Raw genomic sequence first — 57,671 nt, forward strand, 5'->3', positions numbered from 1 at the left:
AGCTTAAATTACATGAGTCCAATCGAATACGAAGCAGTGACGCGGTAGATGAGAAGGGTGTCTATTTTATCGGGTGAACATCACATCACGCCTACGGCGCACCTGATTTTGGCGTCAGTTTCTCATCGGATTATGAAGACGTTTTCGGTAATTTTTCTATTCGTAGCACTAGTCGCATCGGCAGGTATCTCCTACGTATATAAAGGTTATGCTTGGCTAGGTTTTGCTAAACGGGACCTTAAAATTCACAGATCGGAAATGTCAGCAGCTTATGGTTCGCTTTCAGGAAATTTTCGTGAAGAAGTGGCTGGCTCTGTGAACGAGAGTGAGCAAGTATTTGTTCTATATGACACCTACGGCAAAGACTATTGGGCTTGCTATGTGAGAACAGTAGATGGTCAATTTGGTTGGATTCTTTGCACAGATGTCGTTCGAAACTAACAAGTGAAGTCAGGTCGCCGTAAAAAATGGCTTGGCTCCCGTCGCGAGCGCCAAACGCCCCTGCTACAAGCGTTGGTCGAAGTAAGATTTCGTAGTACTTAGAAACAACAAAAAAGGAAATAAACATGTCATATGTAGACTGTTTTGTTGCTGCAGTACCGAATGAAAATAAAGAAAAATATATTGAACACGCTAGGTTCTCCGCAGAACTATTTAAAGAGTGTGGGGCATTAGAGATCGTAGAAAATTGGGGCGATGATGTACCTGATGGCGAAGTGACTTCACTTCCAATGGCGGTGAAAGCTGAAGAAAATGAAACGGTTGTGTTTTCATGGATAGTTTGGCCATCCAAAGAAGTTCGTGACGCAGGTTGGGGGGCAATAATGGAAGACCCCAGAATGTCTCCCGAAAACAACCCCATGCCTTTTGATGGAAAGCGTCTAATTTACGGTGGGTTTAATACGGTGTTAAAGGCATAGCCCCGCTGGCAATACAAACAAATCAAACCGCCACCTACCCGTCGCTTCGCTGTTCTTGGTGAAAGTACCATAGCGCGGTGCAGCTGCGTTGAGCGTTACAAGTCCCTATCATATCAAGGAGAGCAGAATGGGAATTCTCTTTAATCCAAGTTCAGATGAGAGAGCTCTTGTATTTCGAGGGATCATGCTGGTCGGCTGGTACTGCGCTATTTTCATTGTCTCAAGATTAGTGCTAACAGGCATTGTTAGTGGATATACCGGGTTTGAATTAGCACTCAGTGGAGTGAACGATCTCGAAAGAGCGTTTTATGAAGGATATTACGCTCGAGTTCGATTTTTTAAGTCTTATGGAGATTACGTTGCCTGGGGGCAAGTGCTAACTCTGATCGTCCTCGCGTATTTTGGAAAACTCCCATGGACGACCAAAAAATAGCGGTCAGTCTAGCTTGTGATGTGCATCTGCCCATTGTGTGGTTGGGATGTATTAGATAGGAGTTGACGGTATTGCTGATTTCTTTGATTGCATGGGCTGTGCTGGCACTGGTGACGTTTGCCTTTGCATGGGTTTGCTACAAGCTAAATAGATTTGTCGGCTATGCTGCAGGTTGTGTCACGACTATTGCCGGTTTTAGCCCTGTTGTGAGCTATCTCGTTAACACAGACAACTGGTTTGCCCCCGGAGGCTCAGGCGGAGTTGTTGGCGTGGCAGTGATACTTTTAGTCAGTAGCTCATTGATTGGAGGAAGTATGGCGTTCGGGGGCTACGTTCTGTCTCGTATGGCTCAAAACCAGGTATGACTATGTGGCTCAATGGCGTCCTAGGGTAAAAAAGGGTTACTTATGAAAAAACATCCAGGCATCAAGCCCATTTGACAACACACTACCCGCTCATCAAGATAGACGTATGAGCACATACATTAAGCAACTAAGCGTTCGAATTATCATCATTCCATAGGAATGGTGGGATTTGTTATGTGCTAAGACGTTATCAAACCCGCCCCAGAGGCGGGTTTTCTATTTCTGCCTCTCGGGTGCTATCCAAGCTGGAGGAGGAACAGACATGAAGAAAATCGCGGTGTTTGGTAAGCCTGCGAACGGCAAGTCTACGTTAAGTAAAAAGTTGGCGGCTGCCACAGGCATAAAACTGTATGCGCTGGACTCTATTCTCTATCAGCCCAATGGTGAAGAGGTTGAGCGGGCGCAATACGAAGAGACACATCAGCGGATTCTCTCCTCCGAAGAGTGGATCATCGAAGGCTTTGCGCCTTTGACCGCGTTGGGTACCTTTTATCGGCGCCTCGAAGAGGCGGACACCCTGATTTATATCGACTTACCCTACCGCGTCACTTATTGGTTGGTGGTAAAGAGGTTCTTAAAAGGGCTGTTTGTAAAACCGGAGGGATGGCCTGAAGGCAGTTCGATATTTCAGGGGACACGGGAGAGTTTTAAAGTGCTGAAGCTATGCCCCAAGTTCTGGAACCATGGCTTTTTGCAAAGGATCGAAACACTATCGGAAGACAAGACCTTGCATGTGATTCGCTCCGTTTCTGAGTTAAATCGCTTCGTGGAGAGACATGTGACAAGCCACCGATAGTGTTTAGGTTTACATATGGGCGGCGTATTTCACTGAGGAATTTGGTGGCTGCGTCGCCCGTTTCATAGGTGCTATACCGCATTTCCGTTATATTAGGGCGTCTAGCGCAATTAAGTACCTTCTAGAAGCACACGTATGATGAATTCTTCTGATTTTCCTTCTCTCGATTTTCCCCTTGTTGATCTTCACCGGCATCTGGATGGCAATATTCGTCCGCAAACTATCTGGCAGCTAGTAAAAAAGCATTCCCTCGATTTTGGCTGTGAAAGCTATGAACAGTTGCTGCCCATGGTGCAGATCCAAAAAAACGAGCCAAACCTGATGGCATTTCTGGCCAAATTGGATTGGGGCGCAAAGGCACTGGCGAACCTGGAAGCGGCCGAGCAGATAGCCTATGAAAACGTTGAAGACGCCTTTAATGACGGCATCAGCTACTGCGAGCTGCGCTTCTCTCCCTACCATATGGGCCGCTTTTTCGACCATAACCTGCAGGCAGTCACCGAAGCCGTGATTGCCGGGGTAAAGCGTGGTAGCAAAGAGTTTGGTGTGAACACCAACCTGATCGGCATTATGAGCCGCACGTTTGGTACCGAGCACTGCATGGCCGAACTGGATGCGTTTCTGGCCTGTCATAAAGATATTGTCGCCATTGATTTGGCTGGTGATGAGAAGAGTTGGCCCGGTCAGCGGTTTGTTGAGCATTTTAATAAAGCCCGTGACGCAGGGTTTGAGATCACTGTGCATGCTGGCGAGGCGGATGGTGCAAGCAGCGTTTGGCAAGCCATCAATGAATTAGGTGCCACTCGTATTGGCCATGGTGTCGCCAGTATTGAAGATCCGGCACTGATGGATACCTTGGTCAACAAGGGGATCCATTTAGAAAACTGCCTGACCTCCAACTACCAAACCTGCACCGTACCCGAAATCACCAAACATCCGGTGAAAGCATTTTTGGATGCAGGCGTCAGCGTCAGCATTAATACCGATGATCCTGCCATCTCCAATATCGTGCTCACCGGCGAGTATCAGGTTGCGCAGCAGCAAGTGGGTTTAAGCATTGCGGAGCTTAATCAACTGGCCAACAACGCTATCGATAGTGCGTTTTTAAGTGCGGCAGAAAAGCAGGTGCTTAAGGAGCTGAAGAAGGGATCTCTTTCTTAACTAGGTTTATAAATTTGGTTAGAGTGGTTGCTTGTCATCAGCAGGGTAGCCGCTCTCTATTTCAGCGCTAATTCCAGCTTTTCGATCCCCTCCATCGCACTATCAAAATCAAACTCTTGGATCTGATCACCTATGGCTGAAATCTGTCCACCTAAAGGGGTGTTTTCCAGCAGGGTCAGAAGTTCCTCAAGGGTATCAGCTGATTCCACATCGTAGTTTTCTGCCTGTTGTTTTAGTGTGGCGAGGAGTTGTGTTGCAGCAGCCGAGTCAAATTCTGTGGCGTTTGTTGCTGTCGTCGCTTTAGCATCTAATAACTCTTCATTATCAGATTGCACTTCTGTTCGCTGGGGAGAGAGCGCCAATGACAGAGACTCAACCAAGGGGGATAGTTCATTGACAAGTTGAGCAAGTAATTGGTTTTCCTCAGTCTCGATAACGCCTGCTGCGACTTGCTCACAGTGATGTTCAAGCTTTTCAGCTTCAGCCATGACAGCTTCAGCGCCTATGCTGCCAGCATTGCCCTTTAGGGTATGCACCATGCGCTGAGCGTCTATGGGGGCTGCATCTGACCGACGCAGTTTTAGGTAATCGCCTTCAAACTCTCGATAGGATTCGACAAACCGGGAGACCAGTTTCAGGTAGAGCTTCTGGTTACCGTCAACCCGACTTAAGCCTAGTTTGCTGTCGAGCCCTGGAATATCATCTAAGTCGATCTTTGTTGTGCAGGAGGTTTTGCTCTTCTCTGCCTTCGGCTCGGTCTGAGTTTCTGTCTCTTTATGGTCTGCAGTAAGTGCTGGCGTGATCCACTTGGCCATGGTTTTGAACATCTCATCGACATCGATTGGTTTGGCGATGTGGTCGTTCATGCCTGCATCCAATACTTTTTCTCTGTCTCCAGCCATGGCATTGGCGGTCATCGCCAGAATTGGCAACGACTGATATTCTGGTTTTTCTCGGATTAAGCGAGAGGCGGTGTAACCGTCCATCACTGGCATCTGGCAGTCCATTAATACGCCATCAAACTCCGAGGCTTGTAATGCATCAATCGCTTCCTGGCCATTCTCCGCCAGCGTCACAATCAGGTTTTCCTGTTCCAACAGCTCTATCGCTAATTCCTGATTGATCAGGTTATCTTCCACCAGCAGGATACGAGCACCGCGCAATGTGGCCCTTTGCTGTAGCGATGAAGATCGTTCTGGGGCCGCTGATTTGGGTGATAGCGCTTCCCGTCCTTTTACAGTGAGTATGGTGTCCAATAGTGTTGATGCGGTAATGGGTTTTATCATCACTGCATCCGCTGGATTGTCGGCGGTAGCGTCTAACAGTTCTTGTTTGCCATGGGCGGTCATCATGATGACTTGAGTCGGCGATTCCGCTGTTTGGAGACTTCGGAGGTGAGCGGCCGTTTCTACCCCATCCATACCGGGCATCAGCCAGTCCAGCAGAATAAGATCATAGGGTGTTTCTGATCCGCGAGTATTAATCTGTGCCAGTGCTTCCGTACCGGACTGACAGCTATCAGCTTTGAAACCAAAACTATCGAGCATTTTACAGAGAATATCGCGAGCGGTTTGATGGTCATCCACTACGAGCACCGACAGCGTGCCAACATCTGAAGGCATTTGAAGCGGCGCTTCTTCAGCTTCTTGTTTATCTAACACCAGCTCAATAAAGAATGTTGTGCCGACACCTGGCTCGCTTTCAACCCAAATGCGGCCCTGCATCAATCCCAGCAGGTTCTTACTGATAGCAAGGCCCAGGCCCGTACCGCCATAGGTGCGTGTGGTTGAAGTGTCTGCCTGGCTGAATGACTGGAACAGCCGGCTTTGCTGCTCTTCATTCATGCCGATGCCGTTATCTTTTACGGCAAACTGGAGGGTGACCTGGGTTTGAGTTTGCTCAACCATTTGGCCGCTGATAACCACTTCACCGTCATTATCAGTGAATTTCACCGCGTTATTGCCAAGGTTGACCAGTACCTGTCCGAGTCTTAGCGGGTCACCGACTAACCCTCTCGGAATATCCGGGTCCATATCGAACATCATCTCTATGCCTTTCTCTTCAGCTTTTACGCCGACCAGATTGGCGAGGTTTTCCATGACATCATCGAGTTTGAAGTCGATGCTTTCGAGATCCAGTTTGCCAGCTTCAATCTTAGAAAAGTCGAGAATGTCGTTGATGATGCCCAACAGTGATTCCGCACTACGGTGGATCTTAGCCACATAGTTATGCTGCTTTTTGTTGAGCTTGGTTTGCATCGCCAGGTAGCTAAGCCCGATGATGGCGTTCATCGGTGTACGTATTTCGTGGGACATATTGGCGAGGAAATCGCTTTTTGCTTTGTTGGCTTCCTCCGCTTTTTGAATCGATAGGATCTGTGCATCTTCATGAGATTTGGCGGCCTGCATGTAAGATTTGAACATGCGATAAACAAACAGAATCACCAGCACGACCAGGGCTAACTCGACAATTGACGTTCCAACCAGACTAAAAAACGCTAAACGGGAGTTATCCTGAGCATCTGCATAGGTAGACCGACTTACCGCTAGTTGTGTGTTGCTGAGCTTCGCCAGCGTTATCTGTAGCGCGTCGTAGTTATCTTTCTCCTGTTGCGATACGCTGTAAAACGCCGCGACCCGAATTCCGCTGCTGAGGTAGTATCCGGTTTTATTCATTGACAGCTTAAACGCCTTCCAGGCAGTGATTATCTGTTTAAACTGCTCTATCTCTTGTTCGTCGGCCCATTCAGCCAATGCGGCTTTCATCTCAATAATATGGACGTCGACTTCAACAACTTTGGTATCAAGCGTTTGCTGTGTTGCAGCCAGCGAACTTGCGTTGGGTGCCGTTACCCGCTGCATCGACAGTATGCGAATGTCTGCCATGGGGCGGGCAAGCTCCCGTCCCAGCTTCTCCAGCTGCCTGACGGCGTGTGCCATGGTAGATATGGATTGATCGACCTGAGCTTGGTTGGAAAGGGTGAAGTAACTTTTGGTCACCAGAAAGCCTGAAGCGAGCAGCAGAATTAGAATTACTCGACGCAGCAGTTGCTGGCCTGAAGTACTGTCGAAATTATCTGCTTGTGGTTCTGCCATTAGTCAGCGCTTCCGTTAAAAATTCTGCCGATTGATTTTCAGGGCTTTGCTCTTGCTTCGCTCGGAGTAGGGAATGTCTCCACGAACAGACCAGTGGTCGTCTGTTACTTGCAGCTCCCGCAAATAGACAAACGCCGATCTGCCAGGGTTAAACACCACCTCTTTGTTGACCGCAAATACGCTGTTGGGCGTTGGCAAAAACACCATGTAATTATGCTGGTGTACGTGTTGGATCAACTTTGCCAGTACCGGTTCATACTCGGGAGATTCGATGTCGGTGCTGAGCAGCAGATCCGTCAAGGCGGATAGTTCCGGGTTAGGCGGGATTGACGACCAGTCATTAAATGGGCGGTAGACAAAAAATGCGGCCCAAGGGTGTTTGTACCAGTCGAAGTTACCCCAGAGCAGAAAGTCCCAAGGTTTATTGATGCCTCGCCAGGTGTTAAACAGACGGGCAAACACCATTTTCTCACTGGGCACAAACTCCACTCTTAAATCAATGTTCACTCGCGATAGGAAGAACTGAATATCTCCGGTTAAGAACTTAAAGCTTTCCTGGGTAAACAGAGTGAGTACTAACTGTTGTTGAGGATCCACTCCCTGCTCTCGTTGGTATGCCAGTACCAACTCTCTGAGCGCTTCCAGACTGGTGTTTTGAGCTTGTTGCTGTTGTTCAAAATACTCGCGTAAAGATGAGATCGCATTATCAACACGATAGAAATGGGGGGACACCATGGTCGGAGAAAGTACGCCTGCGCCAAGCATCGACAGGTTTAACAGATACTCTTTGTTGATCGCATGATTGACGGCAAAGCGGATCCGCTCATCCAGTAACGCCGCATTGCCATTGATCATGTTGAAATGCATGGAGTAGTTATTGAGCGAGGTTGATTCTGCCAATTTAGCGTAGGGAGACAGAACGGTGTCCAGTTGGTCACCAAAGGAGACTGGCGTGATGTCCACATCACCTTCCGCTTTTAGGGCTTTGTCACGGGCTTGGGCCAAGGTTAGATCGGTGTAGATGGTGATGGTTTCCACCTTAGCTTTATCATCTCCCCAGTAATTTGGATTGGCTTTGAGCACCACCTCTTTACTGCTGCGATCACCCTCAATGTACCCCTCGTGCAGTATGTAGGGTCCAAGAGCATAGGGGCCGGGCTCAGCCAGGTTAGGGCAGGTCGGTTTACCGTTCCAACCAAACTTATCCAAATAGGAGCGGGTATAGAACTGAAGCCATATCACATCATAAAGGAAGGCGCCGTATGGCTCGGACAGATGAAAACGAACGGTGTAATCATCACGTTTTTCTACACGGTCCAGTATCAGGTGCAGCTTAGAGAAGGTAAATGGCGCCTTTTTAAACTCAGCCATATTGTCGATAACATCATCGGCATTGAAGTGACTGCCATCCTGAAAGCTGGCATCTCGACGCAGCGAAAACTCCCACACGGTGTCGCTGAGCTGTTTGTGACTGGTGGCGAGGTCGTATTGCCATCCTCGCACGTTATTAGCCGGGCGCAGCAGGGCACCATTGACGGCATGTGAGATGGCGAGGTAGGGCAGGTTTGGCAGATATAGCTTAACGTGTGAACCGGGCTTTATTTTACCGTCCACACGGCTTGGTGCCGGATCGTCGGACAACCCAATATCAGGTGCAGGGCCTGGCTCTGCCAATGATAGACTCGCCCACGCACAAGGCGCTGTAGAACAGAGCCAGATCAAGCATACCAATACACATGCAGACCAGGGGCGAATCATTGTCAGACGGTGTACCTCATTTTTGGCAACAGAGTTGGCTACTGTTGGCATGGGTCAGGCAGAGTCAAATACAACGGAATTTTGCGACTGCAACTCCAATCGAGTATAGCACCGGGGACTAATGTACAAGGCTATCTAACTGCTTTTATTAAATAAAACTGCTCTCAAACAAGGGTTGTTGCGATATTGATTATTGCTTTGTGCCTATTTCCGCCCGTCGCATCGGCATGATATCTATCAGGGCAAACAGTGCATCGAGATTAAGCTGTTCTTGCGTGGACTTGATGCCACCGTCCTTGCCTATCAGAACAGCCTGCTTGTCTCCATCGAGATACGATTGCTCAAACGCTTTGACTAACTCAGGAGCTATGTCACCGGGGTAGTTGCTGTGCCAGCGCTGATTCACCAACGCAAACCAGATGATATGGCGATCGACGATTTCTGGTTGTTTATCTTCGAACTGCGCAAGCACCTTGCTTTTTTCATCTGAATCTTCGACCAGAATAATGCGATGCTGCCACCTCAGCTGGTTGAGATCAGTCAACGCGGTCTGAGCTTGCAGGTGGACCCCGCTGAAACTCATCAGTAAGGCCAGTGAAAGGAGCACAGGTTTGAGTGGCATAACAGCCTCGGATCGACCTATTTGTGCTTTATACGTACGTTTAGCGGTGTTGGTCTATTAAGATCGGGTTTCCATCGGGATCTTCGATCAATAAGCTGGCGGGGCCCGTCGTATTGGGATCTGCAGATCCCTTGCCGTTAAGCCGATTCAGTGATTGCCAAGCTACATGCCGAGTTCCCCTGATTGTTTTAATGTTAGTAGGTAACTGTAGCGGGATATGGTGGGCTACTCCTCTTTAAAAATGGCGACATAAGACGGTTCGCCATTACGCTTGCTGGCCCGATACATGCCTGCGGTATTGAATGGCATGCTGATATTGCCCTGTGCATCCAGGATAACCACACCACCAGTACCTCCGGCAGGCTTGAGTACCTGGTTAATCACTTCGTCACCGGCTTCTGCAACGGATTTGCCCTGGTATTGTACGCGCGCGCAGATATCTGAGGCGACAGCGTAGCGAATAAAGTACTCGCCATGTCCGGTCGCCGAGACTGCGCATGAGCCATTATCGGCAAAGGTGCCTGCACCTATGATGGGGGAATCGCCTACGCGACCAAATCGTTTATTGGTCATGCCGCCGGTTGAGGTGCCCGCAGCGATGTTGCCTTCTTTATCAAGCGCCACCGCGCCCACGGTACCCATCTTAAACTTTGCTTCGAGCTGGCCAAGAGCTGCCTGATAGTCCGGGGTTTTCTCCATCGCATCACGCATCTTTTGTTTGGCTTTTTTCAGCGCTTCATATCTGTGTTCGGTATCAAACAAGCTGTTTTCAACCAAAGGCACCTGCTGCTCCCGGGCAAACTGCTCTGCGCCTTCGCCTGCAAGCATGACATGGGGGGAGCGCTCCATCACAAGACGTGCCAAATTAATCGGATTTTCAATGCGCTTTACACCGGCGACAGCTCCTGCCTGACGATTGCGGCCATCCATAATCGAAGCATCCAGCTCGTGGGTTTCTTCATGGGTATAAACCGCGCCTTTGCCGGCGTTAAAGAAGGGAGAGTTTTCCAATACGTTAATGGCTGCGACAACGGCATCAAGGCTTGAGCCACCTTTGTTCAGTACCGCGTAGCCTGTCTCAACCGCTTCCTGAAGTTTGGCCCGGTAGGCCTGCTCTTTTTCCAGTGTGAATTTGGCCTTTTCAATGGTGCCTGCCCCGCCGTGAATCGCAATGGCGATAGTGGGTTTGTCTGGAGAAGGGGATACCGCAGCTGATGCCAGGCTGCAAAAGCCAATCAGGGAGCAAGCGAACAAGCGGGTAAAACGAAAACCTATGGAGCGCATGATGATTCACCAGATATGTCGACCAAAATAAAAAACAGTGTGACGGCTATATCCTCCTGATTTCAGGGGGAATGCTCAATTTACTCTGGCTTTGGAGCGATGAAAAGTGCGCTAATCAATAGTGTCGATTCACGCCGCGACTTTGCTGAGTAACGCTATCCAGATCCCCAGAATACACACGAGTGATACGGCAAAGGCTCCGAGTCTGTGTAGCGGGTTGTTGTAGGTCAGGTGGATCATGGCGTGAACAACTCGGCTGGCAACGTAAGCCCAGCCAAGGTGTACCACTAAATCGCCGGTGACGTTCATCACGATAGCCAGGATCCCGGCAGCATAAAACAGCGGGGGTGTTTCGCAGAGGTTGGAAAAGTGTCGGCCCGCTTTGGCGACGTTATCTGGTAAAGCCTCCCCCTGCATCAGTTTGAAGTAACGGGGATGAACCTGTTTGTTTTTGACACATCGAAATCGTAAGGCTGCCATATAAATGAGCACGGCAAACGTCAGCAACACCATGGCAAACATGGGATAAATCATGGTTCCTTCCTTTAATTATCTAAAGCAAAACAAGCCCAGCTTTGTGGTCTTCTACCCTTCCAGACTTTTCTGCTGTGACTGCAGCACTCGCCGGATCAGCCATTGTTCAGCGTCATGACGTGACTCGAAGTAGGCATAGCTGATATTGGTTTTTTCGTAGATGGAGGTCCAGAACTCTTTCACTGTGCTGGCGTATTGGAGTTCGCCCAGAACCACGGCGGTGGCTACCAAATTGAGGCTTTGAGCATGCTGAATCGTCGTCACCATGGCGTTTTTGGCTTCCATAGGTAATAACGGAATGCCGCGAAGTAAAACTAGGCTTGCCCATGGCGAGTGGCGTAGCTTTTCTCGATAAGCTTGCACTCGCGCCTGGTATTCCATCACCATTTCGATATTTGCAGGGCCTTCCCCTTCGATGATAAGCAGGCCGTTTTCGATGGAAAGGTTGAGTTTGCCATGGCTGGGAAATTTGTCTGACACCATTTCGCGTCCCTGTTTAGTGTGAGCTTATAAGCGTAGCAAACAGGCGCATGGGTAATTTGACACTTAGGTGTCAGACCGCACAGTTTTTGAACTCTGTTACTTAACCGCCAACTCAGCGGCTTTCAACAGCAGTTCTGGCTGAATACGTACTTTGTAGTTTGGGTGTACATAGTTGAACTGTACCGTGCCTTCAGTATCAATCACGTAGGCTGCAGGCACAGGCAGCACAATGCGTTCGTCACCCTCGGGTGTAGCGAAGATTGCGCCCATTTTTCCTCGGTAGCGCTTTGATGTTTTGTCATCCAGGAAAAAAGCCAAACCGAAACCTTCGCTGGCCTCCAGCGCTCTATCCGATAGCAGTTGGTACGCAAGCTCACGCTCCCCCAGGGTTTCATTTAACTGTTCAGGTGTGTCAGGCGAGATCGCAAGCAGTTGATAACCCAGCTTGGCCAGATCAGTTTCGATATCTTTTAGTCCCGACAGTTGTGCGTTACAGAAAGGACACCAGCCTCCGCGATAAAAAATCAGCACGGTGGGCTTTTGTTTAACCAGAGACAGCAGGGAGACTGACTCGCCTGCCAGATTCTTAACCGCGATATCGGGCACGGTTTGACCGTTCATCAAGGGAGACACTGCTTCAGCGTCAGTGGCAATCTTGGCTGTTGCTGGGATAAACAGAGTCGGAACGAGCAGCATTACGGCGAAAAAATGGGAATAAAACTTCACTTTCTTGGTCTTCCTTATAGTAAGCCCCAACAAGGGGAAAAATTGCTCGCCTAATTGGACCGGTTTACTACTGACGTGCTTTCAACAGCTGCTATAAATTTACTTGAGGATTATGTTCAGAGTTTGACTATGAATCACTTGGATTTTTCTGCCTATTCCGCGTTGTCTCTAATCGACTTTCCAGAGTCTGGCTTCAAGCTGGAACGTTGGCAAAAGCTGTTGAATACGCTGGCAGAGATATTTGATGCGCCTAACGCCATGATCAATCAGGCAAACACCAAGGGTATAGAGGTGCTTGTCAGTAATCAGCATAAGCAAAACCCCTATGTTGCCGGTGGTGTGGTTCCGTTAGATTGCAACATTTACTGTCACCATGTGGTTCAAAAACGTCATGCTCTCTATGTGCAAGATGCGCGAGAGGAGGGAGGCTGGGACGATAATCCTGAGCTCGCCAACGATAACTTTTGCAGCTATTTCGGGCTACCTCTAGAGTGGCCTGACGGGCGTATCTTTGGCACGCTTTGTGTTATGTCGAGAAAGGCCTCGGACTACAGTGACAGTCAGCGAGAGCTTATTCAGAGTTATAAAGAGGTGATTGATTTTGAGCTGGCTTTGCTCGAGCAGAACAGGCACCTGAAATCGATTAGCGTACTCGATGAATTGACAGGATTGCTTAATCGTCGCGGTGTCGAAGAGGCTGCGCAGCAGCTGGCTTCGATGGCCGCCAGGGTGTCGCAGCAACTCGCCGTTTTCTATATAGATATGGATAAGCTCAAGCCTCTCAATGATACCTACGGCCATCAAGCTGGAGATCAGGCAATAAAGCTGTTGGCGAGGAGTCTTCGATCTATCTCTCGCCAGTATGATTTGGTCGGTCGATTAGGCGGTGATGAGTTTGTACTTATAGCGATGGTAAAAAATGAAAACGATAGCTCTGTCATTACCCGCCGGTTACATCAAGCACTAACCAACGCCCCTCTCTCACTACCTGATGATAAACAGCAGCGATTGGACGTGAGTATTGGAATTGAAATCGGTGTTCCTGCCGACAAAGACGCGCTGTTAGCGCTCATCGCCGATGCTGATAAGCAAATGTATCGGGCCAAACAGGCAAAAAGGTCTGCAGAGTGAGCGTTGTAACTCTATTCTCTGCAGACTGAATCTTACTTGGTGCGACTAGGTTCCCAAAAAGTAACTGCTTGTTTAATAGCAGAGTTTTGCCATGCTTAGGGGCATTGGTCTTTTAGCCTGCCCATTAAAAAGTATTCAGTGGCGGAGACTTCTGCACCAGAGCCGTCTTCATCAGAGCCGTCTACACCTGAGTGTTAGTTATGAAACAAAAAATACTGCTGCTGTTTGCCCACCCTTCGCAACATCGATCCCAAGCCAACCTGCCTCTGTTCAAAGCGGCACAAAATATTGAGGGCGTCACTTGTGTGGATCTGTATGGCGAATACCCGGATTACCACATAGATATCGACCGAGAGCAGCAGCGACTGCTTGCCCACGACATCATCGTGTTTATGTTTCCTTTCTACTGGTACTCCACACCTGCACTGCTGAAGGAGTGGCAGGACCTGGTATTGGAATATGGCTTCGCTTATGGCCAGGGTGGCACCGCTCTGGCGGGGAAACACTTTATGTGTGCGCTGACGGCGGGTGGTTCGGAAAAAGCATACCGTGCAGATGGCTACAACCATTTCACGTTGGGAGAGCTGCTTCAGCCCCTGGAGCAAACCGCCAATATCTGTGGCATGAAATATCTTCCGCCGTTTGCCATCTTTGGCTCAAGAACGGCGGCTACAGATGGTCGGCTTCAAGAACATATTCAGCAATGGACACGGTTGCTGTCTGCCATCTCAGAAGGACGTTTTGATATGGAAGGGGGCTGTAAGGCTACCAGTCTAGTGAACCAGCTCGACAAATTGATACTGGAGGCGGTATGACCGGGTACTTTGTTCAGGCGTTTGTCTACCTGGCTGCGGCCGTCATTATGGTGCCGCTGGCAAAGCGAATGGGACTGGGATCGGTTCTTGGCTACTTGGTGGCCGGTGTGATTATCGGGCCTTTGACAGGTTTGGTTGGGGCTGAGACAGAAACGCTTCAGCATGTGGCCGAATTTGGCGTTGTGATGATGCTGTTTTTGGTCGGTTTGGAGTTGCAGCCACAGATGCTCTGGCAGATGCGCAGCAAGTTGGTGGGATTAGGTGGTCTGCAGGTGGGGGGCTCGACAGTGCTGATCGCGGGCACTGCCATGCTGTTCTCCGTTGATTGGCGGATGGCATTGGCTATCGGTCTGATCTTCGCGCTTTCTTCCACAGCGATTGTTTTGCAGAGCCATGGCGAAAAGGGCTGGTCCAAAACCGAAGGTGGGCGAGCTTCCTTCTCCGTACTGTTGTTCCAGGATATTGCCGTCATTCCCATGTTGGCATTTTTGCCATTCCTGGCGATGCCTGCTGCGGATGTCGTTGCGGACTTGGCTCATCAAGCCGCCAGTGTTGCCGCAGATGGTGCGGGTGATGTTGCAGCGCGTGGGGCTGAGCATGCCGCTGAACATGGGGCGGGGCACGACGAAGATTCTGGTGGCCATCATGGCGGAAGTGACCCACTCGCTGATTTGCCACCTATGATTTATGCACTTTCAGTGATTGGTGCGATCAGTATTGTGGTAGTGGTGGGGCAGTTCCTCAGTACCCCGCTGTTTCGCTTTGTTGCTGCCTCGGGCTTAAGAGAAGTATTCACTGCAACGGCACTTGCTCTGGTGGTTGGTATTTCAGCTCTGATGGGCATGGTAGGGCTGTCACCAGCGCTTGGTACTTTCCTGGCCGGGGTGATTTTGGCTAATAGTGAATTCCGACATGAGTTGGAATCGAACATTGAACCATTCAAAGGGCTACTGCTGGGCTTGTTCTTTATCACTGTTGGCGCGGGTATCAGTTTCCCGGTGTTAGTCGACAATTTTGGTTTTCTGGTGGGTGTAACACTGGCGGTGATCGTCGGTAAAGCACTGGTGCTCTATCTGTTAGCTGTTGTGTTCAAGGTGCGTGGCAGTGACCGCTGGATACTGACGTTAAGCCTGGCTCAGGCGGGTGAGTTTGGCTTTGTGCTGTTAGCCTTTTCGCTTCAGGTGAACGTGTTGGATGCAGCCATGGTTGAGCTATTGGCGATGGTCGTTGCACTCTCCATGTTCCTGACACCTTTGCTGTTTATATTGCTGGAAAAAGTGCTGATGCCAAGAATGGAGCAGTCCAGTAACGAGCAGCAGGAAGAGGACGTTATTGAAGAGCAGGGCGAAGTAATCATTGCTGGCGTAGGCCGCTTTGGTCAGATCGTTAATCGTTTGCTGTTGGCGAACGGCGTCTCTACAACGGTGCTGGATCATGAAGCTCAGCAAGTTGAACATCTGAGGCATATTCGAATTAAAAGTTATTTTGGTGATGCTACCCGGATGGAACTTCTGCATACCGCAGGTATTGAAGAAGCGAGTATGTTAGTCGTCGCCATTGATGACAGAGAACGCGCTCTGCATCTGGTGCACGAGGTAAAACGCCACTATCCCAATCTGAAAGTGATGGCCAGGGCATTTGACCGTGGGGATGCCTACCAACTGGAACATGCAGGCGCTGATTATGTGGTCAAAGAAACCTACCACTCGGCGCTGGATATGGGCAAACAGGCATTAAAATACCTCGGCTACCATCCTTTCCAGGCCGAGAATCTGACTAGAGCTTTTGACGAAGTCGAAGAGGAAAGAAAAGAGGAATTGCGGGCGAGTTGGATAACGACCCTGCATGAAAAAGGGGTCAGTGCCAGTTATCAGGAACAGTTTATGAAACTGGACGATGCGCTGCTGCTGGCGATGCAGAAAGACCGTGTTGATCGTCACACCAGCGAAGAGCGGGGTTGGACGCCGCCACCAATCGGATATGCTGAGAAACTGGAATCTGAGCAGGATATCGGTGCTAAAACCAAATAGGGGAAGCACTGACTAAAAGGACAGAGCAAATGTCACGAGATACGGCCACGCCAGAAAATACCATGCCCGAAATCGAAACCGATATAGCGCTGGTGGAAGAGATTCTTTTGCCCTGGCAGTCAGCGTTAATGGCGGATTTCCTTGGCTATCGCAACCACGTCTACCGGATGCTGCATTTCTGTTTTGCCCTTCATGATTGTCAGGGCGATGACAGGGATAAATTCATCATCGCGGCCTGTCATCATGACCTCGGTATCTGGCCTGAAGGCGTGGTGGATTATTTGCCGCCGTCGATTGCCTTGGCCAAATACTATTTGGATCAGAAGGGACAAAACGAGTGGCAGGAAGAGATCTGTTTGATGATCGACATGCACCATAAGATCCGGGCATTTAAAGATCCGAAATACCCTCTGGTTGAAGTGTTTCGTCAGGCAGATCTGGTTGATGTTTCACTGGGGAAGATACGTAAAGGGATCCCCAAGAGTTATGTCAATGCGGTGCGAGAAGCTTTTCCGAATGCCGGTTTCCATAAACGGTTAGGCGAACTGGCTTGGGAGCAGTTTAAGAAACATCCGCTAAATCCAGCCCCCATGATGAAGTGGTAATTAAAGCGACTGCAGCTTCTAAGCGTTAGCATGCCCCACGAAGTGCTTTGGGTAACATGCACCCGCGGCATACGATCGCCATGGACGGTGGGAATGCCGAAAATGCAGGAGCAATTTTCGGTCGTAAATCCTGTACACAGCGTGCCCCGCGTAGCGTTTTGGGTATAAAAAAACCTTGTTCTCTTTGCTTTAACAAAGGGAACAAGGTTCTGTAATAAGTCCTTTAAACTGGTGGTGTCATGCTTTGCAGCATGTTGACCAGTTCCTCTTCTGTCCTGGGTTCTCTTTCTAATGTGACTTCCGGTGTCGCGCCGCCTCTAAGGACGTATGCACGTGTGCTGCAATGATCATAGTGGTACCAAAGTCCACCAACACACACATTGGTGTAGCAGCGAGGGTCTTGCTTTAGCGTCATGATAGTCACCTTTAATAACCATGAGTAATTCAAGGTTAATTGGCTGTTTTGTAATCTTGTATGCCCCTAAATAGGTATATTTGGCGCCAATCACAATATTTGTGAAGCAGCGTTCGGCTTCTCGGTCTCTATCACGTTTTGGTATTTCAGTGCTTCCTTTTTCCAAGCACAGCGTTCCAGCTTACTTGTTATTCTGTAAGCGACTGTTCTAAAAGCCATTCGTAAATGCTTCGGTCATATATGTCATATTCCGCAACGCCCTGATTTAGAAATGCCAATGAAAACGTAGGGTGGTGGACAAAATGTCCCTGCCCGGAATAAATCGTCATTAATGGCCTTACCTGCGGATTACAGGCGTTTATTGCGGCCACCGTATTCTGACTGTTGGAGACGTTAACGACGCTGTCGGCGTTGCCATGAAAAACCCATATCGGCGTATTGGCAAGGTTGCATACATCGGTGGGTATGCCCCGGTAAAACCCTCCGGCCATCGAAGCAACAGCGGCTAGCTCTCCCGGGTAATCAACTGCAAATTGCAGGCTGGTCCATCCTCCTTGGCTCCATCCCGACATGTAGATCTTGTCGGGGTCAACCTTGTAGGTGGCTTTCGCATACTCAACAAAGCGCTTTAATGTAGGTGTGTTTATATTTCCCGAGTTTCGGCGCTGCGGTGACAGGACGATAAGTGGCAGGTCGCTGTCCCAGTCTCCCCCTTTCCCAAGTTGTGGTGGACCGCCAGCATCGGTGACAAAACGTAAACCATTACTTCCTGCAAAGTTCTCATTGGAGCCACCGCCGTGATTGAAAATCAGAAGCGCGAATGGCTGCTCTCCGTTTTGGGCGTAATCATTGGGAAGTTGTTCTACATAGCCGAGTGGTGAGGCTGTCGTGCCTCGCGGCCGCAAGGATTGTTGGATTGGCTGCTCGTCAACTACTCGCACTAAGCGAGCAATTTCTGTTGCTGAATTCTGATCACTATCAGTGACTGAGTATCTGACCAGATAATCGCCTGGTGTGCTGGTGTCCAACTGGTGTCGGATAACAATTTGCTCGCTGATATCTCCATCTTCAGTGTCATCTGCAAATGCTCCCTGTTCGATGTACATTTCACCCAACGAGACTTGCACTGCTTTTTCACCGATAAGGCTAAGGGTTGGAGCATCAGCCTCGGTCTCCGGCGCTGGCTCTGGAGGCGTCGGCAGGTCATCATCGCTATCACTATCTGAGCAAGCGGTAAGGACAGCGCTCATCAGCAGCAGGTAACTAGTTAGTTTTCTGGTTGATAGATAACTGGCGGTGGCTCGGATAGTTAACATGGGGTCATCCTTGTTATGAATTGCACTTATGAATAGGTACCTTTTGATGGGACCGCTAACACCATCGCTCAGGGAGATGAACGGTGGACTTCCACTTTCATTTCATCTGTTTGTTCAGAGCAAGCTGACAACTCAACAATATGAGTCGTAGATCACACTGCTGACTTGGGATTGTTGGAACCTGCGCTTAGTTAAAGAAGCGTTAAATCGATACAGGTATATTCCCGTTTTCATCCCTCACTTTATCTGAATCATTGAGTTCATCTATGAAATGGCGTTTTCTGTTTTTGATTGTGTCCGTGCTTGTCGTGGGCTGCGGTGGTTCATCCTCTGTCGACAATGCACTTAGTCCTGCTCCGGAAGATTCTGTTGATGATGGCTCTGGCGATGACAGCACTGGTGGTGAGGATGATAGTGGCAACGAGGAAGAAGATACTTCACCTGATACTCCTGTTGATTACAGTCAGAACCGCTGCAGCGATGATCTTTCCCAGGTCATTGCATTGATCAATGAGATCCGATCACAGCCGCAACAGTGTGGTGATGATGACTACCCGGCAGTCGCTCCTCTCACCAGCAATACGCTGTTGAACAGAGCGGCTGAGGGACATTCCGCCAACATGGCAAACTATGATTTCTTCAGTCACACAGGTTTGGACGAAAGCACCCCAGGCTCGCGCGTGTCTGACCAAGGATATAACTGGCGTTTTGTTGCGGAAAACATCGCCGCTGGACAGTCCAGTGCTCAGCAAGTGGTAGATGGTTGGATGGGAAGTCCCGGCCATTGTCGCAACATCATGAGTTCGCAGGCCACCGAGATGGGGCTTGCTTGCGTTGAAAATGCCAGCACCACATATACCCGCTACTGGACACAGGTGTTTGCTACACCGCAATAATGATGTGGCTAGTTTGACCATTAGCGCCCGATAAACTGGCGCTATTTTCCACAGGGTTTGCCTGAGGTTCAGGTCAAAAGACACTGGACAAAAGCAGGGCAGGCTAATAATGTTTTTTTGAAACTAAAACAATAATTTCTCTAGGGACTCAGATGAAATATCCACTTCTATCACTGGCCTTCGTTGTCAGCTTGTCTGCGTGTGGAGACAAGCCCGCAGATACCTCTGCTAAAGTCGAAGCCCCGCAACAAGCGGTTGAAAAAGCCCATGCTGGTTTTCAACTGGCTTATCCTGAAACGCGTGTTGATGGCACAACCGATGAATACTTCGGCACGATAGTCGCCGACCCTTATCGTTGGTTGGAAGATGATCGCAGTGATGAGACCGGTGCTTGGGTCAAGGCTCAGAACGAGGTGACTTTCGGGTATCTGGAACAGATCCCGTATCGTGAGACGTTAAAGCAGCGCCTCGAAGCCTTGATGGATTATGAAAAAGCCAGTGCACCATTTATCGAAGGTGAATACAGCTATTTTTATAAGAATGACGGATTGCAGAACCAAGACGTGCTTTATCGCCAAAAGCTAGTTGATGGCAAAACCGAAGGTGAGCCGGAACTGTTCCTGGACCCAAATAAGTTCAGTGAAGACGGTACCACCTCGTTAGCGGGCATAAGTTTCTCCAAAAATGGCAAGCTAGCGGCTTATCAGATCTCTGAGGGTGGTAGCGACTGGCGTAAGATTATTGTTATCGACACTGATACCAAGCAACCTCAGGGCGAAGCCCTAGTTGATGTGAAATTCAGTGGCATCAGCTGGCTGGGTAATGAAGGTTTCTATTACTCCAGCTATGACAAGCCTGAAGGCAGCGAACTCTCCGCTAAAACTGACCAGCACAAAGTTTATTTCCATAAACTCGGAACGGCTCAGTCTGAGGACGCCCTAGTCTTTGGTGGCACACCTGAACAGAAACACCGTTACGTCTTCGCTCAAGTTAGCGAAGATGGCCGTTACCTCTCTATTGGTGCTGCAGTCTCTACCTCTGGCAACAAGTTGTTTATCAAAGATCTCAGCAAGCCAACCAGCCCATTGGTAACGGTGATAGGTAATACGGATTCTGACACTGAGCTGCTCGCCAGTGAAGGTGACCGATTGCTATTGGTTACTAATATGGATGCACCTAACAAGCGCGTGGTTGAAACCACTATCACCAACCCCGTCCCTGCGACCTGGAAGGATGTGATCCCTGAAACCGACAATGTACTGACTATCACCTCGGCTGGAGGCACGCTGTATGCACGTTACATGGTAGATGCGATCTCGCAGATTAAGCAGTTTGATATGCAAGGCAAACTACTGCGTGAGATCAGTCTGCCAGGGCTCGGTACAGCGAGCGGATTTGGCGGTAAAGAAGATCAGAAGACGGTTTACTACACCTTCACTAACTATAAAACGCCGGGCACTATCTTCAGCCTGAATGTCGATAGCGGCGAATCTGCGGTTTACCGCGAATCAAACGCTAAGTTCGATCCAGCCCAGTATGTGTCTGAGCAAGTGTTCTATCTGTCGAAAGATGGTACCAAGGTACCTATGATGATCACTTACAAAAAAGGCATTGCTCGTGATGGCAAGGCGCCTACCATCCTTTACGGATATGGTGGCTTTAACATCAGTCTGACCCCGCGCTTTAGCCCTGTCGTTGCAGGTTGGTTAGAGCAGGGTGGTGTTTATGCGGTGGCAAACCTTCGTGGTGGCGGTGAGTACGGTAAAGCATGGCACATAGCTGGTACTCAGATGCAAAAGCAAAATGTATTCGATGACTTTATTGCTGCGGCCGAATACCTGATTGGCGAGAACTACACCTCAAGTGATTACCTGGCCATCCGTGGTGGCTCTAATGGTGGCCTGTTGGTAGGTGCGGTTATGACTCAGCGTCCAGAGCTGTTCAAAGTGGCGTTACCCGCAGTAGGCGTACTGGATATGCTGCGTTACCACACCTTCACTGCCGGTGCGGGTTGGGCGTATGACTACGGCACGGCAGAAGACAGTAAAGAGATGTTTGAATACCTGCTGGGTTACTCGCCAGTGCATAACGTTAAAGAAGGTGGCAAATATCCTGCGACCTTGGTGACAACGGCAGATCATGATGACCGTGTTGTACCTGCGCACTCATTTAAGTTTGCTGCGCATCTGCAGGCCAAACAGGAAGGTCCCGCGCCAGTGCTGATTCGTATTGAAACCAAAGCAGGGCACGGTGCGGGTACGCCAACCAGCAAAATCATTGAGCAGTATGCAGATATCTACGGCTTCACTCTCTACAACATGGGCGTGACGTCGCTGTAATTCAGTGCCGTGTCATTTGAAATTGGAAGCCCGGCGATTGCCGGGCTTTTTGTTTTAAAGACTTCTAACTCTGGTAAATGAAATTAGTTGTTCAGTTTTCGCTGGTCACGCCTGTCGGCAACCTGTAGATTGCGCCGCGTCTTCTTCTTTTTTTTCCTAAGCTATGAGCACTGCCAGTTTTCTTCGCTTGATTCTTCTTGCCGCACTATGGGGTGCCTCATTCCTGTTCCTCAGGATTGCTGCGCCAGCCATGGGCTCTGTTGCCCTAATTGCCAGCCGGGTAGCTTTAGCTGCACTGCTACTGGCTGTTGTCGCAGTGTGGCTTAGGAAAGCCCCTAAACTTGGTTTGCATTGGCGCCACTATCTGGTTTTGGGACTGCTCAATTCAGCCGTGCCCTGGGTGTTGCTGGCATACGCAGCACATACATTGTCAGCCAGCGTCATGTCTATTCTGAACGCCACAGCACCGATGTGGGGAATGGTGTGTGTGGCGCTAGTTGATCGCCAAGGTGTATCTGCAAAGCGCTTGTTGGGCCTAGTGCTTGGAACTGTTGGCGTTGCCATGTTGGTGGGGTTGGATCCCACCCTGTTTGGGGATGGCGCTCAAACCGACTCCAAGGGTATGTGGCTGGCTGTCGCGGCGATGCTGACGGGTACCCTCTGCTACGGTATTGCGTCAACCTATACCCGCAGTGTAAAAGGGGTCGATGCCTTTAATAATGCCCATGGCAGTATGTGGGCAGCGACTCTTTTGTTGGCGCCACTACTGTTGTTCTATCCTGTGCAATCAGAGCCTAACACCTTGGTGATGAGCTCCGTTGCAGTATTGGGTGTCGCATGTACCGGTATCGCTCTGCTGATTTACTTTAAGCTGGTGGCAGATGAAGGCGCACCTTCGGCACTGACGGTAACGTATCTGATCCCTATGTTTGGTGTGCTTTGGGGCCACCTGTTTTTAGATGAACAAGTGGGTTGGCATACTCTGGTGGGTTCTTGTGTCGTTCTAATGGGGACGGCGCTAGTGACAGGTTTTTCGCCGCTGAGGCTATTTGGCAAAGCCAAGGCGTAATTTGCTTCAGCGATGATTTTTATGTTTGGTTTTTTCGCCTAGGTCTTTTATTGCTGATGCAACCATAAAAGGCTCGTCAGCACCTTGGCCTCTTGCCAGATTATCTGCTCCGGTGTCATTAGAGCACTTTTTCTGCGAGGCATTTTCATCACTATTTGGGTTGAAATATGAGATCAGGTAACGGCCTCTAAACGCAGCCCATAAAGCCCAAAGCACCAGAGCAATTGCTAATACGCCTTCAATCCAGGGGGCGATATCTTTCCACTCCATAGTCACTACCTCCATTTGGTCGCGAGAGATCTTTCTAACCCAAACTGAAATTGGAACTTATTTCTTCCTACCATCGAAAAGAATTTTCAGGTAAATGATGGGGATTGCACTGATTAAAAAAAAGACAAAAAAGGCGACTTCTGGCTCGCCCATTTGTGCAGTTGTTATGGCCATGGAAGCAGCCATTAAGATACCTAGAATGCTGATGCTCCCGAATATGATCCAAGAAGCCTTTCGTATCCAGGGTTTCTGTTTTGGTGAGGTCATTTTTTCGAGAGAATCGACCTCGGTCAGTTGCGATTCGAGCGGGTGAATCGTTTCCCTGTTCGGCATAGGCCTCTGATAAGAGCCCTTTGGCTGTTCTGTTTCCACCAGTTTCTGCTGGTGTTTCTGGGGCCGCCATTTAGTACCCAGCGTTGGGTGAACGAGTTGATACTTTTTGGCCAAAACACTACTTCCTTGATATAGCCAAACTCATATTCCTAATGTAACGGTTTCTTCTGCTTGAGTAACTATCTGCTTCACATTCCAGCAGTTATTCACGCACAGGCATAAAAAAGCCCGGCAATTGCCGAGCTTTAAAATAGATAACGCTTACTGTACCGAATTAGAACTCTGTCGGTGCAGGTGGCGCCTGAATCGATGGTGCACGTTTCTCTGGTAGCTCTTTCAGCAGCTCTTCCACAGCGCGTTCAATCGAAGGGTCTTTGCCCATAAAGATAAGCTCTGGGCGGTCAATCACCTCGATATCTGGTGAAACACCAACGTTTTCAACATCCCATTCTCCCTCGGTATCGAGGAAGCGGAAGGTTGCCGCCAGTACCATGCCGCCATCAACCATATCTGGGTTGCCAGAAATACCGATCAGGCCACCCCAGGTGCGGGTTCCGATCAACTTACCCAGGTTGAGTTTGCGGAAGTAGTAAGGCAGGGCATCCCCACCAGAGCTGGAGTAGCCATTTATCAGCATCGCTTTCGGGCCGGTATGGCTATAGAAAGGTGTAGCATTTGGCTCGGCACCACGGCGTTTCCAGTAGTTCAGCGGCTGGCGGGCCAGCATGGCGATCATATGTTCCGGGATAAAACCACCGCCGTTGTATCTGTCATCGATAATCAGCGCTTCTTTGTTCACTTGCGGCAGGAACTGTTTGAACAGTTCACGGTTACCATCAAACAGTGTGTTTGGTAGGTGAACATACCCAACTCGGCCATTAGAGATCTTATCGACATAGGCTGCACGGCTGGCTACCCAATCCAGGTAACGCAGATTGGTTTCGCTCTTAACTGGCTTAACCAAAACCTCGCGGCCGTTTTTGCCCTTTTTGTCAGCCAGCGTCAGCGTGATTGTGCGGTTAGCACTGTTCTCAAGCAATTGGTAGAGGTTGCTGACGGTTTTGGTCGATACACCGTTAACGGCGGTAATCAGCTCACCTGCTTTTGCATCCACACCTGACTCAGTCAGAGGTGAACGGAATGCATCGTGCCAGTTCTCACCTTGGAAGATCTTGGTGATCTGGAAGTAGCCGGTCGGGTGAGATTTTATCTCTGCGCCCAACAATCCGCCTTCTGAACGTTTGACCATCGGCTGGTCACCGCTCTGCACATAGACGTGACCGGCATTGAGCTCACCGGCGATTTCGCTAAGGATATAGTCCAGATCTGTGCGATGTCCGGCGTGATCTACCATTGGGCGATACTTGTCATAAATCGCCTGCCAGTCTTGACCGTGTAGGCCTGGATCGTAGAACCAGTCGCGCAGTGTGCGCCAGCCATCGTTGAACATCTGTACCCACTCGATCTCTGGGTCGACCTTCATTTGTAGACCGCTCAAGTCCAATGCACTGTCAGCTGGCTTCTGATCTGCCGCGGCGGCAACAATGGCAAAGGTGCCGTTCTGTTTGACGAGCAGTTTCTCGCCACCGGCAGCCAGTCGGTAGTCAGAGATACCGGTTGCGACAGTTTTCACTTCTGCATCGTTGCCCAAACCCATCATCTGGAGAGTGGCGGCGCCATTCTGGCCAGAAAGCACAAATAGGCTGGTATCGTTTGCAGCGAGTTGTCGGTAGTTGCCTGCGGGGGCTACCAGAGGAATGGCTCGGGTCAGCATCTCTTTGGCTGTCAGAGTGACTTTTCCTGAGCCTGCATCGCCTTTTTCTTTATCACCGCTCGCTTTGTCACTAAGAGCGACTTCATCACTGGTCAATGCATTCGGCATTACGATGTCATCGTTCAAAGGAACCGCATAGATGCGGGTGGCTTCGTTATACAAGTAGTTGAACTCGTAAGAACTGAAGGCGAGGTTGTAGTCTCTGTTGGAGAGGAAGAAAAGGTAGCGGCCTTTCGGATCAAACATTGGTTCGAAGTCGGCCGTGTTTCCGTTACTTAGCTGGCGAGATTTGCCTTTTTTAGCATCGTATAACCAGATCTGCGGCAGGCCATTTTCGGCAATCTTTACGTAGGCCAGGTGGTTGCCATCGTTAGAGAACTGGTACTGGGTGATATCGTCAAAACGACCGGTATCCACCTTGGTGGATTTACCTTTGATATCGGTGATCCACAGGGTCTGTTTTTTGTCTGACCAAGCGAGTTTGTCTGAGCTGCCTGCCCATACTGGGGCGAACTTCCAGATATCACCGTTTTTGGTTAACGCTTTAGGCTCCGACTTGCCATCCTGAGACTGAATGTAGAGCTCGTATTCGCCGGTTTTATCGCTCAAGAATGCGATATTTTTGCCGTCAGGCGACCACGTGGTGTTGATTTCACGTGCGCTGGGTGACTTGGATTGATTACGTGTAGGGCCATTTTTCAGAGGTACAGAGAATATCTCACCCCGGGCACCGAACACTGCGCGATTGCCATCATGGGACAAGTCGAATGACTCGACAAAGCCTGATACATCGCGGTACTTCGCCTGGCGATAAGGGCGCTCGCCTGCCACCTTGATATCCAGCTTTTGGCTGGTCTTGTCTCCTGGCGCATAGCGGTAGAGGTAACCGCCAGCTTCATAAACGATCGCATCTGGACCCGCGCTTGGCCAAAGTACATCGAACTTATCATGCTGAGTGACCTGAACTGGTTCACCATCTTGCTGATAACGGAACAGGTTCAGCGTGTAGTTACGATCTGAGGCGAAATAAATGTCATCACCTACCCAGACCGGTTGGTTATCCGTGCCGGCAAAGTCAGTGAGCTGCTTGCTTTGGTTCGTTGTCAGGTCATAGGTCCATACATCCTGAGCTCGACCACCTTTGTAGCGTTTCCATGTGCGCCATTCGCGGTCGATAGGTGTATAAACCAGGCTTTTGCCATCGGGAGAGAGCATACCGCCGCCACCTTCAGGAACGGCCAGCGGCACCGGCATACCACCTTCGGCGGGCACCAGCATTGGACGACCCATACGTTTGCCCCAAGGCAATCGGTTGGCACGGAATAGCACATGTTTGCCATCTGGTGTCCAATCTAAGACGCGGTAATCAAAGCCGCCGCGAGGTGCCATTGGGCCGACATCATTGTAGTAGGTCAGCTGCTTTAAACCGCTGCCATCAGTATTCATCACCCATACCTGGCGATTGCCACCGTACTCGGCAGAGAAGGCGATCTGTTTGCCATCGGGTGAAAACTTAGGAAACAGCTCCAACCCTTCGTCTGAAGTCAGGCGGGTGGCGGTGCCGCCCTCAGTTGAAGAGATATAGATATCCCCCGCATAGACAAAGGCGACCTTGTCTTTGTGAATGTCGGCGAATCGGAGTAGGCGTGTGGCGTCTGTTTGGTCGCCGGCATAAGCACTGCCGGTCACCGCCGCTGTAGATAGCAGCAGTGTCGATAACCAGTGTTTGTTCATGAACAGGTCCCTGTGAGATTTATAGTTATATCCAGTCGTGGATCTACCCTGGAGAGTGTAAATTCTAGATGCTTTTTAGCAGGATAGAGTATGAACAGCGAACAATGAATTGACTAGTGGATTAGTGTTACGGGTTGTTAAGCATATGCGCTGTTTTTGTTGATAAATTGGTCTATGGCGCTTTATTATTAGTGAGTTCTAATTATGATTGCGCTGTGTTTCAAACATGGTGATGCTCAAGCAGTTAGTTATCCCACTCAAAGGAATGGAGTTTTAAGGATGAATTTAAGTCGTTATCTGCGTTGGCCTGCTCTGGCTTTGATTTTCATTTTGTCTGCCTGCGGTGGCGGATCTTCTGGTGGCAGTACCCCAGTCAGTGAAGAAGATGATGGTCCTATCGGTGAGAATTTTGAAGATCTATTGATTGGTGAATGGAGCACTGGATGTCATACCGGCTCTATCTCTTGGATCCTCACTATTGAGTTTGTCGATTATGAAAACGCAAGAGATTCTGAGAAAGAGTATGACTCTTACGAGTGTGAAGGCACTCCGTCCTGGAGTTTTAGTGGCACCTTTACTTATAACTTGGGAGCTACTTTCTATACAGAAAATAACGAAGAAGTAACCGAAATTGATATCACCTATGATGATGGTGAGATGCTCTATACCATTGTATATATTGATGAATCTGGTGTTCTTTACTTCGGAGAAAAAGAGGGAGAAAACAGAGGTGATACACCTGCCACGCGAAGAGTCGCAGTTCGATATAGACTACCAATGTACAAGCAGTAGCTGTCGTGCTTGACCGAATTTATGAGGGCTGAAGCATTGCAAATGTCTCAGCCCTTTAGATTTGTGGGTAGGTAACCTAGAGTTTCACTAACGTTCTCCCTGTCACCTGGCCTAGTGTTATCTTTTCAGCATACTCCGGCGCTTCTTTCAGGCCGATTTCTGTGGTTGCCTGTTCGTAGAATGCATCAGGTAAAAGCTCGGCTAAGCGATGCCATGCCGCTTTGCGTTTCTCATAGGGACACATCACCGAATCGACCCCCAGCAGAGCGACGTTACGCAGGATAAATGGCATCACTGTGGTAGGTAGATCGAAGCCCCCTGCCAGGCCGCACGCAGCGACTGCACCGTTGTAATTTACCTGCGATAACACTTTCGCCAGTACTTTGCTGCCCACCGTATCTACTGCACCGGCCCAAAGTTGTTTGTCCAACGGACGAGCTTTTTCCTCTAACTCACTGCGTGAGACGATGCGGCTTGCCCCCAATGATGTCAGCAGGTCTGCGTTTTCTGGACGACCGGTGACGGCGGCAACCTTGTATCCCAGATTGGCAAGTAGGGTCACCGCGACTGAGCCTACGCCACCGCTGGCGCCTGTTACCAGAATTTCACCGTCTTCAGGTTTTAGTCCGTAATCTTCCAGCGCCATCACACACAACATGGCCGTGAAACCTGCGGTACCAATAATCATCGCCTGTTTGCTAGTCAGGCTCTCTGGCAGCGGTACCAGCCACTCTGCTTTGAGCGAGGCTTTTTCGGCTAAGCCTCCCCAGTGGTTTTCACCGACACCCCAACCGGTCAGGATCACTTTGTCGCCAGTCTTATAACAGGGATGTTTGGAGTCAGACACGGTGCCAGCCAAGTCGATACCGGGAACCAGAGGAAACTGACGGACAATCTTGCCTTTACCCGTAATGGCAAGACCATCTTTGTAATTGATTGACGAGTAATCCACGTCAATCAGTACCTCTTCCTGAGGCAGTGCAGATTCTTCCAGATTTTTAATAGAAACGGTTTGTTGATCATTTTCTTGATCGATTACCAGAGCATTGAACACGTGAAGCTCCTGTTTTTTTTGAAGAGATATTGAGAGGAAGGAAGTGAGCGTAAGTGTAGTGCTAAATTGAGCAAAGTAAGGATGATTGGATCAATTTCTCAAGTAACAAATTAGCGTCTGTTGAACTAAAGAAACTTGCGCTTCTGCACGATAAAAAGGGTATCCACCGGATATATTGTTGTTTAACTCTCAGGATCCAAATTAGTAGGAGAGGTCGGGTGTTTGTCAGCCATGGTAGTTATCAAATCGTTCCTCTTGATAGCGGACGTATCATTAAAGTCATTTTTACCGGAGCCTGGAATAAGGAAGCGGTTGCTGGTTTTTTCCAAGATATGAAGACATGCCCGAAAGCAGATATTTGGGTTGCGATGGCAGATCTGAGAGATTGGGAAGGTGCAACGCCTGATTTGATTGCGGCTTATATGCCCGTTATTGACTGGTGTTTGGCCAACGGCGAATGTGCGACAGTACATGTGTATAAGCATGATTGGCAGCGACTCTTTGTTGACAAATTGCGCGCTTATCGAGAGCAGCAGGGTGTGCCTCAGGCTAGCTTTCAGAGCGAAGCCGGGGCAATCGCGTGGGCCAATAGTCAGCTTGATGAAGTGACGGCGAAAAAGGTGGTTAACTCCAGAGCCTGAGTGTTTATCGAAAATTGGTTGTTTCACCAACAAAAAAGTGTAGAGTGCGCGACATCAGATCCAATTCAAAGAGAGAGCAACCATGTCAGCCAGTCCAAGTCCTGTGAGCAAGCTGTTCGGTGAAAAGTCAGAAGTGCGCTACGAAGCGTTTTTAGAGCAAGCACTAGCTGAAAGTCAGGTGTGGGTATTGAGAGACGATGAAGGTTGTTTGATCGTCAATGCGGGCAACGAAGAGTGCCTGCCGGTTTGGCCAACGGAAGATGCAGCCAAAGCGTGCGCAATTTCAGATTGGAAAGGGTTAGTGCCGCTATCAATCAGTTTGGCTGATTGGGTAGAGAAATGGCTACCTGGCATGGAGAAAGATGACCGCGTTGTGGCTGTCTTCCCAAATCTTGCGGGTGAATCATTGGTTGTTGCGCCAAGCGAACTGCTTGCCGAGCTAGAAGCGTAAGCATCATCAAATCGAAAAAAGCGTGTTCATTTGAACGCGCTTTTTTTATCTCTTTTTTCGACAACTTGCTCAATATTTCTTTTTCCTTTCTTTTCTCCTCAACGCCCCCTCAATAGTTCAACTTCAAGGCCCTTCTGTCTGCCTGATGCTGTTAAACCCGTCGGTCTGATAGCTTGTTCGAAAATCCGTAAAGGCGGCGTACCCGTATACCTGAGACACGCATTGAACCCAATTGTTATGGGTTGATTCAAAGGAGAAGGTTAGGTGAGTGAACTCGTATCAAGCCGAAAAGAGCATGAGGTGTCCCGAATCATTGAGATGGCGTGGGAAGACCGCACGCCCTTTGAAGCCATAGAACACTTGTTTGGGTTACCTGAGAAAGCGGTGATCCAGCTGATGCGAAAACAGCTTTCAAGCAAAGCCTTTAAAAACTGGCGAACGCGGGGGGCATCTCGCGCCACTAAACATCTCAAGTTGCGTAGCAGTGATATCAGCCGCGGCTACTGCAAAACGCAGTACAAGATACGTGGTAACAAGTAGCAGGCTTGAAGCTTCACAAGCATTGTTGAAGCGTTTGAGCTTTGAGGAACTTGATAAGCATGGCGGTTAAAAAGTCCAAACCGATTCCCACCTCTCGACTCTCTCGACTGAAGAAGTTTGGCGGTCTTGTAGGCGGTGTTGCCGCTCAGATGGCCTTTGATGGCGCTGCGCAGTTGATCAGCGGTCGACGCCCATCGATTGATGATCTGCTCTTAACCCCAAAAAACATGCTCCAACTTGCCGATAAGCTCGCTCACCTGCGCGGTGCTGCTATGAAACTCGGACAGATGATGTCAATGGACATGGGTGAATTACTGCCCGAAGAACTGGCTGAGATCCTGGCTGTTCTCAGAGACTCCGCTAACCCTATGACACCTTTGCAACTGGAATGGATGCTGATTGAAAATTGGGGGGACGATTGGCGGCAACGAGTGGCTGACTTTGAAAACGGACCTTTTGCGGCGGCTTCAATTGGCCAGGTCCACAAAGCGACAGCAAAGGATGGCACACCTCTCGCTGTTAAGATTCAGTATCCCGGTATCATTCAGGCGATTGACAGTGATATCGATAACCTTGGCGCGCTGCTAAAGCTAACTAAACTGGTGCCGCCGCAAATCAAGCTGGACGCCTTACTGGCGGAAGTTAAATCACAATTGAATTCAGAAGCTGACTATCGAAAAGAAGCCGCTTTTTTGCAGAGCTATCGGCAAAGAGTAGGGCATATGCCAGCGATCACGATACCGGATGCTATCGATAAACTCAGCAATGAGCGCATCCTCACCATGACCTATGTCGAGGGTATCGGCTTAGACAAGACATTGGCGTTTGAACAAGCCATACGAGACCGTTTGGGGCAAACATTAGTCGAGTTGTTAGTGGCTGAATTGTTTGAATTTCGATTACTGCAGAGTGACCCAAACCTGGCAAATTATCTGTATGACCCAAAACAGGACAAACTGGTCTTGTTAGATTTTGGCGCGACTAGGCCCATTCCACAGAATATTAGTGACGCATACCGCCAGCTGATAGTGTTTGTTGCAAAGGGGGAATGGGCGAATGCATTTGAAATTGCCGTCAACCTTGGATTCTTTCAGCGCAATTCGTCGAGACAAGTGCAGGATATCTTTAAGCACATGTGTGCTATTGCTGCAGAGCCGCTGCTCTTTGCTGGCGCATATGATTTTGGCCAAGCGGATATTGCGAAGCGGATTCAGAGCTTATCGCAGTCGTTGATACCGCACCGCCATACCTTAGGCGAGCCGCCAGCTGACGCGCTGTTTATTCATCGCAAGGTGGGAGGGCTTTATCTTTTGTTATCCAAACTTAGAGCAAAAGTGAATATCAACGAGCTCGTTGCTCCCTTTCTGAAATAAATCCCACACGCGCCGGGTCTTTATATGTAAGGCCGGCCAGCCAAACCATACAAATCGAATGCTGGAGATATGACAATGAATGAGAAGACTAAATCGAGACTATTTACTGCTGGCAGCGTGGTTTTGGCGGCCATCTATCTAATGTTCGGCGCGGGCAAGTTTATCGACCCGGCGAAATGGACTGACAAGTTTGTCGCCTGGGGAATACCCGAGTGGTTCGTATCTGTGTCAGGGGCGTTAGAGGTACTTGGCGCTATTGGCCTGTTGATACCTTTCTTGCGCGGTCCTGCAGGCATAGCGCTGGCGCTGTTTATGGTGGGTGCTGTGGGTACGCATGTTGTTCATGCTGAAATCGGTATGATCTTTGTGGCGGGCGCGATACTGGTCGCTAGTGCAGTCGTTGGATGGTTGAGGCTACCTGAAACTATGAGCTTGTTCACTGGCACAAAACTGGCAGCGCAATAGTGTCCCTATATTCAGAAAGTTTTGCTCACAATGATGACCTGACGGAGGAAGAATTACTCTTCCTCCGAAACGACAAACTGAGGGGAGTTAAAAAGTAACCTCCAACGAAATGTTGTTAACTCCTGGCACTATGCGCCAGTTAAATGCACTCTTTTCCCCATTGTTGAAGCGCTGCTGATAGCTTTCCCAACTTTCCGAAGCTTGGTCTGGTTGTGACCAAATAGCGGCTTCGCCAATCGCAATGCCAAGTGCGGCCGAACCGAGTGCATCATCACTATCACCAAATGCTGCAATGGCCCCTGCGCCGAGCAAGTTCACGCCAACGGTGATCAGATGTGGTTTCCAGGTGTAACGCTCATCAGCGCGCCAGCTGCTTTGCTCCAGCATCTTTTCGGCTTCTGCAAGTTTGGCGATTTTCTCTGCGCGGGTATTCCCCGGCAGTGCCTGGTATTCATCCCAGCCGTCGACCACAGGTAGTGGTTTAAGTAGCATCATCGCTAATCCACCAGCAGATTTTACTGCGCCGACCCATTGCTTGGTGGATTCATCAGAGTCGTCTTCGTCTATCGCTTTATAGAGTTGAGCCGTGGCAGCAACACCATAGAAGCCGGTCCAGCCATATTGCCAATACTTTGATGGTGTCTGAATATCCGTGAGCTTGGCATCAAGAAAGCTTAAGCGGGCGTCTATTTCAGATTCTTCCAGTCCTTGATAATCCCTCGCCATGATTGGGGTAGAGATTAAGCAAGTTGCCAAACCTGTGGCAATAAGTCCTGAGCGGGTGGTTAGGAGCATTTGGTCTCTCCCTGAACGTTTTTTCTAAGCATAGAGTAATCCTGCTGACGTAACAGCCTAACAATTCAGCAAATTTATTAATTTTAGGGTTTTGGTCCCTATGTCATCTCCGAGCTGGGATTGAGCAAAGGGTGTGCATGGCTTTTTTAGCAGGTTGATAGCATCAGTAGGCAAAGGAGGTTTCACACTACATCGAAACAGTCTGTTGTGTTTAATAGGAATGTGGCTCATAAACCAAAAAGCCCTCGCTAGCGAGGGCTTTTATGGGCAATACGGAAAGGTCTATTTAGCGCGACGGCGCAAACCTAAGCCTGCAAGGCCAAGACCAAACAGAGCAATGGTGGCCGGAGCCGGCACGTCCATAGCGTTGGCAACCAAGATAACTTTTTCCCATGCGGTGCTGCTGTTCAAGCCGGTATAACTACCAGCACGATAGCCACCCACCCAGTCAAAGGTATGCCAGCAGAGGCGGTCACGTTCGCCACCGCCTGCGGTGTCACACTGGTATTTACGAACTGAGTCGCCAAGGCCCGCAAATCCCCATGACCAGTTGTCTGCATAGTACCATTCAGCACCATTTGCGGTATGGGTTACACCATTGTCAGCCGCGCCTGTGTCTGTCAGAACGTCGTCCCAGCCTGCAGCGGCTAAAACTTCAAATACATCTGAACCTGTGCGACGGGCAGCCAGCATCAGGTAGTCGCCAGAGCAATTTGCCAAAGCGGCATCAGCACTGTTACCCAGAGGTGTGGCATAGGTAGAGGAGTAACACTCACTCCAACCCCAGGTGTTTGTCACAGTGTTTACGGCAACATCATTTTGAGGGCCATATGGGATAAATGCGGCACTGGCTGCTGTGGATGCAGCCAGCAAAGCGACTCCCAAACCTGCTTTTACTGCTTTATTCAACATAACCGACTTCCTTCTTATGTCGTCTTTTATAGTTGGCGGAGAACAAGCAATTACCGGTCCAAATAACTTAACCATATGATTTTATGATTTTTATTTCTCTCTTTGTATCCATCATTGTTGTGTGGTCATTGTCTCTGTAAATTTAACAGACGTTAATAAAGCAAATGCTCTAGTCTTATTCAGCATACCTAGGCTGGTAATGCATCTCCGCCTTCCAATATTCGAATAGAAATGGCCGCGGCTGCGGTGCGATTGTCCACATCAATCTTTTTGAACAGCTGCTCTAGGTGTTTGTTGACTGTGCGGGGGCTCATGCTAAGGATCTGCGCAATCTCCCAATTGGTTTTTCCAAACGATACCCAATAGAGCACCTCTGATTCACGTTTGGTGATGGGGAGTTTGTCCTGAAGTACATCAGGCGAACGGGTAGCCTCTGCCGCCACCAGCCTTACCAAACTTTGGCCGGGCTGATGTTCGCCACCAAACTGAGCTTGCATGGGCATTTCAAACTCATTGATGGCCAGCGGGGTATGTTGAGGGGCTTTTCCGAGCCAAGGCAGCAACTGGTCGGTTATACGCTGCCAAACAGTTGACTCTTCATCAGGGCTGGAGGTGACGAGTTGATGCACATGAGGCGTTGCCCAGGCGATAGTGCCACTATGCTCGATACAGATGACATACTGACCGGCATGGTCCAAGGCTGTTTGAGCACTTAATGCCATTCGCGCGTTCTGGGTATGAACTTTAATTCTCGCCATCACCTCTTCGGCGATGATGGGTTTGGTAACATAGTCGACGCCCCCAACCTCGAATCCTTTTACCACGTGTTCGACATCGGTCAGTCCGGTCATAAAGATCACTGGGGTCATCGGCAGTTGCTGCTTTAGTTTCTCACAGGTTTCAAACCCATCCATACCGGGCATGATCGCGTCCATTAATACGATGTCTGGGGTGATACGCTCAGTGATAGAGAGTGCTTGCTGGCCCGACAGCGCAACCAACACGGTCAAGCCCGCTTCATTCAGCGCCGCATTGAGCATGCCAAGGGACTCGGGCGAGTCATCGACTACCAGCACAATTGAGCTGACGCTTGGTGTGTTAGTCATGTATTAGTTCATCCAGATAAGTGACGATTTTTTCAAAGTCACAACGTTGTGATTCTTGGCGCATGCGTTCGATGAAGTCACTGCCAGCAACTTGCTGAAGCTCGAGTTTATTCAGGGTTTCGCTGAATGCGCTCAAGTAGCCAATTTCTGCCCAATTTCTTAGCTCTTTGAGGTGAGTGCCATCAGGCAAGGTTTCCGGAGAGTGGAAGCTATGGCTGTGTTCAGGGCTCGCGACTTGTGTGGGGCTCTCTTGTACTTTCCATTCGAGCCGCAATAGCTTTCCTATCTTGCTAAGTAGTCTACTGAGTTCGACTGGCTTGGTCAGGTAGTCATCGTGATACTGGCCAAGCAGGTTGTCGTGCTCAATTTCCAACGTGTTTGCAGAGACCATCAAGATGGGTTGGGTCGCGCCGCGCTTTCTTAATTGAATTGCAAGCTGCCAGCCACTGACCTCAGGCATGGCGACATCCAGCATAAACATATCAACAGGACAGTGGCTGCTGACTTCAAGTGCTTCTCTGGCGTTGGCCGCCTGAAAGATCACAAATCCGAGCGGTTCGAGGATATCTTTGAATAGCTGACGCTGAGAGCTCTCGTCATCGACGACTAATATGGTGCGTTCGTCGCCTTCAAAACCTATGACATTTGCGTCCGGCAGACGGACTTCTTTGTGGGGTTTGCTTAGCGCAGGCAGCATCAGGCTTAAGGTAAACTCACTGCCTTTACCGGGCGTACTTCTGAAGTCGATGTTTCCACCCATTAACTCGGCCAAGGAGCGGCTGATCGTTAATCCCAAACCCGTACCTCGAATGGCCTGAGTGGATAGTGTTCTTACTCGCTCAAAGGGTTTGAAAATCAGCTCTCTGTCCTTGTCATCAATGCCTAATCCGGTATCCGTCACTTTGAAATGTGCGACCTCATTACGATAACTGACACTGAACGTCACTTTTCCTTTTGGCGTGAACTTAATCGCGTTTGAAAGCAAGTTCATCAAGATCTGGCGCAGACGCTGCTTGTCGCAGGCGATAAAGTCTGGAAGTGGATTGGCCAAGGTGTAGTCAAATGCAATGCCCTTGTTCTGCGCCTGTAGCCTGAACATATCAACCACTTGGTCGAGAAATACGCCGATTTGTACTTCATCACGCTGTAGCTCCAAACGTCCTGCCTCGATCTTGGAGATCTCCAATAGGCCTTCGATCAGATCGGTCAGATGTTCGCCATTGCGACGTAAGATGGCTGCGTACTCTCGCTTTTCTGGGGGTAATTGGTCGTCTTTACTAAGCAGTTGTGCGTAACCCTGGATCACATTCAGCGGTGTGCGAAGTTCATGGCTGATCCCCGCCAGGTAACGGCTTTTTGCCTGATTGGCATTTTCCGCTGTCTCTTTCGCTTCCTGCAGTGCCTGATAGGTTTCTTCGTGGGCGTCTATCTCCTGGCTCAGCAATTCAGATTGTGATTGCACTTCCTGCATGGCGACGCGGCTGCTGTCGCGGGCAAGAATAAACAGCCAGCTGACAACCCCGATCAAAATCAGCAGTAAGAAGAACGCTTTGATAAAGGCGAGTGACACGGAGCCATCAACTAATAAATGATCTGGGACCTGGGCGTAGGCCAGCGTCAGGATCGCCGCCATGATCGATGATATTGCCAGCATCACCAATATGAACTGTCCCATCGAGCTGCCTAAACGCTCCACCCACGCGGGCGACAAAAAGCGGGAGGCAAACTGTTTGGATTGCGACGTTAAGGTCGCGTGGCTGCGGCATGTGTTGCCACAGCGAACGTCCAAACTGCAGCAAAGCGAGCAGATTGGCGTGTTGTACGCGGGGCAATGGGCCATGTCTTCTCGCTCAAACTGAAGCTCGCACACACCACAGGTTTGCAGTTCGCCACTCAGTTGTTCGGCTAAAGTGAGTTCGGGGGGCCTTGCCAGATAAAAGCGACTTTTTGTCAGGTAGGCGAACAGAGGCACAGTGATAAATGGCAGTAAAAAAGCCACAAAAGAGCTGATCGCTTTAAAAAACTCGCCGAAGAAGTTGAGGTGGCCCAGCACGCCGATCAGTGATGCCAACAACATAGAGCCAACGCCTACAGGGTTAATGTCATAAAGCTGTGAGCGTTTAAACTCGATATGTTTTGGACTCCAACCCAGCGGCTTGTTGATGATTAGGTCCGCCACGATGGCGCCTATCCAACCGAGTACTAATACCGAGTAAATTTGCAGCATCTCTTCAATGGCTTGATAAACCCCCAACACCATGAGTAAGAGGGCGATGACCACATTAAAAATGACCCATACAACACGTCCTGGGTGACTATGGGTAATACGTGAGAAGTAGTTTGACCATGCCAGGGATCCTGCATAGGCATTGGCCACATTAATCTTTAACTGAGAGATAATCACGAATGTGGCTGCCAAAAACAGTGCGATGCCTTTGTTCTCCGTGACATAGCGGAACACCACCATGTACATGTGCGCCGGGTCATCCGCGACTAAGGCCGGTAGGCCGTGCTTCAACGCCAAATAGGCGAGAAAAGAGCCCAGTACCATTTTGGCAGCGCCCACCAGGATCCAGCCAGGACCCCCCAGTATCAGTGCGGTCCACCATTTCACCCGGTTCTTTTCCGTTGGTTCCGGCATAAAACGGAGAAAGTCGACCTGTTCGCCGATTTGGGCGACCACACTAAGTAATACCGCACAGGCCGCCCCAAACATCAGGAAATCAAAGTGATTTTCGCCTGGACTCTCTGTTCCTCCGAATGACAACCAAGCCATTAACTGGCTGTCCGGGTGGGTAAACACGAAATAGAGAGGGATTAGCTGCATCGCCAACCAGATCGGCTGAGACCACTGCTGAAAACGGCCGATATTAGTGATGCCGTGAGTGACCAGCGGGATCACAATTAGGGCGCTGATGATATATCCGACAACCAGCGGAACGCCCATAAGTAGCTGAAGCGCCATCGCCATAATGGCGGCTTCAAGGGCAAAGAAGATAAAGGTAAACGAGGCATATATAAGCGAGGCGATAGTCGAACCAATATAGCCAAAGCCCGCCCCGCGGCTGAGTAGATCGATATCGACGCCGTATTTGGCCGCATAGTAGCTGATAGGTATGCCACTAAACAGAATGACCAAGCTGACAATACCTATGGCCCACAACGCGTTGTACACGCCGTAGTTAAGTGTGATGGCACCACCGAGCGCCTCCAGAACGAGGAAAGAAACGGTACCCAGTGCCGTGTTTGCGATCCATGCCATATTCCAACGCCGCGCGCGTTTCGCGGTAAAACGCAGCGCGAAATCTTCCAGCATTTCATTGCCCACTAGCTTGTTGTAAGTGCGTCGTGTGGCGAGGATCTTATTTGAGTGCATGGACTGGTTGTGTCTGTTCCCTGATCGATTCTGCATATTGTCCGCGTCTACTGCTCTTTCACTTCAATTAACAGGTGCAACGCGCAATTACCGCATCTTGCAAACCGCAACATAAGCCCTGTTCTGTATCGGGCATATGCGTCATTTGACGTATATGGGTACTGCGTATGGCGAATAGGCTTTATTGCGCCTTCCCTGAATACTGCTCAACGTCACCTTGGCATCGTTTCTAGCGATGATACGACAGAGCGATAACAATAATCAGCCCCATCCTTCTACGGATAACATCGGCAACGCTTTGTGGTTTCTCTCGGTGGCAGTGCTTTTTCAACTAACGGATTTGAAAAGGGAGTGCGCAATGAGAACCAAACATGTTTCCAAACTCGCGACAGCCACACTGCTCGCGCTAGGTCTGGTACCAACCACGTATGCTGGTGCCAAATTAGATATCACCGAAGACAGCTATATCAGTCTCGGTGCCGGTATGAGAACCACCGCAGCCATCACTGAGGATGGCGCCCCCAGTGGTGATAGCAATTCCACCGACTTTAACGTCGACAACATTCGCCTCTACCTCTCGGGGCAGCTCATGCCTGCGGTGAAGTTCACGTTCAATACAGAAAAGATTGATGGCGACATTGATGTTCTCGATGCCATCGTGCAGTACGAGCCGATGGCTGAGTTCAACATCTGGGCGGGACGCATGCTGACGCCTGCAGACCGCATTGAGATGAATGGTCCGTTTTACGCGTTGACATGGAACCAGTACACGGTGCCGCTCTATCCATCCGATCAGGGGGGCGAAGCGGGACGTATCGGTCGTGATGACGGTATCACCGTGTGGGGAACACTCGATAAATTCCAGTATGCCGTTGGCATCTTCGATGGCCTGGAAGGTGGCGCAAATCAGGATGATTCGGTCTTGTTTGCAACGCGCGTGGCATACAACTTCTGGAACATGGAAGGCAACCCGGCCTACTACACAAGCTCGACTTATTACGGTGCTGCGGGCGATGTGCTGACCGTGGGACTTTCTGCCCAGTTTCAGGAAGATGGCGCAGGTATCGCCGGTGATGCTGAAGACTTCTCTGGTTACGCCGTCGATCTGCTGATGGAAAAAGTCCTCGAAGGGGGGGGGGTCGTTACCCTGGAAGGCGAGTACAAAGATTTTGAAGCCGATCTGAGTGACGCTGCGCGAGCCGCGCCAGACTGCTTCTGCCTGTTTGACGGTGACTCCTATTTTGCCACCGCCGCCTATTTATTCGCCGAGCCGGTGGGGATTGGCAAGGTGCAGCCTTACGTCCGTTACACCTCCAACAACCCCAATGATGGTGACGATTCTGACCTCACTGAAGTTGGCGTTAACTATGTCATTAAGGGCCATAACCTGCGCCTGAATGCCAATTTCACCACGGGCGATGCAAATGCCAGTGGTTATGCCGCAGCGGACGACGTAGACACCTTCACTCTGGGTGTTCAGTTCCAAATTTAATCGCAGTTCCAGAAATCACCCACGCCATCCGAGAGGGTGGCTGGATCACAACAAGGGAAGAGCAAGATGAAAAAACTACTGTTAGCCGGGTCGATTGTGACCAGCCTCTTGTTTGCCGGTCAGGCGGCCGCAGCGAAAGAAGAGGAAACCATCAAGGTCGGTGTATTGCATTCGCTGTCAGGCACCATGGCGATCAGTGAAACCACACTGAAAGACACCATGCTGATGCTGATTGAAGAGCAGAACAAGAAGGGCGGTGTATTAGGCAAAAAGCTGGAACCAGTGGTCGTTGACCCAGCCTCTAACTGGCCACTGTTTGCTGAGAAAGCGCGTGAGCTTATCACCAAGCATGAAGTTTCGGCGGTGTTTGGTTGCTGGACGTCGGTATCTCGTAAGTCAGTGCTGCCAGTATTCGAAGAGCTGGATAACCTGCTGTTTTACCCGGTGCAATATGAAGGCGAAGAGTCGTCCAAAAACGTTTTCTATACGGGTGCGGCACCTAATCAACAGGCGATCCCTGCCGTCGACTACCTGATGAACGATCTCGGCGTTGAGCGCTGGGTGCTGGCAGGTACAGATTACGTTTACCCACGAACTACCAACAAGATCCTGGAAGCCTATCTCAAGGCGAAAGGTGTCGCGGACAAAGATATCAAGATCAACTACACCCCATTTGGCCACTCCGACTGGCAGTCGATTGTTGCTGACATCAAGAAGTTTGGCGCCAGCGGCAAGAAAACCGCCGTGGTATCCACCATCAACGGTGATGCCAATGTCCCTTTCTACAAAGAGTTGGCTAATCAGGGCATCTCAGCAGACGACATTCCTGTGGTTGCTTTCTCTGTCGGTGAAGAAGAGCTCTCTGGTATCGACACAGGCCCATTGGTGGGCCACCTGGCAGCCTGGAACTACTTCATGAGTGTTGAAGCGGACGTGAACGACGAGTTCATCGAAGCCTGGCATGAGTTCATCGGTAGCGAAAAGCGTGTCACTAACGATCCGATGGAAGCCCATTACATAGGCTTCAACATGTGGATTAAGGCAATGGAAAAAGCGGGAACCGACGACCCGGCTGCAGTACGCGAAGCGATGATCGGTGTGACGGTTCCGAATCTGACCGGTGGCTACTCCGCCATGATGCCTAATCACCATATCACCAAGCCCGTTCTCATCGGTGAGATTCAGGATGATGGTCAGTTTGAGGTGGTCTGGCAGACCTCTGGTCTGGTACCTGGTGACGCTTGGTCTGACTTCCTGGAAGGCTCTAAGAGTATTGCCGCTGACTGGCAGTCACCGCTGCTGTGTGGCAACTACAACGTGAAAACTGGCAAGTGTTCCGGCCAGAACTACTAAGCCGAAACTGTCGTTAGCAGATGGCCTCACCGGCCCACTTCCTGGGCTAATTAGCGCCGGTGAGACCATCTGATTTTCACCCAACGAAGCTTTTCAAAGCTTCGATGATTGAAGCCGACGAGACCCTGTTTGAAGAATCGGGCTGAAGTATACAAGTGAAATTGCGAAATGAAGTACACGAAGGAGCGCCTCTGTTGAACGGTTCAAATGCCAAACTGACATTACTGAAACCCGCTGACATGGCAGCGGTGCTCATAAGAATGCTGACCTTGATTGTCAGTTTATTCTGTTTTTCCACCACTGTTACCGCTGCTAGCACCAGTGACAGCGATGGTGACGTTCTCGCCGGTGGCAGCGATGCTGCGGTGCAGCTAGAGGCTACGATAGAAAAACTTTCTTCCCGAAAATTCTCCGATAAATCAGATGCCATCTCCGAGATCCTCAACAGCGGTGACCCCCGTGCTTATCAGGTATTGGAGTTAATGCTGGATGGCGAACTCTATTATGTGAAAAAGACCGGCGCGATTGTGCTTATTCAGCCAACGGAAAGTGGGCGAGTACTGGCATCCCCTCTCTTTATCGCCGGAGAGGCAGGTGTTGAGGCGAAAGGAGAGGTTAACCTTCAGAAACTCTCTGGCGAAGAGATGAAAAAGCGCAAGGTCAAACGTGTTGGCATTAACAACACCTTGCGCAAACAGTTGAAACAGGGCATTGCCAAGTTAGCACTGTCTGCAGAATTACCGAAACAACGAGCGGCAGCGATCACGACGCTGATTGGCGACCTTACCCTAGAGACGCGCGCCATGCTTGAAGCGCAGTTATCGCAAGAAACAGATTCAACCGTTAGCGGTTTAATTGACGTCGCGCTAGCTATCGACAATCTCAATCGTGGCAGCGACAACCCCAAAGCAGATATTGAGGTACTGGGCGAAAGCCTGCAGCCAACGGCGCGCAATGCGCTGGTGAGCTTTGAAGCGTCAACCGAAGACCCCGCCCTAAAAAACCAAGCGCAAAAGGCAATTGCCCGTATCGACCAGAAAATCAAATACGCCGGTATGGCTGAAACGCTGTTTTTTGGCTTGAGCCTTGGCTCTGTGCTGGTACTGGCAGCGATTGGTCTGGCGATCACTTTTGGTGTCATGGGTGTGATTAATATGGCCCACGGCGAGTTGATTATGCTTGGTGCCTATACGACGTACGTCGTTCAGCTGTTGATGCCCAACCACATTGGCTTGTCGATACTGGTTGCTATTCCGGCGGCGTTTATTGTCTCTGGCCTGGTTGGCATTGCGATTGAGCGCAGTGTTATTCGTTTTCTGTATGGCCGCCCCCTGGAAACATTATTGGCGACCTTTGGTCTGAGTCTGATTTTGCAGCAGGCGGTGAGAAGCATTTTCTCCCCCCTCAACCGCTCTGTTGCAACCCCTGACTGGATGAGTGGTTACATAGAGATTAACCCTGTGCTGTCACTCACCCTGAACCGTCTCTACATCATTTTGTTCTGCCTGATCGTGTTTGCGCTGTTGTTCGCACTACTGCGCTATACCCGCTTGGGTTTGCAGGTGAGGGCGGTTTCACAGAATCGCGCCATGGCAAAAGCCATGGGTGTGCGTTCTGACCGCGTAGACGCGCTGACCTTTGGTTTGGGCTCAGGTATCGCCGGTGTAGCTGGCGTGGCGCTAAGCCAGCTGACCAACGTTGGGCCAAACCTAGGGCAGTCCTACATCATCGACTCTTTCATGGTGGTAGTGTTTGGTGGCGTCGGCAACCTTTGGGGCACCTTGGTCGCCGGGCTTTCGTTGGGTGTAGCGAACAAGGTAATGGAACCCATGGCTGGCGCGGTACTGGCCAAAATCTTAGTCCTCGTTTTCATTATTCTATTCATTCAAAAACGACCGAAGGGCTTGTTCCCACAGAAAGGTCGTTCAGCGGAGGATTGAGCATGAGTATCGAAGCTCGGAGTTTGTTTGATCGATCCACATTGGTGTTTTTAGGCGCGCTGACCCTTGTGTCGATATTAGTGCCGATTTTTAACCTGTTGGTGCCAGAGAACAGCACCTTTCATGTATCGACCTACACAGTCACTTTGTTGGGCAAATACCTGACTTATGCCTTGTTGGCAGTAGCAGTGGATCTGGTGTGGGGCTATCTGGGGATTCTTAGTTTGGGCCACGGGGCATTTTTTGCCCTAGGCGGCTACGCCATGGGTATGTACTTGATGCGTCAAATTGGCGACCGGGGTGTCTATGGGCATCCGGTATTGCCTGACTTTATGGTGTTTTTAGATTGGGACAGCCTGCCTTGGTATTGGCTTGGATTTGACCAATTCTGGTTTGCCGCACTGATGATCATTCTTGTACCCGGCGTATTGGCGTTCTGTTTTGGTTGGTTGGCGTTTCGTTCGCGGGTTACCGGCGTCTATCTTTCGATCATGACCCAAGCGCTTACTTATGCGCTGTTGCTGGCGTTCTTCCGCAATGAAATGGGTTTTGGTGGCAACAACGGGTTGACCGATTTTAAAGAGATCCTTGGCTTTAGTTTGCAGTCAGATGGTACACGGATCTCACTGTTTATGTGTTCGGCATTGGCGCTGGGACTCGGCTATATCGCTTGTCGTTTTATTGTCGCCAGCAAGCTGGGACGAGTATCGATGGCAGTGCGAGACGCGGAATCCCGAACCCGATTTATCGGCTTCAAAGTGGAGTATATCAAGCTGGCGATTTTCACCTTTTCTGCCGTGCTGGCAGGCGTCGCTGGTGCCTTGTACGTGCCGCAAGTGGGCATTATCAATCCGTCAGAATTCTCGCCGTTGAACTCCATCGAGCTCGTTATCTGGGTAGCGATTGGTGGCCGAGCCACGCTTTATGGCGCGGTGATTGGCGCGCTGCTGGTGAATTACGCCAAGAGTTACCTCACCGTAGAGCTGCCCGAGGTTTGGCTGTTTGCGCTGGGTGCCATGTTTGTTCTGGTTACGCTGTTCTTGCCCAAAGGGCTAATGGGGCTGCTAGGGAAGTTTAAATTGGGGAAAGCAAAAACTGAGCAGCCAGCAGTGGCTGAGGAGGCGAGCGCATGAGCCTGAAACAAGCCTTCTACGACTACGGACGTCGTGACCAGGTGTTTGAGTTTTTAAAGCCGGTGCATTCGCCCATGTTAGATGTCGCCAAGGGTTACATCCTCTATCTGGAAGATATCAGTGTCAGCTTTGATGGCTTTAAGGCGATCAACGAACTGAATCTGTACATCAAAGAGGGGGAACTGCGCTGCATTATCGGGCCAAACGGCGCCGGCAAAACCACCATGATGGACATTATCACTGGCAAGACGCGGCCCGACCAGGGCAGTGCCTGGTTCGGCCAAAACATCAACCTATTGGAGCTGTCTGAGCCAGAAATTGCTCAGGCAGGTATTGGCCGAAAGTTCCAAAAACCTACCGTGTTTGAGCAGCTCAGTGTATTTGCCAACCTCGAACTGTCGATGGCGGGAGAGAAGGGTGTCTGGACCACGCTCACCGCCACGTTAACCGGCGAGCAGCGCGACCGTATCGATAATGTATTGGTGAAAATCGGGCTGATTGAACACAGATACCAAGATGCGGGTAGCTTGTCTCACGGTCAAAAACAGTGGCTGGAGATCGGCATGTTGCTGATGCAAAACCCTAAGTTATTGCTGGTCGACGAGCCGGTGGCAGGGATGACCCATCAGGAGATGGATCGCACCGGCGAGCTTCTGACCTCATTGGCCGGTGAGCACTCCATTGTGTTGGTCGAACATGACATGGATTTTGTTCGTTCTCTGGCCAAGCAGGTCACAGTGTTGCACCAAGGCAGTGTGTTGGCCGAGGGCTCCATGGCGCAGGTGCAAGCCGATCCCCGTGTTGTTGAAGTTTATTTGGGAGAGTAGCCATGTTGAAAGTCAATCAGCTTAACCAGTTTTATGGCGAAAGCCACACCTTGTGGGATTTGGACTTAGATGTGGCTGAAGGCAAGTGTACCTGTTTGATGGGGCGTAATGGTGTCGGCAAAACCACCTTGTTGCAATGCATCATGGGGCTGCTACCCGCCAAATCGGGCAGCATTGAGTTCAATAGTCAGCCGATCACTAAGCTGGCAAGTGAAAAGCGAGCGCCACTGGGTATCGGTTATGTACCGCAAGGGCGACAGATATTTCCGCTGCTAACAGTGGAGGAAAATCTGCAGGTAGGCTTGCCCGCAAGGCCAGACAAACTGCGCAAAATCCCAGAATTTATCTTTGAGCTGTTCCCGGTGCTTGCCGAAATGATGAATCGCCGTGGTGGCGATTTGTCGGGGGGGCAGCAGCAACAGTTAGCCATCGGTCGGGCGTTAGCGATTGACCCCAAGCTGTTGATTCTAGACGAACCCACCGAAGGTATTCAGCCCAACGTCGTCCAGGAAATCGGTGACATTATTCGTCGGCTGAATCAGGAGATAGGCCTGACAGTGCTTCTGGTAGAGCAAAAGCTGCCATTTGCACGCAAGGTCGCTGACAACTTTTGTATTTTGGATCGCGGCAGGCAAGTGGCAGCGGGCGAGATGACTGACCTTGATGACACGCTGATCAAAAGGTACCTGACCGTATGAGTGGGCCGTTGCCATTTCAGTCAAGCGATGACCTGTTACCGAGCTGTCAGGATTCTGAAAGTTCGGTGATTGTGCGAGCAAGCGAGATAACAGGGCTTGGCTTAGACCGCCACTGGCCCGCCATGCTAACCCTGGGTTTTGATAGTGCGAAACAGGGAGATAGTCAGCGCACGCGCATGCATCAGATGCAATTCAAAGGGCCGTTGCGCGTGCAACGCCCATTTTATCCCGAAGATGGTGCATGCCATGTTTATCTGCTGCACCCGCCGGGCGGTTTAGTCTCTGGTGACGACTTAGCGATACAGGTGGAGTGTCAGCCCGATGCCCATGCACTACTCACCACACCGTCGGCCGGCAAAATCTATCACGCAGATACAGATGGCGTGGTTCAACGCCAAACGACCGCCATTACCGTCACCGATGCCCGCTGCGAATGGCTACCAATGGAAACCATCGTGTTTGATGGCGCCCACGGCGTGCTGAAAACCGCTATTCAGTTACATGGCAATGCCAAGTTTATTGGCATGGATGTGGTGTGCCTGGGCCGACCCGCATCGGCGCTACCGTTTTCAACCGGCGTCATCGAACAACATCTGTCGCTTTATCACAACGGCGTGCCCTTGCTGCTGGAGCGCCAGCGACTTTCAGGTAACGACCCGTTGCTGTATGCCAAAGCGGGGTTTCAGCAAGCGACAGTGTCTGGGACGTTATTGGCGTTTGCAGGTGAGAACATCTGTGACGAACGTGCAGCAGAGTTCTCGTTAGAGATGCTGGTTGAGAAACTCAGAGACGCATTACCTCAACGTGATGGCGATGACTGGTTCAGCGTGACCGAACGATTAGGTGTCATTGTGGTGCGCTATTTAGGCCATAACAGTGAGCGGGCGCAGCAAGGCTTGCGCCAGGCATGGCAAATCTTGAGACCAGACGTGATTGGAACTGCGCCAGTGATTCCGCGGGTTTGGAACACCTGATTTATCTGAATTTTTACCAGAATAGATTTCGAAATAGGAGATAGCCAGACCGATGGAATTATCACCCAGAGACAAAGACAAGTTGTTGCTGTTTTCTGCGGCCATGTTGGCCGAGAGACGACTCGGGCGTGGTTTGAAGTTGAATTATCCCGAAGCGATTGCACTGATTTCGTTTGAAGTGATGGAAGGCGCCCGTGATGGCAAAACCGTAGCCGAACTGATGAGCAGTGGTCGCCATATCTTGAGCCGGGAGCAAGTGATGGACGGTATCGCCGAGATGATCCACGAAGTGCAGGTGGAAGCGACATTCCCCGATGGCACCAAGTTGGTGACCATCCACGAGCCTATTCAATAAGGAAATTGCCCATGAAACCCGGTGAATACTTTTTAAGTGACACACCTATTGCGCTGAACCAGGGGCGAGACACGCTGACACTCTCGGTGGTGAATCATGGCGACAGGCCCATCCAAGTCGGCTCTCACTATCACTTCAACGAAACTAACACGGCCTTGGAATTTGATCGCGAATTAGCGCTGGGCATGCGGCTGAACATTCCCGCCGGTACCGCCGTGCGTTTTGAGCCAAGCCAAAGTCGCACCGTTGAGTTAGTGCCATTTGCCGGTGAACGCAAGGTGTACGGTTTTCGTGGTGACGTGATGGGCGCGCTTGAAAACACAAACACAGAAAGCAAATCGGTGAAGGAGTAAACCATGGTTGATATCTCTCGCCAAGCCTATGCAGATATGTACGGTCCCACGGTGGGTGACAAGGTGCGATTGGGTGATACCGAGCTAGTGATAGCCGTGGAGAAAGACCACACGGTTTACGGCGATGAAGTGAAGTTTGGTGGCGGCAAGGTGATCCGTGACGGCATGGGGCAGGGACAAAAGTGCCGCGACCAGGTAATGGATTTGGTGATCACCAATGCGCTGATTCTGGATTATTGGGGCATCGTCAAAGCCGATGTCGGCATCAAAGACGGTAAGATCGCTGCCATTGGCAAAGCAGGGAATTCGGATACCCAAGAAGGTGTCACCATTCATATTGGTGCCAGCACCGAAGTGATTGCTGGTGAAGGCCAGATCCTCACCGCTGGCGCCATTGACGCTCATATTCACTTTATCTGCCCGCAGCAAATCGAAGAGGCACTGATGTCCGGTGTCACCACTATGATTGGCGGCGGCACTGGCCCAGCGACAGGCACCAATGCCACTACCTGCACGCCTGGTGCGTGGAATATGCGTCGCATGTTACAGGGGACCGATGGTTTCCCAATGAATTTTGGCTTTCTCGGCAAAGGCAACGCCAGCCTGCCAGAGCCTATTGCAGAACAGATTGAAGCGGGCGCCTGTGGCCTGAAACTGCATGAAGATTGGGGAACGACACCTGCCGCCATCGACAATTGCTTAACCATGGCCGATGCCTACGATGTGCAGGTTGCGATTCATACCGATACGCTGAATGAATCGGGTTTCGTTGAAGATACGCTGTCGGCGTTTAAAGGTCGCACTATTCACACTTACCACACAGAAGGCGCGGGTGGTGGTCATGCCCCCGATATTATCCGCGCTTGTAGTCAGCAAAACGTATTGCCTTCATCCACCAATCCGACCCGACCTTACACCATCAATACGGTCGATGAGCACTTGGATATGTTGATGGTGTGCCATCACCTCGACCCAAATATCCCAGAAGATGTCGCGTTTGCTGATTCCCGGATCCGCAAAGAGACCATTGCGGCGGAAGATATCCTGCACGACATGGGAGTGTTCTCCATGATCGCGTCAGACTCGCAGGCGATGGGTCGTGTTGGCGAGGTGATATGCCGTACCTGGCAAACCGCCCATAAGATGAAGGTGCAGCGTGGCTTTCTTGGAGAAGATGCAGTTATCGCGGCTGATAACTTACGCGCCAAACGTTATATCGCCAAATACACTATTAACCCGGCACTCGCTCATGGCATCAGCGAGTACGTGGGCTCGATTGAAGTGGGCAAGCTGGCTGATCTCGTCCTTTGGAAGCCGGCATTTTTCGGCATTAAGCCCGCGCTCATTCTGAAGTCAGGTTTTATTGCCGCTGCGCCTATGGGCGATCCCAATGCGTCTATTCCCACGCCTCAGCCGGTGCATTATCGCTATATGTTTGGCGGCTACGGCGCCGCCGCATCGGCCAGTTCGGTCACTTTTGTCAGCCAAGCATCGCTGGATAAAGGCCTAGCAGATGAGGTCCAGGTCGCGCGTGCGCTCTGGCCGGTGAAAGGCTGTCGCTCTGTTACCAAATCCGATATGAAATTGAATGATGCCTGCCCGGATGTAACGGTCGACCCGCAGAACTACGAGGTACGCGCTGACGGCGAGTTGCTGACTTGCGAGCCGGCATCAGAGCTACCGCTGGCACAACGTTATTGTTTGTTTTAACGGCCTTTTTTAAGACGTCACATATTTCTAGATAAGGCGAAAGAGGAATTTTCATGATCCGAGTGATAGAGAAACATAACCATTGCCAAGGCCCGGTCGTTGACAGTCTGACTTTGCCCTATGCACTGCGGCAGAAAGGGCGTTTTCGAGTGAGCTCTGATAACGGCCAGGATGTGGGCGTCTTTTTGCCTCGCGGCGATCTGCTTAGTGAAGGCGAATACTTGCTGACCGAATGCGGTAAATGGCTAGCGGTGAAAGCGGAAGCTGAAGCAGTTGTCACGGCAAAAACCGATTGCTGGCTGACCTTTGCCAAGGCCTGTTATCACTTAGGCAACCGTCATGTGCCGTTACAAGTTGGTGAACAGTGGCTGCGTTTTCAGCCGGACCATGTGTTGGAAGAGATGGTGGAATTGCTGGGGCTGACCGTGGAACCGGGTAAAGCCAGCTTCACCCCTGAAAACGGCGCATATAGCCATGCTGGTCATTCTCACGGCGAGCACCATTCCCATGAAGATAAGCATGCTCACCACGGCCATTCGCATGAACACTCACACGAACATACGCGTGATCATGCCCATCATCATGAGCCGGGGCATACCCACTGATGGCGTCGCAACTGCTGTCACTGCTTCACCTGAGCAGCCCAAGCTTGCCCATCGGTGCGTTCGCCTACAGCCAAGGGTTGGAATCAGCGATCGACATAGGCTGGGTAGACGATGAGGACGCGTTAAAACGCTGGCTGCAAGAGGTGATGACCCATTCGCTAGCTAACTTGGACCTGCCGTTAATTCAGCGGTTGTATAGCACGTGGCAAGAACAAGCCAGCGAACGTGTTCAGTATTGGCAACAAGTGACGCTAGCCAATCGAGAAAGCGCCGAACTGGTTACGGAAGAACAGCGTTTGGGAGCAACCTTCTCAAGATTACTGGTGAGCTTGGATTTAGCGCCAGAAGCGGGGTTTGAGTCACCTACCTATCTCTCTATGTATGCCTTCGCGGCACAAAAAATGGCCATTCCAATGCAAGAGGCTTTATCTGGCTGGCTTTGGAGCTGGCTGGAAAATCAGGTGATGGTGGCGTGTAAAACCATTCCGTTGGGACAAACGCCAGCCCAGCGCATTCTTTTGCAACTGAATCCCACTATTACCGAATGTGTTGAAAAGGGGATGGCAGTTGAAGACGACGAGATCGGCATGACACTGCCGGCACTCGCCATGGTGTCAGCCTGGCATGAACAACAATATTCACGATTATTTAGGAGCTGAGAAATGAGTTCACAATGTTTACGTGTGGGGGTCGGTGGCCCGGTTGGCTCCGGCAAAACCGCACTGCTGCGACAGCTGTGTAAAGCGATGCGCAAGCACTATGACCTGGCCGTCGTGACCAATGATATCTACACCAAAGAAGACGCCGAGTTTTTGTTGCGTCACGACGCCCTGGAAGCAGACCGGATTATGGGTGTCGAAACAGGCGGTTGCCCTCACACCGCGATTCGAGAAGATGCCTCAATGAACTTGGCGGCCATTGATGAGTTGCAGCATCGGCATCCTGAACTGGAGCTGGTGTTGGTCGAAAGCGGTGGCGATAACTTAAGCGCGACCTTTAGCCCTGAGCTGTCTGACCTGACCTTATACGTTATCGATGTTTGCGCTGGCGACAAGATCCCACGTAAAGGCGGCCCAGGTATCACCAAGTCAGACCTATTAATCATCAACAAAACAGATCTCGCCCCCATGGTAAATGCATCGCTTGAAGTCATGGACCGAGACGCGAAAAAGATGCGGGGCGATCGCCCGTTTGTGTTTACCAATTTTATGCGCGGTGACGGTGTGCAGCAGATTATCGATTTTATCGTTGAGCAGGGCATGTTGAATGCTAAGCCTGTTCAAGTGGAAGAGGTTGCAGAAGGAGTAAACGTATGAAGCATTTAACCAAACTTAAAGGCGGCTTTCTCGGCTGCATTCACGGCATCATGGCGTTACTTTGCTGTGTTGCTAGCGCGCCGGTTCTGGCCCATGTTGGCCATGGCGACCATATGACATTCGCCGCTGGCGTGATGCATACGCTGAGTGGCTGGGATCATTGGGTAGCCTTGTGTGCAATTGGCATGCTGACAAGCGAATGCAAAGGTCAGCGAGGGCAAATCGTGTCATCTTGGGCCGCAGTCGTCGCGGTTGTTTTTGCTTTGCTGGCGGGTCTCATTTCCGGTGGTTTATCGACAATATTGATGTCACACTCAGCTACCCTTGAAGTGTTGGTACTGATTTCCGCGGTTTTGCTTCCGTCGCTTTGGTTGTTCAATCATGTAGGTAACGTCCCTAAAGTAGGCTTGTTAGCGATGGCGTTTGTTTTTGCCGCGGTGCATGGCGTCGTTCAAGGAGTGGAGTCTGTTGCTGGTGGTGTTGGTTACAGTGCCGGAATGGCCGTCGCCAGCGGCGCGGTTGTATTACTCGGATTATTGGCTGCCCATAGTGTGACTGCTGCTCGTCGAACTTTAGCCCTAATTGCTGGCTAGTCGATTGGCAAACCTTCCTTTAATGCACGTAATCAGAAGGCGGGAATTATCTCGCCTTTGTTGCTTGTATCGACTTAACTTTTATCGCAATCAGCAGAAGCCCCCCCTTCATCCACCATCCTTTATCTCTGTCTTACGTCAACAGATTGGTATGGCAAATACCAGAAATGAGGCTATCTATTAATAGACCGAGTCATTAAGTTTTTTACAACGAAATCAATATTCAAGCTGATTGTTTAGGGAGTACAGGCAACAATGCTCAGCGATGGCGTGGTGTGGCAGGCTTCTATTTCCAACCTTCTATTTGGTTTGGCGCTTTGCTGCGTCATTTTGTTTGTCCTGCTTCGTCATCGCTTGGACCAGTTTACGATCAAGCAGTCTATCGCAAGTATATTCTCCTTACTTGCCACCTTATTCTTCTTTTGTGGTGCACTTACATTCCTACTGTTATATGGCATTGATGAACAAGAAAGGTTGGAGGACAAAAAGTACCAATCACTGGAACTGGCGTTGGAAGTAAAACAATCATCTGATGATCTCACCCGTATGGCCCGGCTTTATGTTGTTACCCGAGAGCCTCGCTATGAGGAGTATTTTCGGCAAATCATCGCCATTCGAGATGGAGAACAGCCCCACCCATCAGGCAATCTTCAATCCTACTGGGATCAAGTCATTGCTGAGCGTCTGGATATCAATTTAGACGGTCCAACCTATAGTATTGAAGCACGTATGGAACAGCTGGAGTTTTCTGACCAAGAGCGGGAGACATTGGCGCGAGCGAAAGCGGAATCTGATGCGTTGGTGGCACTGGAAGATGAAGCTATGTTGGCATTGGAAGGGTTATTCAAAGATAACCAGGGGTTTTACACCCGCCAAGGTGAACCGGATCCGTATCTTGCCCGCCAACTATTACACGGTGATGATTATCATCAAGCCAAAGCCAAGATCATGACGAACATAGACCAGTTCTTCTTCTTAGTCGGCGAGCGCACCGATTTTGAAATCCATGAAATCAGTAAAAACAACCATATTGTGGTTTGGTATATCGGCATTCTAATTCTCGCTGCTATCGCGGTTTGCCTATACACCTTTGTTACCCTTAAGCGACGAGTCATTAAGCCGTTGACCAACTTAGCTGTGGGCAGCTCAGCAATCAAGCTGGGCGACTACAGCAAACGTATTGAAATCAGCTTCGAAGACGAAATCGGCGCAGTCGCCAAGCTATACAACGCGATGGCTGAAAGTATTGAATCGCGAACTCATGAACTGCGTAAGCTGGAACAATCTATCCGATACAGCCCCATGACAGTGGTTATTACTGACCCCGATGGCATCATTGAACATGTCAATCCAACGTTCACTAAAGTCACTGGCTATCAACCCAAAGAAGCGATCGGAAAGACCCCCGCAATTCTGAAAAGCGAACATACTGATGACGCCACTTATGCTGAGCTGTGGAATACCATCAATCAGGGGCAGGTATGGCATGGAGAGGTGATCAACCGACGCAAAGATGGCAGTGAATACTGGGCATCACTGGCGATTGCCCCCATAGCTAATGATCGCGGGGAAATCACCAACTTCATCGCAACCGCAGATGATGTAACGGAGCAGAAGCAAGTCGCGATTAAACTGGCGGAGAACCAGCAGTTTATTAAAAGCATCCTCGATTACTCACCCGCGGTGGTTAATATCAAAGATATGCAGGGCAAGTACCTGCTGGTAAATCCTGGCTGGTGTGAAGCGACAGGCATCAGTGAAGAAGACGCATTGGGACATACTCCCTATGACTTTTTGCCTGCTGAGATTGTCGATCCTCTGATGGCTCATGATGCACAGGTAGCTGACAGCGGTGAAGCGGTGGGCTTTGAGGAAGCATTCGTTAGTCCATCGGGTCAGGAGCAAACCTATTATACTTACCGATTCCCGATAAAATCTGAAGACGGTCGGGTGTTTGCTTTGGGCAGTATCTCTACTGATGTCACTGAGCTCAATCAAGCACGACAGGAAGCGGAGGCGGCAACCAAGGCGAAAAGCGATTTTCTCGCCAATATGTCTCATGAGATCCGAACACCAATGAATGCCATTATCGGCATGTCTCATCTTGCACTTCAGACCGAACTGAATGCAAAGCAGCGCAACTATGTTGAAAAGGTTCATCGCTCTGCCGAAGCCCTGCTAGGCATCATTAATGACATCCTCGATTTTTCCAAGATTGAGGCAGGCAAGATGACCTTGGAGCGGATCGACTTCCGGTTGGAGGATGTGTTGGACAATCTGGCTAATTTGGTCGGCCTCAGAATTGAGGACAAAGGACTCGAACTGCTGTTTGATATCCCAGCGGAAATGCCAACCGCTTTGGTCGGTGACCCGTTGAGGCTGGGGCAGATTTTGGTAAATCTGGGTAACAACGCGGTTAAGTTCACCGAAACAGGTGAAGTGGTTATCAGTGCCAAGCTGGTGTCGAAAGGGGACAAAAAAGTCAAACTACAATTCAGCGTTCAGGATACGGGTATCGGTATGACGCAGGAACAATGTGCCAAGTTGTTCAAATCCTTTAGCCAGGCAGATACGTCGACCACGAGGAAATTTGGTGGTACTGGGCTGGGGCTGTCTATCTCCAAGAACCTCTCAGAGCTGATGAATGGCGAGATATGGGTTGAGAGTGAGTTGGGATGCGGCAGTTGTTTCAGTTTTACCGCAGAGTTTGGTTTGCAGAAACAGGCTTGCCCCAGCCTCAGAGAGGTAAACAGCGTAATTGGTGAGCAGCGGGTACTGGTCGTTGACGACAACAGCTCAGCGCGGCAAATCATTTGCAACATGCTCAGCAGTTTTGGCCTGCAGAGTGACAGTGTTGATTCAGGTAAAGGCTGTCTGGAAATTCTTCGAAGCGCTAAGCAGCGATACCAAATCGTCATCATGGACTGGAAGATGCCGGGCATGGATGGCTTCGAGACCATACGCAAGATAGGCGAACTAAATCTGCCTGAACAACCGCAAATCATTATGGCAACTGCCTACGGTAGAGAAGAGGCTATCCAGGAGGGGGATACCGAGCAGGTAAGTAGTGTCATCAGTAAACCTTTGACACCATCCTCTTTAATGGATGCAATCATGCGGGCTATCGGCAAAGAGGTGATTAGCGAAACCCGGGCAAGTAATCGTCAAGACGCTGCATCTGAATCGATTGTTGCTTTGCAGGGAGCTTATGTCCTGTTGGTTGAAGACAACGAAATGAACCAGGAGTTGGCTGTAGAACTGCTGACAAGCAATGGCCTTACTGTGGAAGTGGCAGATCATGGTGAAGAAGCGTTGGAGCAACTTTCCAAGCATACCTTTGACGGTGTCCTGATGGATTGCCAAATGCCGGTTATGGACGGTTACACCGCCACACGAAGAATTCGCTTGAACCCTGAGTGGAAAGATTTACCCGTATTGGCGATGACAGCAAATGCGATGGCAGGCGATAGGCAAAAAGTGCTGGATGCCGGCATGAACGATCACATCGCCAAGCCTATTAACGTTGACGAAATGTTCGCCACCATGGCCAGGTGGATAAAGCCAAGTAAAAAGCGCCCGGTAGACGTTGTAGATGCGAAAGCACCAGCAAGCCGTATTGACAAAAACAAGCGGGTGACTCTGCCTGTTATCGATGGTTTAGATACCGCTGCGGGCTTGGCGATAACCCAAAACAATCCCACGCTATACCTCAAACTGTTAAACAAGTTTGTTGCTAATCAGGGCGAGTTTGTTGAAAGTTTTTCATCAGCGGTGGCACAGGATAATTGGGAAGACGCTGAGCGTTTGGCTCATACATTGAAGGGCACCGCTGGCAGTATTGGCGCTGGAGCCATTGCTGATAACGCAAAACTGCTTGAGCAACATGCCCAAAATAAGGCAAAACAGCCACAAATTACGGTCGCGATAGAACAGTTAAAAGATGAGTTCGTTCCATTTATCAAAGCGCTGAAGTTAGCACTGCGTTCATCTGATGAACAAAGTGCTCGAGAAATAGTTGATGAGCAGACACTCGATAAAGCCGCGTTTGACGTCAAACTCACACAAATGCGCCCGCTTATTGAAGCGTTTGATACCCAAGCGGCGGAAGTACTGGAAGAGCTGGCTCAAGTGCCTGGAATGAATCAATATCAGCAGCAGTTAAAACGCCTTGAAATGGCGATCTCCGATTATGATTTTGATTTGGCTTTAGAAGCGTTGGAAGAGTTGGAAAGCCAGGTTTGACCCATGTCTGGCGCGCCAGATTTTTCCGCAACAACTAAACTCCTGTTTAACGTGATTCGTATTACCCCCCGAAACAAACGGCCAGGAGAAAAGCGATGTCAGGTTCAAATCATCATACCTACAAGTTAACTGAGATAGTTGGTTCCTCTCCCGATGGCATTGAAGATGCCATTAACAACGCGATTGAGCGAATGGGCAAAACCATACACAACCTGCGTTGGTTTGAAGTGGTTGAGACCCGTGGTCATATCGATGGTGGCAAAGTGGCCCATTGGCAGGTGACTTTAAAAGTAGGTTTTACCCTCGACGATTAGGTTTTACTCTCGTCGAATAGGTTGCTGGCGCGAATCATAAATTAAATCGCAACCTAGTCATGATTTGCTAATATTCTCCCTCGACAGGGAGGAATCTCTTGTGGTCGTGCTGCGACCACAGAATTACGGACGATTGATGTTGTTGTTATTTAATCGAGGTTGTCCGTGCATGCTTTTCAATGCTCTTTTGGCAGATTCCTGCTTTTCGCCTTTTTTCTTGCTCCAATCCAGACGTATGGCAGTGATACATTCACTTTTTCTCAGGCTAAACGTGAATTGAAAACCCTTTACACGACTGAGCTTTCCCCACAAACCTTCTATTGTGGATGTGATTTTAAAAAACAGGGAAAGAAGCTGATACCGGTGCTTGAGAGTTGTGGTTATCAGGTACGCAAAGAGCAGAAACGCGCCAGCCGAATTGAATGGGAGCATGTGGTGCCAGCCTGGGAATATGGCCACCAAAAACAGTGCTGGCAAAAAGGTGGCCGCAAGAACTGCGCAAGAAACAGTGATGCCTTCAAAGCCTTTGAAGGGGATATGCACAACCTGGTACCAGCGATTGGCGAGGTGAACGGTAATCGCAGCAACTATCGGTTTGGTATGGTGACGAGTAGCAAACACGCGAGTTATGGCGCCTGCCCGATGAAAATCGACTTCAAACAACGGGTCGCTGAGCCAACCGTGCGAGCAAGAGGGTGGGTGGCGCGAATCTATTTCTATATGTCAGAGAAACACGGCATCAAACTTAGTCGCAAACAACGCCAGCTATTTGAAGCCTGGGATAAGCAATACGAGCCATCTGACGCAGAGTGCCAGCATGAACGAGCGGTGGCTGCGCTCCAGGGGGATCGCAATCGATACACGGCGGAAAAGTGCCGTTGATACCCTCGCCTTAAATTGGTGCAAGCTATGTGAGGTTGATCAAAAGCGCGCCCTAATATGGTGATGGTGGGGCTTTTTAAACTACTCGATGTAGATTAACTCTTTGAAAATAAAGACTAATATTAATTGGCATAGCCTTTGTATTGCTATAGCTAGCAGAAGCGTTGATGGCATCACTTAACTTAGTCAAAACACGCTAGCCACAATTTGGAAAATGGTTCGCTAGGGTTCCGGCCTTTAAAACAGGTGACTGGTCCGAGAGCGAACGACCTCTTTCGAGGTTACACGGCGGGATAAAAGCCCGGGAGGATGAATCGAGGCAGTGATGCCGTCGTCACCTTCTGCGCACATTAAAACGCTAATACGAAAGGGGTCCGCAACATGAAAATCAAAGCAACCTTACTTGCACTATTACTACTCGCGTCACCTGCTTCATTCGCCAAAGACAGTTTCAAAATTTGTTGGTCTATCTACG

Annotated in this window: 54 protein-coding genes and 1 riboswitch (1 of these 55 running past the window's edge); of the genes, 37 read left to right on the plus strand and 17 right to left on the minus strand. The window is 50.1% G+C overall.

The genetic code is table 11. The features are described 5' to 3' along the window. Positions 1 to 258: 258 nt before the first annotated feature. The 6 genes from ABEA14_RS00730 (at position 259) to add (ending at position 3,675) form a co-directional block, all read left to right on the plus strand. Complete coding sequence (locus ABEA14_RS00730) at positions 259 to 441, plus strand: hypothetical protein (RefSeq protein WP_345337817.1); 183 nt, start codon at positions 259 to 261, stop codon at positions 439 to 441. Positions 442 to 566: 125 nt separating this feature from the next. Continuing rightward, entirely contained in the window at positions 567 to 920 is a 354-nt protein-coding gene (locus ABEA14_RS00735; protein WP_345337818.1) for a DUF1428 domain-containing protein, read from the plus strand. A gap of 127 nt (positions 921 to 1,047) precedes the next feature. Continuing rightward, positions 1,048 to 1,353: a hypothetical protein gene (locus ABEA14_RS00740; RefSeq protein WP_345337819.1), complete on the plus strand. Its 306-nt coding sequence runs from the start codon at positions 1,048 to 1,050 to the stop codon at positions 1,351 to 1,353. Positions 1,354 to 1,424: 71 nt separating this feature from the next. After that, positions 1,425 to 1,718 (plus strand): hypothetical protein, encoded by a 294-nt coding sequence (locus ABEA14_RS00745; protein ID WP_345337820.1) that lies wholly within the window; start codon positions 1,425 to 1,427, stop codon positions 1,716 to 1,718. 262 nt (positions 1,719 to 1,980) lie between these two features. Then, on the plus strand, positions 1,981 to 2,514 hold the full coding sequence (locus tag ABEA14_RS00750; protein ID WP_345337821.1) for a P-loop NTPase family protein: 534 nt from the start codon (positions 1,981 to 1,983) through the stop codon (positions 2,512 to 2,514). Between the two features lie 135 nt (positions 2,515 to 2,649). Next, a complete protein-coding gene (add, locus tag ABEA14_RS00755) occupies positions 2,650 to 3,675 on the plus strand; it encodes an adenosine deaminase (protein WP_345337822.1) in 1,026 nt (341 codons plus the stop codon). Positions 3,676 to 3,731: 56 nt separating this feature from the next. Here the strand turns inward: add and ABEA14_RS00760 are convergent, their stop codons facing one another. From ABEA14_RS00760 to ABEA14_RS00790, 7 genes are all read right to left on the minus strand, one after another. Beyond that, positions 3,732 to 6,770, minus strand: a complete 3,039-nt coding sequence (locus ABEA14_RS00760) for a response regulator (RefSeq protein WP_345337823.1) — start codon at positions 6,768 to 6,770, stop codon at positions 3,732 to 3,734. Positions 6,771 to 6,785: 15 nt separating this feature from the next. Next, on the minus strand, positions 6,786 to 8,444 hold the full coding sequence (locus tag ABEA14_RS00765; RefSeq protein ID WP_345337824.1) for an ABC transporter substrate-binding protein: 1,659 nt from the start codon (positions 8,442 to 8,444) through the stop codon (positions 6,786 to 6,788). A gap of 274 nt (positions 8,445 to 8,718) precedes the next feature. Next, a complete protein-coding gene (locus ABEA14_RS00770; RefSeq protein ID WP_345337825.1) occupies positions 8,719 to 9,150 on the minus strand; it encodes a DUF4174 domain-containing protein in 432 nt (143 codons plus the stop codon). A 225-nt stretch (positions 9,151 to 9,375) separates the two neighbouring features. Further along, positions 9,376 to 10,434, minus strand: coding sequence for an isoaspartyl peptidase/L-asparaginase family protein (locus ABEA14_RS00775; protein ID WP_345337826.1), 1,059 nt, complete (start codon positions 10,432 to 10,434; stop codon positions 9,376 to 9,378). A 129-nt stretch (positions 10,435 to 10,563) separates the two neighbouring features. Next, entirely contained in the window at positions 10,564 to 10,968 is a 405-nt protein-coding gene (locus ABEA14_RS00780) for an MAPEG family protein (protein ID WP_345337827.1), read from the minus strand. 51 nt (positions 10,969 to 11,019) lie between these two features. Beyond that, complete coding sequence (locus ABEA14_RS00785; protein ID WP_345337828.1) at positions 11,020 to 11,451, minus strand: hypothetical protein; 432 nt, start codon at positions 11,449 to 11,451, stop codon at positions 11,020 to 11,022. Positions 11,452 to 11,547: 96 nt separating this feature from the next. Continuing rightward, positions 11,548 to 12,177 (minus strand): peroxiredoxin-like family protein, encoded by a 630-nt coding sequence (locus ABEA14_RS00790; RefSeq protein WP_345337829.1) that lies wholly within the window; start codon positions 12,175 to 12,177, stop codon positions 11,548 to 11,550. A 129-nt stretch (positions 12,178 to 12,306) separates the two neighbouring features. On the opposite strand from ABEA14_RS00790, the gene ABEA14_RS00795 reads away from it, so the two are divergent. From ABEA14_RS00795 to ABEA14_RS00810, 4 genes are all read left to right on the plus strand, one after another. Next, on the plus strand, positions 12,307 to 13,308 hold the full coding sequence (locus ABEA14_RS00795; protein WP_345337830.1) for a sensor domain-containing diguanylate cyclase: 1,002 nt from the start codon (positions 12,307 to 12,309) through the stop codon (positions 13,306 to 13,308). Between the two features lie 200 nt (positions 13,309 to 13,508). Next, the gene (locus tag ABEA14_RS00800; RefSeq protein ID WP_377776179.1) at positions 13,509 to 14,123 is read left to right on the plus strand and encodes an NAD(P)H-dependent oxidoreductase; all 615 of its coding nucleotides are present in this window, start codon (positions 13,509 to 13,511) and stop codon (positions 14,121 to 14,123) included. Then, on the plus strand, positions 14,120 to 16,153 hold the full coding sequence (locus ABEA14_RS00805) for a cation:proton antiporter domain-containing protein (RefSeq protein WP_345337832.1): 2,034 nt from the start codon (positions 14,120 to 14,122) through the stop codon (positions 16,151 to 16,153). The genes ABEA14_RS00800 and ABEA14_RS00805 overlap by 4 nt, the downstream gene beginning before the upstream one ends. A 29-nt stretch (positions 16,154 to 16,182) precedes the next feature. Then, complete coding sequence (locus ABEA14_RS00810) at positions 16,183 to 16,758, plus strand: hypothetical protein (protein ID WP_345337833.1); 576 nt, start codon at positions 16,183 to 16,185, stop codon at positions 16,756 to 16,758. Positions 16,759 to 16,981: 223 nt separating this feature from the next. Here ABEA14_RS00810 and ABEA14_RS00815 read toward each other — a convergent pair whose 3' ends face one another. Together ABEA14_RS00815 and ABEA14_RS00820 are read right to left on the minus strand one after the other, a co-directional pair. Continuing rightward, complete coding sequence (locus ABEA14_RS00815) at positions 16,982 to 17,173, minus strand: hypothetical protein (RefSeq protein WP_345337835.1); 192 nt, start codon at positions 17,171 to 17,173, stop codon at positions 16,982 to 16,984. A 188-nt stretch (positions 17,174 to 17,361) separates the two neighbouring features. Beyond that, positions 17,362 to 18,489, minus strand: a complete 1,128-nt coding sequence (locus ABEA14_RS00820) for an immunoglobulin-like domain-containing protein (protein ID WP_345337837.1) — start codon at positions 18,487 to 18,489, stop codon at positions 17,362 to 17,364. Between the two features lie 266 nt (positions 18,490 to 18,755). Here ABEA14_RS00820 and ABEA14_RS00825 point away from each other — a divergent pair, with 266 nt between their 5' ends. The 3 genes from ABEA14_RS00825 (at position 18,756) to ABEA14_RS00835 (ending at position 22,793) form a co-directional block, all read left to right on the plus strand. Continuing rightward, entirely contained in the window at positions 18,756 to 19,385 is a 630-nt protein-coding gene (locus tag ABEA14_RS00825; RefSeq protein ID WP_345337838.1) for a CAP domain-containing protein, read from the plus strand. Between the two features lie 152 nt (positions 19,386 to 19,537). After that, positions 19,538 to 21,724 (plus strand): prolyl oligopeptidase family serine peptidase, encoded by a 2,187-nt coding sequence (locus ABEA14_RS00830; protein WP_345337839.1) that lies wholly within the window; start codon positions 19,538 to 19,540, stop codon positions 21,722 to 21,724. Between the two features lie 163 nt (positions 21,725 to 21,887). Continuing rightward, a complete protein-coding gene (locus tag ABEA14_RS00835) occupies positions 21,888 to 22,793 on the plus strand; it encodes a DMT family transporter (RefSeq protein ID WP_345337840.1) in 906 nt (301 codons plus the stop codon). 6 nt (positions 22,794 to 22,799) lie between these two features. On the opposite strand, the gene ABEA14_RS00840 is transcribed toward ABEA14_RS00835, so the two are convergent. The 3 genes from ABEA14_RS00840 to ABEA14_RS00850 form a co-directional block, all read right to left on the minus strand. Then, entirely contained in the window at positions 22,800 to 23,063 is a 264-nt protein-coding gene (locus tag ABEA14_RS00840) for a hypothetical protein (RefSeq protein WP_345337841.1), read from the minus strand. A 57-nt stretch (positions 23,064 to 23,120) separates the two neighbouring features. Continuing rightward, positions 23,121 to 23,510, minus strand: a complete 390-nt coding sequence (locus ABEA14_RS00845; RefSeq protein ID WP_345337842.1) for a hypothetical protein — start codon at positions 23,508 to 23,510, stop codon at positions 23,121 to 23,123. A gap of 160 nt (positions 23,511 to 23,670) precedes the next feature. Beyond that, positions 23,671 to 26,904, minus strand: a complete 3,234-nt coding sequence (locus ABEA14_RS00850) for a S41 family peptidase (RefSeq protein ID WP_345337843.1) — start codon at positions 26,902 to 26,904, stop codon at positions 23,671 to 23,673. 279 nt (positions 26,905 to 27,183) lie between these two features. Here ABEA14_RS00850 and ABEA14_RS00855 point away from each other — a divergent pair, with 279 nt between their 5' ends. Next, the gene (locus tag ABEA14_RS00855) at positions 27,184 to 27,696 is read left to right on the plus strand and encodes a hypothetical protein (protein WP_345337844.1); all 513 of its coding nucleotides are present in this window, start codon (positions 27,184 to 27,186) and stop codon (positions 27,694 to 27,696) included. A 76-nt stretch (positions 27,697 to 27,772) separates the two neighbouring features. Here ABEA14_RS00855 and acuI read toward each other — a convergent pair whose 3' ends face one another. Next, positions 27,773 to 28,750 (minus strand): acrylyl-CoA reductase (NADPH), encoded by a 978-nt coding sequence (acuI, locus tag ABEA14_RS00860; protein WP_345337845.1) that lies wholly within the window; start codon positions 28,748 to 28,750, stop codon positions 27,773 to 27,775. Between the two features lie 218 nt (positions 28,751 to 28,968). Here acuI and ABEA14_RS00865 point away from each other — a divergent pair, with 218 nt between their 5' ends. The 5 genes from ABEA14_RS00865 to ABEA14_RS00885 all read left to right on the plus strand — a co-directional run bounded on the left by ABEA14_RS00865 (position 28,969) and on the right by ABEA14_RS00885 (position 32,220). Then, positions 28,969 to 29,391: a hypothetical protein gene (locus ABEA14_RS00865; protein ID WP_345337846.1), complete on the plus strand. Its 423-nt coding sequence runs from the start codon at positions 28,969 to 28,971 to the stop codon at positions 29,389 to 29,391. Between the two features lie 82 nt (positions 29,392 to 29,473). Beyond that, complete coding sequence (locus ABEA14_RS00870) at positions 29,474 to 29,842, plus strand: DUF2750 domain-containing protein (RefSeq protein ID WP_345337847.1); 369 nt, start codon at positions 29,474 to 29,476, stop codon at positions 29,840 to 29,842. Between the two features lie 264 nt (positions 29,843 to 30,106). Next, complete coding sequence (locus tag ABEA14_RS00875; RefSeq protein ID WP_345337848.1) at positions 30,107 to 30,382, plus strand: TIGR03643 family protein; 276 nt, start codon at positions 30,107 to 30,109, stop codon at positions 30,380 to 30,382. A gap of 59 nt (positions 30,383 to 30,441) precedes the next feature. After that, a complete protein-coding gene (locus ABEA14_RS00880; protein ID WP_345337849.1) occupies positions 30,442 to 31,755 on the plus strand; it encodes an ABC1 kinase family protein in 1,314 nt (437 codons plus the stop codon). 75 nt (positions 31,756 to 31,830) lie between these two features. Continuing rightward, positions 31,831 to 32,220: a DoxX family protein gene (locus tag ABEA14_RS00885; protein WP_345337850.1), complete on the plus strand. Its 390-nt coding sequence runs from the start codon at positions 31,831 to 31,833 to the stop codon at positions 32,218 to 32,220. An 87-nt stretch (positions 32,221 to 32,307) separates the two neighbouring features. Here ABEA14_RS00885 and ABEA14_RS00890 read toward each other — a convergent pair whose 3' ends face one another. The 4 genes from ABEA14_RS00890 to ABEA14_RS00905 all read right to left on the minus strand — a co-directional run bounded on the left by ABEA14_RS00890 (position 32,308) and on the right by ABEA14_RS00905 (position 38,409). Continuing rightward, entirely contained in the window at positions 32,308 to 33,015 is a 708-nt protein-coding gene (locus ABEA14_RS00890; protein ID WP_345337851.1) for a hypothetical protein, read from the minus strand. Between the two features lie 282 nt (positions 33,016 to 33,297). After that, entirely contained in the window at positions 33,298 to 33,927 is a 630-nt protein-coding gene (locus ABEA14_RS00895; RefSeq protein ID WP_345337852.1) for a PEP-CTERM sorting domain-containing protein, read from the minus strand. Positions 33,928 to 34,115: 188 nt separating this feature from the next. Continuing rightward, entirely contained in the window at positions 34,116 to 35,033 is a 918-nt protein-coding gene (locus ABEA14_RS00900; RefSeq protein WP_345337853.1) for a response regulator, read from the minus strand. Further along, positions 35,026 to 38,409 (minus strand): hybrid sensor histidine kinase/response regulator, encoded by a 3,384-nt coding sequence (locus tag ABEA14_RS00905; RefSeq protein WP_345337854.1) that lies wholly within the window; start codon positions 38,407 to 38,409, stop codon positions 35,026 to 35,028. Before ABEA14_RS00905 ends, ABEA14_RS00900 begins: the two co-directional genes overlap by 8 nt. 358 nt (positions 38,410 to 38,767) lie before the next feature. On the opposite strand from ABEA14_RS00905, the gene ABEA14_RS00910 reads away from it, so the two are divergent. The 18 genes from ABEA14_RS00910 to ABEA14_RS00995 form a co-directional block, all read left to right on the plus strand. After that, positions 38,768 to 39,901 carry a porin gene (locus tag ABEA14_RS00910; RefSeq protein WP_345337855.1) on the plus strand — a complete coding sequence of 378 codons (1,134 nt, stop codon included), beginning with the start codon at positions 38,768 to 38,770 and terminating at the stop codon, positions 39,899 to 39,901. A 66-nt stretch (positions 39,902 to 39,967) separates the two neighbouring features. Further along, positions 39,968 to 41,254, plus strand: coding sequence for an urea ABC transporter substrate-binding protein (gene urtA, locus ABEA14_RS00915; RefSeq protein ID WP_345337856.1), 1,287 nt, complete (start codon positions 39,968 to 39,970; stop codon positions 41,252 to 41,254). Positions 41,255 to 41,736: 482 nt separating this feature from the next. Next, entirely contained in the window at positions 41,737 to 43,194 is a 1,458-nt protein-coding gene (gene urtB / locus ABEA14_RS00920) for an urea ABC transporter permease subunit UrtB (RefSeq protein ID WP_417291731.1), read from the plus strand. Between the two features lie 2 nt (positions 43,195 to 43,196). Further along, positions 43,197 to 44,327: an urea ABC transporter permease subunit UrtC gene (urtC, locus tag ABEA14_RS00925; RefSeq protein ID WP_345337858.1), complete on the plus strand. Its 1,131-nt coding sequence runs from the start codon at positions 43,197 to 43,199 to the stop codon at positions 44,325 to 44,327. A gap of 74 nt (positions 44,328 to 44,401) precedes the next feature. Then, positions 44,402 to 45,154, plus strand: coding sequence for an urea ABC transporter ATP-binding protein UrtD (urtD, locus tag ABEA14_RS00930; protein ID WP_345338256.1), 753 nt, complete (start codon positions 44,402 to 44,404; stop codon positions 45,152 to 45,154). Positions 45,155 to 45,156: 2 nt separating this feature from the next. After that, on the plus strand, positions 45,157 to 45,852 hold the full coding sequence (gene urtE, locus ABEA14_RS00935; RefSeq protein ID WP_345337859.1) for an urea ABC transporter ATP-binding subunit UrtE: 696 nt from the start codon (positions 45,157 to 45,159) through the stop codon (positions 45,850 to 45,852). Beyond that, positions 45,849 to 46,826: an urease accessory protein UreD gene (locus ABEA14_RS00940; protein WP_345337860.1), complete on the plus strand. Its 978-nt coding sequence runs from the start codon at positions 45,849 to 45,851 to the stop codon at positions 46,824 to 46,826. Before urtE ends, ABEA14_RS00940 begins: the two co-directional genes overlap by 4 nt. Before the next feature lie 52 nt (positions 46,827 to 46,878). Further along, positions 46,879 to 47,181, plus strand: coding sequence for an urease subunit gamma (locus ABEA14_RS00945; protein WP_345337861.1), 303 nt, complete (start codon positions 46,879 to 46,881; stop codon positions 47,179 to 47,181). Positions 47,182 to 47,192: 11 nt separating this feature from the next. Further along, entirely contained in the window at positions 47,193 to 47,534 is a 342-nt protein-coding gene (locus ABEA14_RS00950) for an urease subunit beta (protein WP_345337862.1), read from the plus strand. Between the two features lie 3 nt (positions 47,535 to 47,537). Beyond that, the gene (gene ureC / locus ABEA14_RS00955; RefSeq protein WP_345337863.1) at positions 47,538 to 49,244 is read left to right on the plus strand and encodes an urease subunit alpha; all 1,707 of its coding nucleotides are present in this window, start codon (positions 47,538 to 47,540) and stop codon (positions 49,242 to 49,244) included. 53 nt (positions 49,245 to 49,297) lie between these two features. Continuing rightward, positions 49,298 to 49,849: an urease accessory protein UreE gene (gene ureE, locus ABEA14_RS00960; protein WP_345337864.1), complete on the plus strand. Its 552-nt coding sequence runs from the start codon at positions 49,298 to 49,300 to the stop codon at positions 49,847 to 49,849. Continuing rightward, on the plus strand, positions 49,849 to 50,508 hold the full coding sequence (locus tag ABEA14_RS00965; protein ID WP_345337865.1) for an urease accessory protein UreF: 660 nt from the start codon (positions 49,849 to 49,851) through the stop codon (positions 50,506 to 50,508). The genes ureE and ABEA14_RS00965 overlap by 1 nt, the downstream gene beginning before the upstream one ends. Before the next feature lie 3 nt (positions 50,509 to 50,511). Continuing rightward, the gene (gene ureG / locus ABEA14_RS00970) at positions 50,512 to 51,165 is read left to right on the plus strand and encodes an urease accessory protein UreG (protein WP_345337866.1); all 654 of its coding nucleotides are present in this window, start codon (positions 50,512 to 50,514) and stop codon (positions 51,163 to 51,165) included. Further along, on the plus strand, positions 51,162 to 51,758 hold the full coding sequence (locus ABEA14_RS00975) for a HupE/UreJ family protein (RefSeq protein ID WP_345337867.1): 597 nt from the start codon (positions 51,162 to 51,164) through the stop codon (positions 51,756 to 51,758). The genes ureG and ABEA14_RS00975 overlap by 4 nt, the downstream gene beginning before the upstream one ends. 255 nt (positions 51,759 to 52,013) lie before the next feature. Continuing rightward, entirely contained in the window at positions 52,014 to 56,000 is a 3,987-nt protein-coding gene (locus ABEA14_RS00980) for a response regulator (RefSeq protein WP_345337868.1), read from the plus strand. A gap of 95 nt (positions 56,001 to 56,095) precedes the next feature. Continuing rightward, positions 56,096 to 56,314, plus strand: coding sequence for a dodecin (locus ABEA14_RS00985; protein WP_345337869.1), 219 nt, complete (start codon positions 56,096 to 56,098; stop codon positions 56,312 to 56,314). 165 nt (positions 56,315 to 56,479) lie between these two features. Continuing rightward, positions 56,480 to 57,196, plus strand: a complete 717-nt coding sequence (locus tag ABEA14_RS00990; RefSeq protein ID WP_377776178.1) for an endonuclease — start codon at positions 56,480 to 56,482, stop codon at positions 57,194 to 57,196. A gap of 211 nt (positions 57,197 to 57,407) precedes the next feature. Next, positions 57,408 to 57,506: riboswitch (guanidine-I (ykkC/yxkD leader) on the plus strand. Between the two features lie 71 nt (positions 57,507 to 57,577). After that, positions 57,578 to 57,671, plus strand: the 5' portion of a protein-coding gene (locus ABEA14_RS00995; RefSeq protein ID WP_345337871.1) for a putative urea ABC transporter substrate-binding protein. Its footprint extends 956 nt past the window's final position; the window shows 94 of its 1,050 coding nt (coding positions 1–94); it begins with the start codon at positions 57,578 to 57,580; the stop codon falls past the right edge of the window.

Origin of the sequence: Corallincola platygyrae, from assembly GCF_039544265.1 — a bacterium.
Classification (GTDB): domain Bacteria; phylum Pseudomonadota; class Gammaproteobacteria; order Enterobacterales; family Neiellaceae; genus Corallincola; species Corallincola platygyrae.

Excerpts from the sequence above, each read along its gene's own strand:
- ABEA14_RS00730 (WP_345337817.1), top strand. The coding sequence starts at position 259 with ATGTCAGCAGCTTATGGTTCGCTTTCAGGAAATTTTCGTGAAGAAGTG.
- ABEA14_RS00735 (WP_345337818.1), top strand. The coding sequence starts at position 567 with ATGTCATATGTAGACTGTTTTGTTGCTGCAGTACCGAATGAAAATAAA.
- ABEA14_RS00740 (WP_345337819.1), top strand. The coding sequence starts at position 1,048 with ATGGGAATTCTCTTTAATCCAAGTTCAGATGAGAGAGCTCTTGTATTT.
- ABEA14_RS00750 (WP_345337821.1), top strand. The coding sequence starts at position 1,981 with ATGAAGAAAATCGCGGTGTTTGGTAAGCCTGCGAACGGCAAGTCTACG.
- add (WP_345337822.1), top strand. The coding sequence starts at position 2,650 with ATGATGAATTCTTCTGATTTTCCTTCTCTCGATTTTCCCCTTGTTGAT.
- ABEA14_RS00760 (WP_345337823.1), bottom strand. The coding sequence starts at position 6,770 with ATGGCAGAACCACAAGCAGATAATTTCGACAGTACTTCAGGCCAGCAA.
- ABEA14_RS00770 (WP_345337825.1), bottom strand. The coding sequence starts at position 9,150 with ATGCCACTCAAACCTGTGCTCCTTTCACTGGCCTTACTGATGAGTTTC.
- ABEA14_RS00775 (WP_345337826.1), bottom strand. The coding sequence starts at position 10,434 with ATGCGCTCCATAGGTTTTCGTTTTACCCGCTTGTTCGCTTGCTCCCTG.
- ABEA14_RS00780 (WP_345337827.1), bottom strand. The coding sequence starts at position 10,968 with ATGATTTATCCCATGTTTGCCATGGTGTTGCTGACGTTTGCCGTGCTC.
- ABEA14_RS00785 (WP_345337828.1), bottom strand. The coding sequence starts at position 11,451 with ATGGTGTCAGACAAATTTCCCAGCCATGGCAAACTCAACCTTTCCATC.
- ABEA14_RS00795 (WP_345337830.1), top strand. The coding sequence starts at position 12,307 with ATGAATCACTTGGATTTTTCTGCCTATTCCGCGTTGTCTCTAATCGAC.
- ABEA14_RS00800 (WP_377776179.1), top strand. The coding sequence starts at position 13,509 with ATGAAACAAAAAATACTGCTGCTGTTTGCCCACCCTTCGCAACATCGA.
- ABEA14_RS00805 (WP_345337832.1), top strand. The coding sequence starts at position 14,120 with ATGACCGGGTACTTTGTTCAGGCGTTTGTCTACCTGGCTGCGGCCGTC.
- ABEA14_RS00810 (WP_345337833.1), top strand. The coding sequence starts at position 16,183 with ATGTCACGAGATACGGCCACGCCAGAAAATACCATGCCCGAAATCGAA.
- ABEA14_RS00815 (WP_345337835.1), bottom strand. The coding sequence starts at position 17,173 with ATGACGCTAAAGCAAGACCCTCGCTGCTACACCAATGTGTGTGTTGGT.
- ABEA14_RS00820 (WP_345337837.1), bottom strand. The coding sequence starts at position 18,489 with ATGTTAACTATCCGAGCCACCGCCAGTTATCTATCAACCAGAAAACTA.
- ABEA14_RS00825 (WP_345337838.1), top strand. The coding sequence starts at position 18,756 with ATGAAATGGCGTTTTCTGTTTTTGATTGTGTCCGTGCTTGTCGTGGGC.
- ABEA14_RS00830 (WP_345337839.1), top strand. The coding sequence starts at position 19,538 with ATGAAATATCCACTTCTATCACTGGCCTTCGTTGTCAGCTTGTCTGCG.
- ABEA14_RS00835 (WP_345337840.1), top strand. The coding sequence starts at position 21,888 with ATGAGCACTGCCAGTTTTCTTCGCTTGATTCTTCTTGCCGCACTATGG.
- ABEA14_RS00840 (WP_345337841.1), bottom strand. The coding sequence starts at position 23,063 with ATGGAGTGGAAAGATATCGCCCCCTGGATTGAAGGCGTATTAGCAATT.
- ABEA14_RS00850 (WP_345337843.1), bottom strand. The coding sequence starts at position 26,904 with ATGAACAAACACTGGTTATCGACACTGCTGCTATCTACAGCGGCGGTG.
- ABEA14_RS00855 (WP_345337844.1), top strand. The coding sequence starts at position 27,184 with ATGAATTTAAGTCGTTATCTGCGTTGGCCTGCTCTGGCTTTGATTTTC.
- ABEA14_RS00870 (WP_345337847.1), top strand. The coding sequence starts at position 29,474 with ATGTCAGCCAGTCCAAGTCCTGTGAGCAAGCTGTTCGGTGAAAAGTCA.
- ABEA14_RS00880 (WP_345337849.1), top strand. The coding sequence starts at position 30,442 with ATGGCGGTTAAAAAGTCCAAACCGATTCCCACCTCTCGACTCTCTCGA.
- ABEA14_RS00885 (WP_345337850.1), top strand. The coding sequence starts at position 31,831 with ATGAATGAGAAGACTAAATCGAGACTATTTACTGCTGGCAGCGTGGTT.
- ABEA14_RS00890 (WP_345337851.1), bottom strand. The coding sequence starts at position 33,015 with ATGCTCCTAACCACCCGCTCAGGACTTATTGCCACAGGTTTGGCAACT.
- ABEA14_RS00895 (WP_345337852.1), bottom strand. The coding sequence starts at position 33,927 with ATGTTGAATAAAGCAGTAAAAGCAGGTTTGGGAGTCGCTTTGCTGGCT.
- ABEA14_RS00900 (WP_345337853.1), bottom strand. The coding sequence starts at position 35,033 with ATGACTAACACACCAAGCGTCAGCTCAATTGTGCTGGTAGTCGATGAC.
- ABEA14_RS00905 (WP_345337854.1), bottom strand. The coding sequence starts at position 38,409 with ATGCACTCAAATAAGATCCTCGCCACACGACGCACTTACAACAAGCTA.
- ABEA14_RS00910 (WP_345337855.1), top strand. The coding sequence starts at position 38,768 with ATGAGAACCAAACATGTTTCCAAACTCGCGACAGCCACACTGCTCGCG.
- urtA (WP_345337856.1), top strand. The coding sequence starts at position 39,968 with ATGAAAAAACTACTGTTAGCCGGGTCGATTGTGACCAGCCTCTTGTTT.
- urtB (WP_417291731.1), top strand. The coding sequence starts at position 41,737 with ATGCTGGATGGCGAACTCTATTATGTGAAAAAGACCGGCGCGATTGTG.
- urtC (WP_345337858.1), top strand. The coding sequence starts at position 43,197 with ATGAGTATCGAAGCTCGGAGTTTGTTTGATCGATCCACATTGGTGTTT.
- urtD (WP_345338256.1), top strand. The coding sequence starts at position 44,402 with ATGTTAGATGTCGCCAAGGGTTACATCCTCTATCTGGAAGATATCAGT.
- urtE (WP_345337859.1), top strand. The coding sequence starts at position 45,157 with ATGTTGAAAGTCAATCAGCTTAACCAGTTTTATGGCGAAAGCCACACC.
- ABEA14_RS00940 (WP_345337860.1), top strand. The coding sequence starts at position 45,849 with ATGAGTGGGCCGTTGCCATTTCAGTCAAGCGATGACCTGTTACCGAGC.
- ABEA14_RS00945 (WP_345337861.1), top strand. The coding sequence starts at position 46,879 with ATGGAATTATCACCCAGAGACAAAGACAAGTTGTTGCTGTTTTCTGCG.
- ABEA14_RS00950 (WP_345337862.1), top strand. The coding sequence starts at position 47,193 with ATGAAACCCGGTGAATACTTTTTAAGTGACACACCTATTGCGCTGAAC.
- ureC (WP_345337863.1), top strand. The coding sequence starts at position 47,538 with ATGGTTGATATCTCTCGCCAAGCCTATGCAGATATGTACGGTCCCACG.
- ureE (WP_345337864.1), top strand. The coding sequence starts at position 49,298 with ATGATCCGAGTGATAGAGAAACATAACCATTGCCAAGGCCCGGTCGTT.
- ABEA14_RS00965 (WP_345337865.1), top strand. The coding sequence starts at position 49,849 with ATGGCGTCGCAACTGCTGTCACTGCTTCACCTGAGCAGCCCAAGCTTG.
- ureG (WP_345337866.1), top strand. The coding sequence starts at position 50,512 with ATGAGTTCACAATGTTTACGTGTGGGGGTCGGTGGCCCGGTTGGCTCC.
- ABEA14_RS00975 (WP_345337867.1), top strand. The coding sequence starts at position 51,162 with ATGAAGCATTTAACCAAACTTAAAGGCGGCTTTCTCGGCTGCATTCAC.
- ABEA14_RS00980 (WP_345337868.1), top strand. The coding sequence starts at position 52,014 with ATGCTCAGCGATGGCGTGGTGTGGCAGGCTTCTATTTCCAACCTTCTA.
- ABEA14_RS00985 (WP_345337869.1), top strand. The coding sequence starts at position 56,096 with ATGTCAGGTTCAAATCATCATACCTACAAGTTAACTGAGATAGTTGGT.